General features: G+C 65.8%; 51 protein-coding genes, 1 tRNA gene, 1 other RNA gene, 1 pseudogene and 1 riboswitch. Of the genes and pseudogenes, 9 read left to right on the top strand and 45 right to left on the bottom strand.

Annotation, left to right across the window (positions count from 1 at the left end; genetic code table 11):
- The 41 genes and pseudogenes from JI664_RS22425 to JI664_RS22225 all read right to left on the bottom strand — a co-directional run.
- Positions 1 to 1,660, bottom strand: a pseudogene (locus tag JI664_RS22425) (hypothetical protein); the annotation flags it as partial.
- 7 nt (positions 1,661 to 1,667) lie between these two features.
- The gene (gene gpJ / locus JI664_RS22420) at positions 1,668 to 5,006 is read right to left on the bottom strand and encodes a TipJ family phage tail tip protein (protein WP_207016015.1); all 3,339 of its coding nucleotides are present in this window, start codon (positions 5,004 to 5,006) and stop codon (positions 1,668 to 1,670) included.
- A complete protein-coding gene (locus tag JI664_RS22415; protein WP_207016014.1) occupies positions 5,003 to 5,449 on the bottom strand; it encodes a phage tail protein in 447 nt (148 codons plus the stop codon). The genes gpJ and JI664_RS22415 overlap by 4 nt, the downstream gene beginning before the upstream one ends.
- Complete coding sequence (locus tag JI664_RS22410; protein ID WP_207016013.1) at positions 5,446 to 5,970, bottom strand: hypothetical protein; 525 nt, start codon at positions 5,968 to 5,970, stop codon at positions 5,446 to 5,448. Before JI664_RS22410 ends, JI664_RS22415 begins: the two co-directional genes overlap by 4 nt.
- Positions 5,967 to 6,386 carry a hypothetical protein gene (locus JI664_RS22405; RefSeq protein ID WP_207016012.1) on the bottom strand — a complete coding sequence of 140 codons (420 nt, stop codon included), beginning with the start codon at positions 6,384 to 6,386 and terminating at the stop codon, positions 5,967 to 5,969. The genes JI664_RS22410 and JI664_RS22405 overlap by 4 nt, the downstream gene beginning before the upstream one ends.
- Complete coding sequence (locus JI664_RS22400) at positions 6,383 to 9,958, bottom strand: phage tail length tape measure family protein (RefSeq protein WP_207016011.1); 3,576 nt, start codon at positions 9,956 to 9,958, stop codon at positions 6,383 to 6,385. Before JI664_RS22400 ends, JI664_RS22405 begins: the two co-directional genes overlap by 4 nt.
- Positions 9,958 to 10,209: a DUF1799 domain-containing protein gene (locus JI664_RS24285; RefSeq protein ID WP_414707756.1), complete on the bottom strand. Its 252-nt coding sequence runs from the start codon at positions 10,207 to 10,209 to the stop codon at positions 9,958 to 9,960. Before JI664_RS24285 ends, JI664_RS22400 begins: the two co-directional genes overlap by 1 nt.
- A 101-nt stretch (positions 10,210 to 10,310) precedes the next feature.
- Positions 10,311 to 10,643, bottom strand: a complete 333-nt coding sequence (locus JI664_RS22390) for a hypothetical protein (protein WP_207016010.1) — start codon at positions 10,641 to 10,643, stop codon at positions 10,311 to 10,313.
- A gap of 40 nt (positions 10,644 to 10,683) precedes the next feature.
- Positions 10,684 to 11,622, bottom strand: a complete 939-nt coding sequence (locus JI664_RS22385) for a phage tail tube protein (protein WP_207016009.1) — start codon at positions 11,620 to 11,622, stop codon at positions 10,684 to 10,686.
- A gap of 1 nt (position 11,623) precedes the next feature.
- Positions 11,624 to 11,800, bottom strand: a complete 177-nt coding sequence (locus JI664_RS22380) for a hypothetical protein (protein ID WP_207016008.1) — start codon at positions 11,798 to 11,800, stop codon at positions 11,624 to 11,626.
- Positions 11,797 to 12,237 (bottom strand): phage tail terminator protein, encoded by a 441-nt coding sequence (locus tag JI664_RS22375; RefSeq protein ID WP_207016007.1) that lies wholly within the window; start codon positions 12,235 to 12,237, stop codon positions 11,797 to 11,799. The genes JI664_RS22380 and JI664_RS22375 overlap by 4 nt, the downstream gene beginning before the upstream one ends.
- Positions 12,234 to 12,740 (bottom strand): phage virion morphogenesis protein, encoded by a 507-nt coding sequence (locus tag JI664_RS22370; protein WP_207016006.1) that lies wholly within the window; start codon positions 12,738 to 12,740, stop codon positions 12,234 to 12,236. Before JI664_RS22370 ends, JI664_RS22375 begins: the two co-directional genes overlap by 4 nt.
- Before the next feature lies 1 nt (position 12,741).
- Positions 12,742 to 13,176, bottom strand: coding sequence for a gp436 family protein (locus tag JI664_RS22365; RefSeq protein WP_207016005.1), 435 nt, complete (start codon positions 13,174 to 13,176; stop codon positions 12,742 to 12,744).
- Between the two features lie 115 nt (positions 13,177 to 13,291).
- Positions 13,292 to 13,765, bottom strand: coding sequence for a hypothetical protein (locus JI664_RS22360; RefSeq protein ID WP_207016004.1), 474 nt, complete (start codon positions 13,763 to 13,765; stop codon positions 13,292 to 13,294).
- 74 nt (positions 13,766 to 13,839) lie between these two features.
- On the bottom strand, positions 13,840 to 14,736 hold the full coding sequence (locus JI664_RS22355; protein WP_207016003.1) for a Mu-like prophage major head subunit gpT family protein: 897 nt from the start codon (positions 14,734 to 14,736) through the stop codon (positions 13,840 to 13,842).
- A gap of 10 nt (positions 14,737 to 14,746) precedes the next feature.
- Positions 14,747 to 15,148, bottom strand: coding sequence for a hypothetical protein (locus JI664_RS22350; protein WP_207016002.1), 402 nt, complete (start codon positions 15,146 to 15,148; stop codon positions 14,747 to 14,749).
- A 1-nt stretch (position 15,149) separates the two neighbouring features.
- A complete protein-coding gene (locus JI664_RS22345) occupies positions 15,150 to 16,166 on the bottom strand; it encodes a phage protease (RefSeq protein ID WP_207016001.1) in 1,017 nt (338 codons plus the stop codon).
- 223 nt (positions 16,167 to 16,389) lie between these two features.
- Positions 16,390 to 17,691, bottom strand: a complete 1,302-nt coding sequence (locus JI664_RS22340) for a phage minor head protein (protein ID WP_207016000.1) — start codon at positions 17,689 to 17,691, stop codon at positions 16,390 to 16,392.
- Positions 17,688 to 19,280, bottom strand: coding sequence for a DUF935 domain-containing protein (locus tag JI664_RS22335; protein WP_207015999.1), 1,593 nt, complete (start codon positions 19,278 to 19,280; stop codon positions 17,688 to 17,690). Before JI664_RS22335 ends, JI664_RS22340 begins: the two co-directional genes overlap by 4 nt.
- On the bottom strand, positions 19,280 to 20,698 hold the full coding sequence (locus JI664_RS22330) for a terminase large subunit domain-containing protein (protein ID WP_207015998.1): 1,419 nt from the start codon (positions 20,696 to 20,698) through the stop codon (positions 19,280 to 19,282). Before JI664_RS22330 ends, JI664_RS22335 begins: the two co-directional genes overlap by 1 nt.
- Positions 20,698 to 20,886 carry a hypothetical protein gene (locus tag JI664_RS22325; protein WP_207015997.1) on the bottom strand — a complete coding sequence of 63 codons (189 nt, stop codon included), beginning with the start codon at positions 20,884 to 20,886 and terminating at the stop codon, positions 20,698 to 20,700. Before JI664_RS22325 ends, JI664_RS22330 begins: the two co-directional genes overlap by 1 nt.
- Positions 20,883 to 21,422 (bottom strand): phage protein Gp27 family protein, encoded by a 540-nt coding sequence (locus JI664_RS22320; RefSeq protein ID WP_207015996.1) that lies wholly within the window; start codon positions 21,420 to 21,422, stop codon positions 20,883 to 20,885. The genes JI664_RS22325 and JI664_RS22320 overlap by 4 nt, the downstream gene beginning before the upstream one ends.
- Position 21,423: 1 nt before the next feature.
- On the bottom strand, positions 21,424 to 21,732 hold the full coding sequence (locus JI664_RS22315; RefSeq protein WP_207015995.1) for a hypothetical protein: 309 nt from the start codon (positions 21,730 to 21,732) through the stop codon (positions 21,424 to 21,426).
- Complete coding sequence (locus JI664_RS22310; protein WP_207015994.1) at positions 21,729 to 22,058, bottom strand: DUF2730 family protein; 330 nt, start codon at positions 22,056 to 22,058, stop codon at positions 21,729 to 21,731. Before JI664_RS22310 ends, JI664_RS22315 begins: the two co-directional genes overlap by 4 nt.
- A complete protein-coding gene (locus JI664_RS22305) occupies positions 22,055 to 22,570 on the bottom strand; it encodes a hypothetical protein (RefSeq protein WP_207015993.1) in 516 nt (171 codons plus the stop codon). Before JI664_RS22305 ends, JI664_RS22310 begins: the two co-directional genes overlap by 4 nt.
- A complete protein-coding gene (locus JI664_RS22300) occupies positions 22,567 to 23,469 on the bottom strand; it encodes a glycoside hydrolase family protein (protein WP_207015992.1) in 903 nt (300 codons plus the stop codon). The genes JI664_RS22305 and JI664_RS22300 overlap by 4 nt, the downstream gene beginning before the upstream one ends.
- 84 nt (positions 23,470 to 23,553) lie before the next feature.
- Complete coding sequence (locus tag JI664_RS22295) at positions 23,554 to 23,952, bottom strand: hypothetical protein (protein WP_207015991.1); 399 nt, start codon at positions 23,950 to 23,952, stop codon at positions 23,554 to 23,556.
- 73 nt (positions 23,953 to 24,025) lie between these two features.
- A complete protein-coding gene (locus JI664_RS22290) occupies positions 24,026 to 24,466 on the bottom strand; it encodes a phage protein GemA/Gp16 family protein (protein WP_207015990.1) in 441 nt (146 codons plus the stop codon).
- A gap of 213 nt (positions 24,467 to 24,679) precedes the next feature.
- Complete coding sequence (locus JI664_RS22285) at positions 24,680 to 25,393, bottom strand: DUF7168 domain-containing protein (protein WP_207015989.1); 714 nt, start codon at positions 25,391 to 25,393, stop codon at positions 24,680 to 24,682.
- 6 nt (positions 25,394 to 25,399) lie between these two features.
- Positions 25,400 to 25,477, bottom strand: an RNA gene (locus JI664_RS22280) — hammerhead ribozyme type II.
- Positions 25,477 to 25,749, bottom strand: a complete 273-nt coding sequence (locus JI664_RS22275; protein WP_207015988.1) for an HU family DNA-binding protein — start codon at positions 25,747 to 25,749, stop codon at positions 25,477 to 25,479. The genes JI664_RS22280 and JI664_RS22275 overlap by 1 nt, the downstream gene beginning before the upstream one ends.
- A 56-nt stretch (positions 25,750 to 25,805) precedes the next feature.
- Positions 25,806 to 26,225 carry a hypothetical protein gene (locus JI664_RS22270; protein WP_207015987.1) on the bottom strand — a complete coding sequence of 140 codons (420 nt, stop codon included), beginning with the start codon at positions 26,223 to 26,225 and terminating at the stop codon, positions 25,806 to 25,808.
- Entirely contained in the window at positions 26,200 to 26,397 is a 198-nt protein-coding gene (locus JI664_RS22265) for a hypothetical protein (protein ID WP_207015986.1), read from the bottom strand. The genes JI664_RS22270 and JI664_RS22265 overlap by 26 nt, the downstream gene beginning before the upstream one ends.
- A gap of 4 nt (positions 26,398 to 26,401) precedes the next feature.
- Positions 26,402 to 27,052 carry a DUF3164 family protein gene (locus JI664_RS22260; protein WP_207015985.1) on the bottom strand — a complete coding sequence of 217 codons (651 nt, stop codon included), beginning with the start codon at positions 27,050 to 27,052 and terminating at the stop codon, positions 26,402 to 26,404.
- Positions 27,045 to 27,251 carry a hypothetical protein gene (locus JI664_RS22255; protein WP_207015984.1) on the bottom strand — a complete coding sequence of 69 codons (207 nt, stop codon included), beginning with the start codon at positions 27,249 to 27,251 and terminating at the stop codon, positions 27,045 to 27,047. Before JI664_RS22255 ends, JI664_RS22260 begins: the two co-directional genes overlap by 8 nt.
- A complete protein-coding gene (locus tag JI664_RS22250; RefSeq protein WP_207015983.1) occupies positions 27,248 to 27,616 on the bottom strand; it encodes a hypothetical protein in 369 nt (122 codons plus the stop codon). The genes JI664_RS22255 and JI664_RS22250 overlap by 4 nt, the downstream gene beginning before the upstream one ends.
- Positions 27,613 to 28,185: a hypothetical protein gene (locus tag JI664_RS22245; protein ID WP_207015982.1), complete on the bottom strand. Its 573-nt coding sequence runs from the start codon at positions 28,183 to 28,185 to the stop codon at positions 27,613 to 27,615. The genes JI664_RS22250 and JI664_RS22245 overlap by 4 nt, the downstream gene beginning before the upstream one ends.
- Positions 28,185 to 28,931 (bottom strand): AAA family ATPase, encoded by a 747-nt coding sequence (locus JI664_RS22240; protein WP_207015981.1) that lies wholly within the window; start codon positions 28,929 to 28,931, stop codon positions 28,185 to 28,187. The genes JI664_RS22245 and JI664_RS22240 overlap by 1 nt, the downstream gene beginning before the upstream one ends.
- Positions 28,932 to 28,985: 54 nt before the next feature.
- Positions 28,986 to 31,103, bottom strand: a complete 2,118-nt coding sequence (locus JI664_RS22235) for a transposase domain-containing protein (RefSeq protein WP_207015980.1) — start codon at positions 31,101 to 31,103, stop codon at positions 28,986 to 28,988.
- Positions 31,100 to 31,924, bottom strand: coding sequence for a ParB N-terminal domain-containing protein (locus tag JI664_RS22230; protein WP_207015979.1), 825 nt, complete (start codon positions 31,922 to 31,924; stop codon positions 31,100 to 31,102). The genes JI664_RS22235 and JI664_RS22230 overlap by 4 nt, the downstream gene beginning before the upstream one ends.
- Positions 31,925 to 32,682: 758 nt before the next feature.
- Entirely contained in the window at positions 32,683 to 32,931 is a 249-nt protein-coding gene (locus JI664_RS22225) for a hypothetical protein (protein WP_207015978.1), read from the bottom strand.
- Between the two features lie 118 nt (positions 32,932 to 33,049).
- Here JI664_RS22225 and JI664_RS22220 point away from each other — a divergent pair, with 118 nt between their 5' ends.
- Positions 33,050 to 33,736, top strand: coding sequence for a LexA family transcriptional regulator (locus tag JI664_RS22220; protein WP_207015977.1), 687 nt, complete (start codon positions 33,050 to 33,052; stop codon positions 33,734 to 33,736).
- A gap of 37 nt (positions 33,737 to 33,773) precedes the next feature.
- On the top strand, positions 33,774 to 34,304 hold the full coding sequence (locus JI664_RS22215) for a YbjQ family protein (protein WP_286174239.1): 531 nt from the start codon (positions 33,774 to 33,776) through the stop codon (positions 34,302 to 34,304).
- An 869-nt stretch (positions 34,305 to 35,173) separates the two neighbouring features.
- On the opposite strand, the gene JI664_RS22210 is transcribed toward JI664_RS22215, so the two are convergent.
- A tRNA-Ser gene (locus tag JI664_RS22210) sits at positions 35,174 to 35,263 on the bottom strand.
- Positions 35,264 to 35,610: 347 nt separating this feature from the next.
- On the opposite strand from JI664_RS22210, the gene JI664_RS22205 reads away from it, so the two are divergent.
- Positions 35,611 to 37,104 carry a Do family serine endopeptidase gene (locus JI664_RS22205; RefSeq protein ID WP_207015976.1) on the top strand — a complete coding sequence of 498 codons (1,494 nt, stop codon included), beginning with the start codon at positions 35,611 to 35,613 and terminating at the stop codon, positions 37,102 to 37,104.
- A 74-nt stretch (positions 37,105 to 37,178) separates the two neighbouring features.
- Here the strand turns inward: JI664_RS22205 and JI664_RS22200 are convergent, their stop codons facing one another.
- Together JI664_RS22200 and JI664_RS22195 are read right to left on the bottom strand one after the other, a co-directional pair.
- Positions 37,179 to 37,976 carry an endonuclease/exonuclease/phosphatase family protein gene (locus JI664_RS22200; RefSeq protein WP_207015975.1) on the bottom strand — a complete coding sequence of 266 codons (798 nt, stop codon included), beginning with the start codon at positions 37,974 to 37,976 and terminating at the stop codon, positions 37,179 to 37,181.
- The gene (locus JI664_RS22195) at positions 37,976 to 38,536 is read right to left on the bottom strand and encodes a gamma-glutamylcyclotransferase family protein (protein WP_207015974.1); all 561 of its coding nucleotides are present in this window, start codon (positions 38,534 to 38,536) and stop codon (positions 37,976 to 37,978) included. Before JI664_RS22195 ends, JI664_RS22200 begins: the two co-directional genes overlap by 1 nt.
- Positions 38,537 to 38,678: 142 nt before the next feature.
- Positions 38,679 to 38,770, top strand: a riboswitch (glycine riboswitch).
- 142 nt (positions 38,771 to 38,912) lie between these two features.
- Between JI664_RS22195 and gcvT the strand changes: the two genes are divergently transcribed.
- The 5 genes from gcvT (at position 38,913) to JI664_RS22170 (ending at position 44,574) form a co-directional block, all read left to right on the top strand.
- Entirely contained in the window at positions 38,913 to 40,001 is a 1,089-nt protein-coding gene (gcvT, locus tag JI664_RS22190; RefSeq protein ID WP_207015973.1) for a glycine cleavage system aminomethyltransferase GcvT, read from the top strand.
- 10 nt (positions 40,002 to 40,011) lie between these two features.
- A complete protein-coding gene (gcvH, locus tag JI664_RS22185; protein ID WP_109532749.1) occupies positions 40,012 to 40,371 on the top strand; it encodes a glycine cleavage system protein GcvH in 360 nt (119 codons plus the stop codon).
- A gap of 18 nt (positions 40,372 to 40,389) precedes the next feature.
- Positions 40,390 to 40,740 (top strand): VOC family protein, encoded by a 351-nt coding sequence (locus JI664_RS22180; RefSeq protein WP_207015972.1) that lies wholly within the window; start codon positions 40,390 to 40,392, stop codon positions 40,738 to 40,740.
- Positions 40,741 to 40,849: 109 nt separating this feature from the next.
- Positions 40,850 to 43,690, top strand: a complete 2,841-nt coding sequence (gcvP, locus tag JI664_RS22175) for an aminomethyl-transferring glycine dehydrogenase (protein ID WP_207015971.1) — start codon at positions 40,850 to 40,852, stop codon at positions 43,688 to 43,690.
- Complete coding sequence (locus JI664_RS22170; RefSeq protein ID WP_207015970.1) at positions 43,687 to 44,574, top strand: ketopantoate reductase family protein; 888 nt, start codon at positions 43,687 to 43,689, stop codon at positions 44,572 to 44,574. The genes gcvP and JI664_RS22170 overlap by 4 nt, the downstream gene beginning before the upstream one ends.
- Here JI664_RS22170 and JI664_RS22165 read toward each other — a convergent pair.
- A complete protein-coding gene (locus JI664_RS22165; RefSeq protein ID WP_207015969.1) occupies positions 44,571 to 45,311 on the bottom strand; it encodes an SDR family oxidoreductase in 741 nt (246 codons plus the stop codon). The genes JI664_RS22170 and JI664_RS22165 overlap by 4 nt on opposite strands.
- Positions 45,312 to 45,465: 154 nt before the next feature.
- Here JI664_RS22165 and JI664_RS22160 point away from each other — a divergent pair, with 154 nt between their 5' ends.
- Complete coding sequence (locus JI664_RS22160) at positions 45,466 to 46,494, top strand: LLM class flavin-dependent oxidoreductase (protein ID WP_207015968.1); 1,029 nt, start codon at positions 45,466 to 45,468, stop codon at positions 46,492 to 46,494.
- The last annotated feature ends 207 nt before the right edge of the window (positions 46,495 to 46,701 follow it).

Here is a 46,701-nt window from a genome sequence, read left to right as displayed (position 1 = left end):
TCGACACATCCTGAATATCGAAGCCGATCGCGCTGAGCTGCAGGTCATTCGACGGCACCTCGCAGAACGTCACCTGCGTGAAGGCGCCGGAGCCGCCGCCGCTGCCCCACATGCTGCCCCGCGCCCGACCCGTGGCGGGGATGCTGTGAGCGGCGGGCTGGGCGGCGCGCGATTCCACCCGGCAGAACACCTTGGCATTCGTGCCGATGGTCTGGATCAGGTCGAGCCGGTTTTCCGGGGCAAAGCCGCCTTTCACATAGGCGGTTTCCTGCGACGGGTAATGCACGGAATACCCGCAGCCCAGCGGGACGAGATCGCCGCCCACATCGCGCAGCCCGAAGGCCACGGCATAGCGCTCGCCCGCCTTTGCCAGAATGCTCCGCTCAAGCGCGAAGGTAATTTCCTCGAACCCGCCGCCGGTGAACGGAACCTGCACCGTCTCGACAAGCTCATAGCCCGTGAGCAAGCTGGCGATCTGCGCCGACGACGCCGTGACCTGCCGGTAGAGCTGCATCTCCGCCGTGGTGTTGGCGCCGCCCTCGGAACTGAGGTAGCCGGTGATCCGCTCGATCCGGTCATCAGCGCCCATTTCCCAGGCGGCAACCCACTGGTAGCGCGACCCACCGCCCGAGGCGTAGGTGTCCCTGCGCGTGGCCGGGAACTTGATCATCGCTGGCGCGAGCTTTCCCGCGCCGCTCTGCCGCGCACCGACCAGCGCCTCGGCCTCGAACGTGGCGGCCTGGGCGGTGCTGACCGGCTTGTCCTCGTCGCGCGTGTTGTCGACTTCCCCGAGCCCGAGCTCCGCCGCATTGACGACGCCGAGCAGCTTCAGCCGCGCGGGCGACGAGCTGTGCTGCACCATCCAGTACCAGCGGGCGGAACCGAGATCACCGGCAGCCAGCGCGCCGCCGTTCTGGTTCAGGATCGTGTATTCGGTGGCGCCGACCGTCAGCGTGGGGGCGGTGACCGTATTCGCGGCGGGCCAGCGGACCAGGAAAGGCGTGCCGTTGGCGATGCCGATCTCGGCCTGTTCCGTCGCGACCGTGGCCACCGCCGCATCGCCTGTCCCGCTGATCGCCGGGCGGATCAGGGCGTCAAACCCGCGCGCCGCTTCCAGATCACCGATCTGGCCCGCGATCGTGGCCGCGAAATTCGGGTCATCGCCAAGGGCCGCCGCCAACTCGTTGAGGGTATTCAGGGCGCCCGGCGCCGCCGCGATCAACGCCGAAATCGCCGCTTGAACAAAAGCTGTGCTGGCGGCCTGCCGGTTGTTTGTTCCTGGTGCTGCGGTGTCGACGAGCGGAATGCCGGAGAAGTCCGGAGAGTTGATCGGTGCCTTTGTCGCGAGCTCGGCCGCGCTGGGGCCACCAGAAGGAAGATCTCCGATCCGGGTCCACGAGCCGGCGCCGGCGGCGCCATCCTTCCGATACCGGCCGTTGAAGGCGCTGGTGCCGTCGTCGGTCACATAGCCCTGCGCGCCGTCAGGCCAAGTGAGGTCCGCGTAGAGCTCCGCCCGGGTTTGATAGCTCGGCCCAGACAAAGCGGTCATGGCAGCGAGAAGCCAGAGAAGAGACACCCGGACGGTGTTGCCGTTGTAGTTGCCGATCAGGTCGTCGACGACGGAGCTTTCGTTGAGGTTCGTTGTCCGAATTCCAACCATGGGGTCCTCACGTAATGGTCACGGGGAACGGGCCGGCGACGGGGCCGGGCACGCCGTCCTCGTTCTGCGGTTCGACCCAGATGTAATGGGTGCCCTGGCTCAGGCAGGCGGCGGTCTCGAGGAAGAGGACCGCGTCGTCGATCGACCCGTCGAAGTCCGACGAGGCGAGAAACTCGAAGGTGTCGTTCCCGGTCACGGCCTGAAGCCGAGCGCGGTGCGCATCATTGGCAGCGAGTGCCGCGCCGGGCACGGTGGAACCGCCCGTCAGGCGGGGCGTTACGGTGCCGGCCGTGCTGTCGGAGATGGTGACGCCGAGCCGGTACCATTTGCCGGTCGTCGTCGCGCGGGCTTGCGAGATCGCATCTGCCGCCCCTGCATTGTGGCTCGCGACGCCGGCCGCAATCGTCCAGTTCGCCCCAAGCGTCCACCCGGTTTCGCTCGCGAGCCCCCCGTTCGTGAGCAAAGTCGAGCGCGTGGTATCGCCTAGGGCAAAGGAATAGCTCTGGGTCGGGTCGACGAGGTGCGGCGTGCCCACGGCGTCGGTGTCGCGGTCGAGCGTGTCTGACGTCGAGCGGTAGAGCTGCAGCCGGGTCGTCACCGGATCGGCACCGGTTGCGACCTGGACCAGCGCACCGCCCAGAAGCGGCGTCACCGTGACGGCTTCGTCTTCGAGCGCGGCCGGGATTGCGGCGTCGCCCGTGCCGATCACCAGACTGACCGGCGCCGTGGCAGGCGACACGGTATCGGAGAAGGACAGTGCGTTCGCCCGGATCTCGACCGCGTCGCCGGCGCTGAATGCGCCAACCTCGCCGCCTCCGTTCGCGGCCGGGATATCGACCTCTGTCCAAGCGCCACTGCTGCCGAGGCGGTAGCCGATCCGGTAGCCGGTGGTCACGATCGTCCCGCTCCCCGGCGCGATCAGGAAGGCAATACGCCAAGAGCCTGAGGCCCGCTCGCTCGTCACGGCCGTGAAAGTCGGGCTCGGTGGGGCGAGCAGGTTGGGGTCGATCTCGGCCCCGACGCGGCTCGACCATGGCGGGATCTCGGCGGCGTCGGTCAGCGTGTCGATTTCGGGCGCGGCGGCGACCGCGCGCAGGATCGTGCATTGATCCTCGGTGGCCTCGATGCGGCTGACCACAACGGGAAAGCTCTCCGTTCCGGCCACGCCAAAGATCACCAAATCACCGGTGCGCGGCATGGCGCCGACGCCTTCGACGAGAAGCATATCCGACGCGCCGGGCGTGGTGCGCACAGGGCGCACGACGGACGTCCCGACCGTGTCCTCGGGGTCGTTCTCGTCGAACATCCGGAAGCGGATCACGTAAGACGTGCCCGCCGCCATCGTGACCGCTTCATCGAGATGCACGGCCTGACCGATCACGGCCCGTGCCCGGCCCACTTTCTGGGTGTCCGACACCACGTCGTGGCTCAGGACGATCGTGTCGCCGCGCGTCGCGGCGCGTAGCGCTCCGTCCTGTGTCGCCTCGAAGGTGTCGGGGCGGTGTTCGGCCTCAAAAAACCGCCGCAGCCCCTCGCGATAGACGATCGCCGCATTGGTCAGGCCGGGCAGCGAAAGCGGCTCGGTAAGGGTGATGTCGCCCTCGTAGCCGGGGCGGCGAATGGTCCGGGTGGCGGGCTTGTAGTCGTTGTCCTCGTCGCGGAACGATGCAAGCCAGGCATGCGGTTTCTCCGCGTAGCTGCGCCTCAGCGAGAACCCCCAACTGTTGCGGGGCGTGAGGTGATCGACGATCAGCTCGCTTGGCCGGTCGATCACCACGCCCCATTTGATGCCGTCATGGCGCGGCGTGGCACGGCCGGCGACCGCGACCTCGGTCAGCGCATCGCGCAGGGTCATGCCTGCCTCTTCGAGGACGCGGTTGTAGTGCAGACCTTTGAGACGGCAGAAATCGTGCCACTCGGTGAGGAGATCGAGGTCGATCGCGGCGTCGGCTTCGGGCTTGGGATTGGCCGGGCATTGCAGGATGAAGCGAAACAGAGAAGCGGGGTTCGACGTTGCGCGTTCGATCCAGGTCTCGGTCTCATGGTCCCAGTCAAGGCAGACGCGGCGGGCAAGCGCGCTGAAGTTATCGAGCGCCCCGGAAAGCTGATGCGTGGCCTTGGCGCGCACGCCCACGATCGCGAGCGGGCGATGGTAGTTGAGCGGATATTCCGGGCGGATCGTCTGCAGCCCGGCCCAGACCACGCGCTGCAGGAAATTCGATTGATCGATCTCGTCGGTCATAAGTGTGAGCCGGATCTGCCAGCGCCCGCGTTCGGGGAAGCTCCAGTTGTGCTGGCGATAGAAGCCTTCGGATTTTTTGGCGCTGAGTTCGAGGGTGAGGACATCTGTCCACTCCTCGGCCGTGACGAGCCTCTGCTCGATCTTCACGGACACGCTGTGCACCCGCTGCTTGCCTTCGTCATTGTACCGCACAAGGCCGGTCGGGAAGGCGAGGATGATCGAGACGCCGGACGCATCGGTCCCCGTCGTGCGCACGACCGGGGTCTCGATCGCAGGCTCGCCTTTGATAACGTCGCCCAGATCGTCACGCGGAAGCGGGCGTGTCAGCTCGACGCCGATCTGCTCTTCGAGGATCTGGCGTGGATACAGGCTGATCGGATCATCGTCGTCCAGGCCCTGACGCACCTCGAGCTCGATCTCGTCGAAATCCGCGATCGAAGTTTCGCCGAGACGGAAATCCGTCAGCTCGAGCGGCCCTTCACCGAAGCAGAACAGCGCGTGCAGATATTGCGTATCGCCGGCGATCTCAGTCCAGGTCAGCGCACCGAAGGGCGGCGCATAGCGGATCTGGCCCAAGAGAACTGGGATGGCGCCGTCCGGATCGAGCCGGTTTCGCCAGCCCGACAGGCTGTAGCTCGGCCGTTCTTTTTCCGGTTTGGCGGGCGGTATCAGCGCGTTGATCAGAAGAGCACCCAGCAGGTTTGCGCCAGCCGTAACCAGCGCCGTACCGATGGCCGCGCCGGTCTTGCCTGCCAGACCAAGCAGACCGCCAACGGCAGGGCCGAACATGGTCCCCAGCGCGACGGCGGTCACCGCGACCACGATCGACAAGATCGTGCGCAGGGCATCTTCGCCCGGGATGAGACGGATGACGACGCGGATCCCGGGCTTCGGCCGCACCCGGTGCCACTGCGTGCGCTCGACAACCTGCGCGCCCCGGGGGCCGACAAGCGTGATACGCGCGTGCGCAAGATCGGCTTCGCAGGCCGACGGCAGCGTTGTCTCGACGATTTCGGCGATGTTCAGCCCTTCGGGAAGGGTGACATCGATGCGCGCGGCGCCGGGATCGAGCGCAGGCGCGGCCAGAACCGGGACGGTATTCATCGCGCCGCCCCCGTGATCAGTTGAACCGGGCGTTCAACGGCCCTTGAAGCGTGCCGGAAATGCCCCGCGAAGCGGTTGCGCCAAGGGGCGTCGGCGTACCGCGCGAGCTTGGCCTGATCTTCACCGGCCATGTGGATCATGATCCCGTGGCGAACCACGATACCGAGATGGGTCTCGTAGCGGGCGCGCCGGAACACCGCGATGTCAAACGCGATGGCCGGGCCGTCGACCGGCAGCCAGAGGGGTGAGGACTTGGCGCCGGAGATCAGCGACGCGATCTCGGCATGTTCCTCGGCCGAGGCATAGTCACCCACGTAATCCGGGAGGCTGATATGCAGCTCTTCCTGATAGATGACGCAGGCAAGCCCCCAGCAATCGCAGCCCGTCCGGGTGCGGCCGAGATCCTCGAAAGGAATACCGATGAAGCGATTGGACCAGCTCATGGGTGTAGCCCCGGGTTGTTGAGCCGGGTCATCCGCCCCGGCGGGAACGGTTCAAGCTCGATCTCGTCGCGGCTCAGCGACAGGACGATCTCGCCCGCGTCCATGTCGGCCGAGACCAGACGGAGCCCGGACCATTCCTCCTCGACCAGATCGGGCGTGTCGGCCATCACGACGGCGAGGCGGATGTCGGCCGGATCTGTGAACGAGCGCAGGAGGGCCACCATGCTCGACGACAGGTTCGCAATCGCGATGCGCGCATTCGCCGGCGCGTCGTCCTCGTCGCCGGGGAGCACGGCCGAGGCGACGATCCACAGGAAAGGTTCGGTAATCGGGTTCGACCCGGCCCAGGTCGACCGCGTACCGTAGGTGACGGGGTCTTCGCTGAGCCGCTCGGTGTTGTCGGTCGAAAGGCGGATCGGTGCGGCGAGATCCGGGTGTTCGATGAGAAAGAGCGCGACCTCGATCTGGTCCGAGACCGGGGCGTCCAGTGCGAGCCGGGCATTGAGCGAGAGGCGTCTCATGGCATTACCACCACGCTGAAGGATTTCCGGAACTCGATGCCGAGCAGGGTTTCGGCAGGTGGCGTGTCGCCCCACAGGCAAAGCCAGCGCGCCGAAAGGCGAACGGGATTGTCCCAGCGCGTCAGCAGGGTTTCGCCGTCCGAGCTGAGGAGTTCCCAGCCGTCGGTGGTGGGATCAGGCAGATAGAATTGCGCCGCGCCCTCCGCGCAGACCGAGTGATAGAAGTGGTCGAACACCGCCTTCTCGTCGCGGGTCAGCAGCACCGAAAGCGACACCATCCGCGCCACGGAGGAAAAGCGCCGGCGGTAGGCGGGCGGGCCGTTGTCGGGCTGGCGCTTGCGACGGGCCTCCTGGGGCTGGGCTTGCCAGGTATCACGTTCAGGGCGCGGCAAGGTTGCAGGCCATACCTCGGTCATAGCTGGCGCCTCCGGCTGTTGCGCCGAACGCCGAAGCCCTGTTCGAGCGTTCGCGCGCCCCGACCACCGGGCGTAGCGAGGCCCTCGCCGACCATGTCGGACAGGACGTATTTCATCTGGCGCTGCCCGCGCGCATCCGTGCTTTCCTCGGTCTCCAGCTGCATCGGGCGCCCGGTATTGTTGACGAGCACCGGCTGCAGCTGCACGACCGAGGGGGCGGCATCGCTCGATCCGAAGTCGGAAATGCGCGGCGGAGGACCGGGCACGTAGCCGCCGGCCTCGAAACCCGGCATGGCGCCGGTCCGGATAGCTTCGAGAGCGTCGACGCCGATCCGTTGGGTCGCTGCGGCGTCAAAGACGTACTCGCCGGCATGCACAACGCCGGCCACATCCGATGCCGCCCCCGGGCCTGTCCACCCGCCGGAGCGGAAACCGGGGATGCCGAGGGCGCCCGCAATTCCGAAGGCGAGCGACTGGAGGAGGCCCGTGATCCCGCCTTGCGTACCGCCGCTTGCAAGACCCTGTAGCCCCGATGCGAGCGCGTTCCCGAACACGTCGAACCCTTGGCCGAGGGTACCGAGGTCAGTGCCGGCGTCTGTCGTGGCGGCGGTGAACCGCGTCAATGCGGCGGTGGCCTGTTGCTGGCCGTTGATTATCGCGCCGGCATTCGCGGGCTCGATGTGCCACGGCTCGTGATCCATCCGGTAGTCGAGGCCGAAGCGCCCGGCGTTCTGGTGCATCCAGCTTTGCACTTCGGGCGATCCATAGCGAAGATCCGCCGCGAGCCCGTAATTGTGCCGCGAGTTGCCGGGAGGCGCGACCCAGCGGCGCGCGGCCTCGGGGCTGCCATAGCGCTGCAGGGCGTCTTCCCATAGCCGCGCCTGGACCTCGTTAGAGCGGTATCCGGAATAGATGGAGACGGCGTCCTGGCCGAAAAGCGTTTGCGCTTCCGCGATCATCGCAGCGAGCGGATCCGCCAATGCCGCCGACAGGCCCGTGATACCGTCCGGCCGGGCCGCTCCCATCTGCGCCACGCCCTGTAGCAATGCCGTGGCTTCGGGCGACTGGCCGGTGTTGGCTGACAGCGCGCCGGCGGGGGTCGCTGAAAGGAGTCCCAGCGGGGCGCCGTTGATCGAGACACTGGATGCCGTCACGCTCATGGTCGAGGTGGCGACGGGCTGCAGACCGGGTTGGGCGCCCGCGATGTTGCGCCCGGTCAGGCGCTCGAAGATGCCGCGCAGGCCGCCGGCGTCCTGCAGCGTGGCGTGGTTTGTTCCCAGAAGGGCGTTCTGCAGCGGGTTGACGATCGCCAGCTCGTTGAACGTGCCAAGGATCTGATCCGCGAGGGCTTCGAGCGCGCCCTCGATGTCGCCGGAGGTGAGCTTGTCCACGATGCTTTCGATCGCGGTTTCGGCCGAGGACTGGACGCTTTGCCACGCCGCCGTCTGGCGCTCGACCTCGATTGCAAGGTTGGCTTCCAGGACAGCTGCGCTGCGCAACTCGGCCGCGCGAGCGCTCGACGCGTTGATGTGGTCGCGCTGCAGGTCGCGCTCGACCTCCCAGAGGGCGATGATGCGGCGGCGTGTGGCCTCGGACTGGCCGAGCAGACTTTGTTCCAGGCGTAGCCGCTCGATGCGTTCGGCTTGGCTTCGGCCGAGCTCGCGCGCCGCGCTCGTCTCCCGAACCAGAAGCGCGCGCGCCTGCTCGGCCCGGTTAAGCTCAAGCGCCTGGGCGATCAAAGCGGGCGCCATGCCCATTTCGGTCAGGCGGGCTTGCAGCACTTCATTGGCGTGGCGTGCGCGCACGGCCTCGGCCTGTGCGGAGTCCTCGCCGTACGCCAGAATAGCTTGAGAAAGCTCGGCCTGACGGCGGAGGTCATCGAAGACCGCATTCTGATCGCGCTGGCGCTGGCGGGCCGAGCGCTCGGCTTCGGCCGCAAGCATGGCTTCAAGATCAGCCTGGGCGCGCAGGGCCTCGGCGCTGCCTTCTGCGGCTCCGATTTCCTGAAGGCGCAGGCGGAGGGCTTCGCGTTGATGCCGCGCGCGGACGGCCTCCAGTTCGGCGGAGTTCTGGCCGTAGGTCGCGGCAGCGCGCGCGAGCTCGGTCTGCTCGGTATATCCCCGGGTGATATCGTCGACGGCGCGCGCTCGCGCTTCGTCCGAGGCGGACCCGTTCCAAAGGGCCTCAACGCGCGCAATGCTGATCCCGGCTTGCTGCAGCTGGGACAGGATCGTGCGCAGTTCGGTCGACATCTCGGAGAAGGCGCCGCCGCCTGACATCGCTTGTTGCAGTTGAACGAGCTGCTCGACGACGCCCTCGATGTCGCCCGCCCGCGCGGTCTGGTTCAAGGCTTCGACGCGAGCCGAGAAGTCGTCGTAGCTGTTCGCGGCGCCTAGCTCGGCATAGTTATCCGCCAAGTTGGCGTTTCGCAGAGTGCTCTCTTGCGCCGCGACAAGGGGAGACCGGCTCTGAGCCATAAGGCGGCCAATCCATTGGCCCCAGCCCTCTGCCACTTGGTCATCGCCGAAGGTGTCGACCGCGCTCTGCAGCTGCTCCAGCTGGCTCGCACGATCGAGTTCCAGCATCCCCTGGGCAAGTGCCCGGACATCGGCGGAGAGGCCGCCGAAGGTCTCGCCGAGACGCAGGTTGCGCACAAGGTCGAGATTGGTGCGCATGCGCCCGAGTGTGTCGTTGAGCTCTCCAAGGCTGTCGTCGAAGGACTTGGTTTCGCCCCGCAGGCCCGTCAGCGCCTGAACGCCGGCGGCGCCGATCCCAATGAGCGCAATCGTCGCGAGGCCCGCCGGGTTCAGAAGGCCGAGAAGCGAACTGCGCAAGGCCGTTCCCAAGGACAGCCCCGCCGTTCGCATCTGCCCCATGACCTGCACGACCTGCGGGCCTTGCTGCATCATGAGCATCCACGGGCTCTGACCGACGGCCGTCATCATGACGATGTCGTTGAGCTGGAAGGACAGGTTCGCGGTATGCGCCGCCGCAAGGCGCGATGTGTCGCCCACCGACCGGATGCCTTGGGCGACAGGCTGGAGGGCCATCGCCGCGCGGTCCCGTGCATTCGCGGCCTCAGTGGCGGTGATGGCGCCGAGACGCTCGGCCTCCGCGATCTCGCGCAACTCTTGCTCGTACTGGCGCGTCACCCCGAAGATCGGGTTGAAGCGGGCGCGGATCTGGTCGAGTTCGGATCGCCACTGGCCAAGCGCCGCCTGCTCGGCCTGCATCGCCTGGACCTGGTCGTTGATGTCGCGGGTCAGGCCGGTGACCGCGTTCTGCGCCCCGGCGATCGCTGTGGCGTTGCGGCCCATCTGTGCGGTGAGATTGATCGAATGGCCGAGAGTTGCCGCGTAGGCGGTCCCCAGCGCCTCGGTCGGGGCCAAGGCGGACTGGGTCGCGGCGGCCGCCACCGTCAGGGCTGAAGCGGCGCCGGTCGCTTTTGCGCCGGCGGCCTGCGCCGCATCGCCGAGCCCCTTCAGATCATTGCCGGCACCGACCATTTCCCGCCGGGCCTGTTCGGCCAGGAAGCGCAGGATGATAGAGGCGGTGAGATCGCCGGCGGCCATTACGGTTTCCTGTTCAGTTCGTCTCGGGCGCCCGCCTCGATCAGACGGAGATCGGCCCAGTTGCGTGTGGATAGGTCGATGCCCGCGAGCTCGAAGCCCGACTGCACCGCGGAATAGTCGAGACCAAGGAAGCGGCGCCCGTCTGAGCGCCATTGCGATGAGACCGCGAGGAAGGCTTCAAAGGCGCTGACATGCTCGGCCCAGATCCCGTCCTCGATGTCGCCGGCTGCGCGTTCCCAGTCCGGCTGCAGCGTGATCCCCCATCGGCGGGCGTCCTCGTCGGCGTCATCCGGGGCCGGGCCTGCGTCTGGTCCGGCGAGATCGCCGCGAGCCCAGGCGCGCCCGACCGCCCTCAGTTTCCCTGCTTCGCCCCCATCATCGCGAGGTTGTAGGCTTGGAGCAGCGCGACACGGATGGGCCCGATATCGATCAGCATGTCGCGGTTGGCGTCGTTGAAGCTCATCGGTTCGCCGGCCTCATCGCGCAGATCTTCGCCCCAGCCGACGAGAATGGCGCGCAGATAGCTGTTGGTGCCTTCCACCGTCACCGTGTCGAAAGCGGCGGTCTCAGACACCGTCAGACCTTTGAAACGGGCCGTGAACTGAGTGTCCTGCGCACCGCCCTCGACGGGCATGCGGACTTTCACTTTCGCGGTGAATTCGGGGTTCTTGATGATCTTCAACATGGTGTGCCTTTGGCTGGAGAGATGCGGGGAAAGGAAGGTGTCAGGTCAGCGTGAGGACCCACTGGTCGTTGCCGGTCTCGGGCAGAGGGACCATCCGGAGCGGCCATTCGACGATGTTCTGCTGGTTTTCGAGGCCCTGCGGCCGTTGCATCTGCGCCGCCGGGATCGCGAGCGTGGCGATCGAGCCGGCCGTGACGCCGTGGACCAGCGAGATCGGCACCCGGGTTTGCGCAACCGCAAGCGCGAAGGGGTTCAGCGTCGCCATGGGCACCGCCTCGACCGTGGTCTCGATCGCTTCCGACTTGTCAGGAATGATGATCGCCTCGGAGCCGATCAGGAAGCGGCGCTCGACCTGGTTGCCCAGGTTCAGGCTGAAGCTGCGCATCACGAGCGAGACGGCGTTGATCGTGAAGGTCGGCGTGTTCGCCGTGGTCGCGATCGTCGGCGTCAGGGCGATCTGGGCGGCCAGATCCGGAACAGCCTGAGCGGTGTCGGTGACGTCGTGCCACAGGCCGGTGAATTCGAATTCGAAATACACGATGCCCTGCGCCGTCACGCGAAGGGTTGCGGTGCCGCGTGCGCCCGACAGCCTGTAGAGCGTGCCGTCCACCCACTGGTAAAGCGTGATCGACTCGTGGCCGGCGCTCACCGGGTTGTAGGCCACCGACGTATCGGCCGTGATCGTTTCGGCGACGGCGCAAGCACGAAGGAGCACGCCCCAGGCCGGCGGCGTTCCCGCCTCGCCCGAGGGCGTGGCTTCGACGCGGAAAGAGAGCTTCCGGTGGAGTTCGGTCGGGATCGTGCCCTGGGCGCCGAGCCAGGGCAGCTCGAGGTCGCGGCTCTGGTCCTGGCCTTCCATGGGCATGAGGCGCACTTGGGTGGCGAGGATCGCGTTCAGTGCCCCGGTGGGGGTCGGGTCGGTGCCATAGGCGGTTTCGAGCTTGGCGAGCAGGACCTTGGATTTCCAGCGCTGGGGCATGTCAGTCTTCCTTCACGGGCTTCTTGGCGCGGCGGCTGGAGTTCTCCGCCTGTGTTTCGGGTTTTGCAGGCCGTGACGGCGCCTCGTCGGTGCGGTCTTTGGCCGAATGCAGCGTGCCGTCCGGTTCTCGGATGAAGCTGCCGCCCACCTGTGGCAGGGGCGTCTTGGACGTCTTCATGGGATGATCCTCAGCTGGTCCTGGAGGGCGAAAGTGAGCTCGTAAATCGCGACGCCGCGCGCGAAGCTGGCGAGGCGTGCCTGACGGAATTCGAACACTCCGGCGGTATCGGGGTCGGGCGTCCAGCCGACGAGCGCCTTTGCAATCTCGACGATCTGCGGCAGCACTTCGTCGAGGACGAGACGTTCGCCCAGGGCGTCGTGGGCGCGCAGCGACAGGACGACGGCAAAGCCGTAATCGTAGGATTGGACGAAGGCGCCCGTTGCCGCGTCCGCAGGCTTGCGCCCGGTCAGCCCGGTCGGAAGTACATGGGCACAGGGTGTCACCTTCGGGACCTGATTGTCCTTCATGAGCGCCGCGAGCGCGGCGGCCCCGTAGACACGGCCGCTGAGGGATGACGACTTGATCTTTAGGCGGCTGATGATTTCCGGGGTCATTGGAAGGCCTCGATGATGTCGCCGTAGCGGGCTTCCACCAGATCGAGGATGGTCAGTTCCTCTTCGTCCGAGATCCCGAGATACGGGCGCGCCGGGATATCGCCCCAAGGCGACAGAACGGTTTTCTCGCGGCCGTGCTTGTCATTGCCGACCCAGACGCCCAGCGAGCCTGTCGCTGCGCCGAACTGGTGGACCGCGCCGTAGACCTTGTTCGTTCCGACCGCGACCTGGTCGGGACTGGCCCAAGAGTTGATACTCCGCATCAGCTCGCCGCTGTCATGCAGGGTTTTCCCGCCCTTTTCGGTCGCGCGATGGCTGGGTTGCCACGCAGCGCCGTCGGGAGAGACGTTCGTCGATCCGATCCGCTCGACGGCGCCGCTCACGAGGGCGCGACCGATGTCATCCATCAGCTCGGTCATATCGGTGCTGGCCTCAGCAAGCGCACTGAGCGCCCGGGTGGCAGCAAGATCGTCGAGCGTGACGGTGAGTTGAACGCCGGCCATCTCAGAACCCCTTCAGACCGTCGCGGGTCATCTGGCGTTCTGGGCCTTCGATCATCGGCGCGCCCGGCGAGACAATCTCGGCCGGCACCGCGCCCCCGTCTCCGAGTGACGCTTCGCCCCGGCTCACCGACTTCAGATAGCCGATGGCCTCGTCGCGCAGGCTCTTGCGAGCCTGCATGTCGTGGCCGATGTTCACATAGAGCCGATGAAGCGCGAGATCGCGGCAGACAACTTTCAGGATGCGGGGGACCGCTGCGAGCGGGAGTGCCACCACCTTGGCGATGTAGCTGTCGATCTCGGCCGAGGCGTCGTCGAGCGCTTCCTGGATGCGATCATCCTGCACGGTCCCTTCCGCCGTGAGGTCGAGATCGGTCAGCGCCACCAGATCCCGTTCAGGGATCCCGGACTTGAATTCGGCAAGGCTCGCATAGGACATCGGGCACACTCAGGCTGCGCGGTGGATCAGGTGGCCGGGGGCGATCTTCACCGCCCACCGGCAGGCCCTGGACCAGGGCATGGTGCGCCGAAGCTGCCACCTCGGCGCACGGAACTCAGGCGTCCGGCTCGGGCGGAAGCACCACGGTTAGTGCCGGGTCACGTTTGAGAGCGGCGATTTCCTCGGCCGAAACGCTGTCGGCCGGGATGAGAACCGGCTCGGGGCCGAACTTGCGCCCGATGCGGCGGCGGCCCCGGGACGGCCCGGTGACCACGATCATCGGAGCCGTCTCGGCCGGGGGCATCTGGTCGCCCCCGGCCGCCTCTTGCCCATGCTCGGCAGTGGGCGTGCTCGGCACCTCGGCCGCATTGCTGCGCGCCTTATTGGTGCCCTCGGTATTCCGTGCCTGGTCTTCCTCTCCGGACGCCGCTTCGGGCGCGGGCTTCGCCCCCGAAGCGGCGTCTTTTTCGGCGCCGTTGGTGGCCTTGGCGTGCGGCTCGTTGGCGTCGGGCTGCTCGACGGTCTTCGCCGCTTCCGCAGGGGCGGATTTCGTCTGGTCAGGCTTGGGCTGTGCGGCTTTGCGGGCCATGTGATCCTCCTGTCGGCTTATCGTCGGGGCGGGATTGTCCCGCCCCTCGGGAAACCGACCGGCCGTGCGGCCGATCAGATGGTCAGGCGACTTTCGACGTGAAGCTCGGCGCTGTTGCGCCAGACATTGGTGGCGCCGCCGGCGTCACGCTCAGCCATCAGCAGTTCGCGCGCGGCCCCTTCGTTCGCGGCGGACACCACGAGCAGCTTGGGCTTCAGGTTCAGCTTGCGCCCACGGTGACCGCGCATGGCGATCATCGCGGCGCGCGCAGCGGCATAGTTCGCGGCGTTCAGCGTCTGGCGCGAGGCATAGGCGAGTTGCCAGGCCCCGAAGCCGGCAGCGCAGCGCCGTTTCGCACCCCAGACGTATTCGTCGTGGTTGAAGACGTTCTCGTCGGTCAGGCTGGTCTTCGGGGTGATCTTGGCGGCTTCGCGGTCCTGGAAGATGATCGGCCTGATGGGCCGGCTGTCGTCGATCAGGTACCAAGCCGCGCCCGAGCCGCCCTGAAAGTTCGACACCGAGATCTCCGCGCCGGCATCGTCGAGCACCGGATGGTCGGTGTCGAAGAAATTCTGGCCGTCGTAGTGCTCGGTGGAAAAACCTTTCTCCAGCTGTTCCCAGACCAGATCGTCGGGCAATTCGGCGGCTGTCTGACCCATATCGGAGATGACCGGCGTGTAGATGCCGATCTGATCGTCCGAGATATCGTCGACCGGGACGGCGACCGTCTTCTCGAACTTGCGGTTCGTGATGACGAACCCGTCGGTCTCCAGACGCTCGACGAAGCGCTCGCCCACCCATTCGCGCATCGGGCCGAGCTCGGAGAGCTTCGGATAGGCTTGGGTACGCGTGGTCGAGCGGACGGTCATCGCAACGCGCCCGTAGGTCGTTTCCGCGCCGGTCAGGCGGGTATTGAAGGTGGTGGAAAAGGCCGTGTTCAACGCGGCGAGGGCGGCGCGGGTCAGGTCCATGATATGCTCCTCAGAGGATCTCGACCACGACGCCCTCGGGGAGGACATCGAGGCACTTGCCGGCGACGATCGTGTCGGTCGCGGACGAGGTGACGGTGTTGTCGTCCACGACGTAGACGTTGGTGCCGATATGGGCGCGGGTGACCGGATTGGTCCCGGCGTTGGCGAACAGGAACGGGCCGCGCTCGATATCGACGCTCGTGTCACCCGCCGCGCCGTCGGTGTTGTCGGCCTCGGTCAGGGCGACTCCCCGAACCCGGGTGGCGGTGGTGACGGCGGGCAGCGCGAAGCCCGTGGCATTGAGCGCCACCATCGCGCCCTTGAAGATCCGGACCGAGGCGGCAACCGGATCCTGGAAGCGCCGGCCTTCGCCAACGCGGGTCCGGGGCGTATTCTTGGCCAGTGCGGTCATGTCAGTGCTCCTTCACGGCGGCGTTGCGGGTGGCGAGGAAATCGGCCTCGGCAATCCCCATCAGCGAGGCGACCTGGCGCTCGGTCTCGTCCAGCGCGTCGGTTTTCACCGGAGCCGGACGGCCCGCGAGCTGGCGCTGCCCCGAGACGTTCACACGCACCGGCGCCACGGCGGCCCAGGCCTCGAATTCGGAGAGGTCCTTCGCGGCGAGCTGCGTGGCCCACGGTTCGAGATCGGGGGTGAGCTTGCCGGCTTCCCGCGCACGATCGAGCGCGGCTTCCACCGCGCCGTTCTTGACGGTCGTCTGAAGCGCGGCGAATTGCGTCTGCAGCTCGTCGAACGAGGCTTTCGGCACGAACTCGCCAGGATCGGCAACCGGCTTGGTGAGCCGGGCGCAGATCTGGGTCACGGCCTCGGGTCCGTCCACTTTGGCGGCCTTGGTGATCGACGCGAGCTGCGTCTCGGCTGCGACGAGCGAGGTCACGCGCGTCACGATGTCAGCGGGCTTGTCGGCGGCAAGGCCGAGCAGGCCCGCGATCTCTTCGATCGGGTCCATCGAATTTTCCTTGGAAGCAAGTTGACGAAGCTGGGGGAGAGCGGGCGTGTTGACGAGGCCGGCGCCTTCGATCAGCACCACCTGACCGTCGGGCAGGTTCTTGAACACGGGTGATATGAAGCGGTAGACCCGCCCCGAGACAGCCTTTTGGCCGTCTTCCGTCCATTCGACCGAGGCCATGACGCGGTCGCCTTCGACCTCCAGCCCGGTGATCCAGCCCGCCGCGCGGCTGTCGGCCGTGCCGCTCGACGCGAAAGAGCGGTGGTCGAAATCGATCGGAAGAACCCCGCCCGGGGCCTGCTCAAGGCTCGCGGCGATCACGGCCGCTGCATCATCGATCCGGAACTGCGGGCGGCGGTCGGCCGTCTTGAAGGCTCCAACCGGGATCAGCTCAATCCGGGCGGGGGGCTCGGCGGGCAGAGCCGTTGCCACGGCACAGATATTGCGAACGGTCTTTTCCATGCCCCGGATATGCCAGAGCCGCCCGAGGCAGGGCCGTGGGATGTTGTTTCGGGGGGCTTCAGGGTCGCGGGACGGAAGGCGAGTGCGGCGGGCGTGTCAGATACCGTTTAAAACCGCCTGAGGGCCTTCAAAACCGGCCGAGAGGTTCGTTCGCGGCCAACGGCGCGCGGAAGGCATCGTGCGGCCTCTCAGGGCGTTTCTGCCGGTGCTTGACCTGTGCGGGCTATTCTGCGGCCTCGACCAATCTCCGCACCAGATCCGCGTTACGCGCCAGAGCTTGCCGAACACGCTCCGACAAGGCGTAACGATAGGTCAAGGCGCCCTGTTTCTCAAGCCAAAGCGCCCGGGCGTGAGTGTAGACGAGACGGCCCTCTGCCAGCGCGGCGAGCTCTGCACGATACCGGGCGGCTTGGCGCTCAAAGGCTTGGTAAAGGGCGGCGGTGTTGCCCGCTTCACGGTTCTCCGCACTCCAGAGCGCGCCGCTGGGCGTGATCGCGGTGACGGACCGCAGGCCGACGTCGAATGCGGTGCTGAGGTCTTCGCCAAAGGCGAGTTCGTCAGCATAGCTCCGAAAAGAGGCGGCGCCTGGCGCCAACCGCGACCATTCGACGGAGAGGGCCGTGGGTGCCTCCCGGGTTCCGAATGCGGCCATGGTGGGACGGCCGGCGGCGTCCACGATCGCCAAGCCTTCAGCACCCCTCGCGAGGGTCTGGGCGCGCAGCCCGCTCAGAATACCTTGCGCGGTGGCGCGTTGCTCAATGCCTGCTTCCGGCATGACGCGATCGACGGCTTCGCGGATATCAAGCCAGGCCGCCCCCGGGTTCGAATCGAAGCCGGGATCAACCCCGCGCGGTACGGCGGTGATCTCGCCCGTCCGCTCATTCGACCACGGACGTTCATCAAGCTCGGCCGGCGCATCAACCGTGCGGTTGTTGCGGCGCATCCACCCTTCGGTGCGTTGGATCACGTGGCAGCCACAGAAATAGCCATTCGGCGGATAGATCCGCTTCCAGATCGGATCATCAACACGCCAGATCTTGTCGTGAAACCGCCGGTGATCGTGCCGCTTTGTGGGGCGATCTATCTGGATGTACTGCAGATAGGGGAAACCACGTTTGGTCCGCTCGATCGCCGCCCAGTGCCCCGCCGCGTGAGCGGTGCGCAAATTCGTGTCGAAGATCACCCGCAGCCGGCGCATCGAGCCGAGCTGAACGTCCCGCATCTCGCCCGTCACTGGATCAAGCATCGTGCTTCGGCCCCACCAACCCAGCCGCTGCAATTTGGGAGCGAGGTCATTCATCGCGGCCCGGACGGTTCCGCCCTCTTCGAGGACGCGGGTGACGGCATCGCGGATCTCGCGCGTGACGTCGTCACGCATCGCTTTCGCCACGACCCAGCTCCGGGCGTGCTCTTCGAGCCAGACATCCCGATAGTCAAAGCGTTGCTCAGGGGGCGCGAAGCCTTTCGAGCGCAGATAGGCGATGGCTTCCCGATGCGGGAGCGGGAGCAGTTCGATTGCCGTCATGATCCGTCCTGGATCGAGGCCCCGGCTTCCCCGGCCATTCGTGCGGCAAAGGTCGATCTGGCGATGAGCTCGCGCACAGCCCCGAGGTCTTCGGCGTCGAATGCCACGAGGATGTCCTGGACGTCTTCCACAGTTTCAGCTTTGCGCAACGCTTCGAGCAGCGCACCGAACTCCGCGTCCATGACGCGCTGCATCCCGCCGCCTGCGATCAGATCGTCCACCAACGCATCGATGCTGTCCCTCGGCCGATCCGTTTCCTGGCGTGCGGCGGTCTGGCGGCTGGGGTTTCCGGCGGCCATCTGATCGGACGTCGGCGCGGGGACCTCAGGGCGGATTGCCGGCGGCATGGGCGGTTCGAGAATGGCTTCCCCCTCTTCGGGTTCTCGCAACGCAAAAACCTCCCGGATCTGGCTGACCGGGATCTTGAGGCCGGCCTTCGGGCCTTTCTCCATCAACTCCATCATCAGCTTCGGATCGGCCCGTTCCGGCGAAACGAAGCTGATGATCGGCAGCGGCACCCGGTGCCGGTCCGCGAAATTCAGACGGACCAGGGCGCCGGCCACGTCGCGCTGCAAACTCGCGGCCAGCTGCTCGGCATCCGCGTCGCGAATATCGCTGCGGACCTCTTCGTGGATCTTACCCACGGCATGCCCGCCCGCAATGGCGTCAGTGGTGGCAACCTGGCCAAGCACCCCTTTGGACAGCTGCTGATCCCAGTATCGCGCGTTGCCCTCATAGAGCTTTTCGCTGCCGGAGCTCGCGGCCGAAATCACTTCGAGGTCCATCTCCTTCGGGATGATCGCCGCCATATCGACGCCGATCTGGCGCGCGGCGCGGAGCAGGATCTGCTTTTCCTCCGGCTTTGCATGCTGCCCATACCGGCCGAGGCGCAGAGGGTGCCCGTAGGCTTCAAGGAAAATGGCCCAGTCCTTCAGGCTGTAATTCTTGAACAGCCACGCCCAGGCCGCGAGGCGCGCCAGGCCGCCCCGGATGGCAAGGCCCGATTTCGCCTTGGCGACATGGATCAGATAGCTGTCCGGTCGGAGGATCTGAGGACCGGCATTGTCACGCAGATAGATGTGCTGGCCGTTTTCCTGATCGAACTCGAACCAACGCGGGTCGACCAGTTCGATCCCGCAGAGCTTCAGCCGGTTGCCGTCCCTTTCCCAAAGGATCTCGGAGACAGAGAACCCTTTGCCCAAGGCATCCATGACGTCGATCAGGGAGGTCCGGACTGCGGCCGTGTCGAGCGACTTGCGAACGATCTCCGCGGCTTCCTTCGCAGCATTGCTATCGTCCCCGGCGTCCACCTGGAGCTCTAGCGATCGGATGGCGCGCTTTCGTACCCCAAGCACGGCCGCGTAGTGCAGGTCCTTCTCCTCCATCTGTTCGGCGAGTTCGAGATAGGCGGTAGCATCCCCCGTCTCGGCCTCCCTCAGGACGGCGGCAAGACGCGGCGGTGTCAGCCCATCCGCCGGGTGACCGGACTGGATTTGGCGAACCGAACCGAGGCCCGGAACCGATTGGCGCTCGAGCATCTCGGATGTGGATGCCCTTTTGATGGGGCGGCCAAACTGATCGACCAGCATTACCACGCTCCTTGGTGTTGTCCCCAGCGTTCGGCCGAGACATCGTCTTCGTCGTCCTGGTCACGATCGGCAAACCGGGACCGCAACCCGGGTACGCTGCTGTAGTCGTAGGCCTCGACATCCATCTCGGCGGCCGACACTGCGAGGGCCAGCGCCCAGAACCTGTCAGCGTGCCCGTCGCTGTCACCGTCCGCTACCAGGCGGCGCGTGCCGGAGATCCCCACCTGCGATTTGATCGAGTGCAGGTCCGCGCGCAGAACCGGGTCGCCGGCCGGCAGCCGCGTTTTGCGATCCTGCATCGACTCTTTCAGCGAGGTTGCCATGTCGAGCTTCGCGGCAGCGCTGAAGAGAATGCCCTCGACGCGCTCCGAGCCGTGACGTCTCTTGGCGTCTTCGACCGGCTTTTCGCCCATGCCGGTCTGGTCCATACGAACGCGCACGACGCGGTACCGCATCATGACCTCGTCCAGAAGCATGTCTTGCTCCGCGAAGGATATCCGCCGCTTCGCTATGATCTCGCGGGTGACGAGGACGTCGCCCACGAGCTCGACCACCACGATGACGAAGAGGTCGGTGCGCGCCGCGATATCGACGCCCACGAAGCAGAGCCCGCCCATGTAGAGTTCGGGGTTGCCGGCCGAGTTCGATTCACAAGCCGAGATCAGGTCGTAGTCGAGCCAGGCGCTCGCCTCGTCGAGCCATTGGAGCTCGTATTCCTGCGCCCACGCATCCTCGTCGGCCATGCCCTGACGCAGCATGTCAACGTCACGATCGAGGCCCTGGCGCACGGCCTCGTAGATGTCGACGACGTGCCGCGACCAGACCGATCCCTCGGCCGTCATCAACTCGTAGAACTTGTTGCCCTTGCCGTTTGGCGTCGAAATCACGCGCAGCTTCTGCTTGCCCTTCGAGATGACCGGGAACAGCGCAGCCCAGATTGCCCGCGACTTCGCGTGGAAGGCGAACTCGTCAAGAATGACGTTGGCGGAAAAACCCCTGGCCGTGTCAGGATTGGCCGGCAGCGCGGTGATCCGGCTTCCGTTGGGAAAACCGCATTCGAGCGACTTGTAGACGGCATCCGGTCCGTTCGGTTGCGGGGCGCGGAACTCATCTTGCCAGAAGTTCGGTTCGGCGCCCTTCAACAGGGTATTGTAGACCTCATAAAAGGCCTTCGTGAACGGCTGAATAACCTCGGTCATCATTTCGGCGGCCTGACGCTCGCCGCGCGACAAGATCACCCAGCGTACCCGCCGATCTTCTATCCACGCTTTGAAACAGTCATCGGCGCATTCCCCTCCGGTAGAGAAGGTCTTGCCGGTCTGCCGCGCGAACATGCCGATCTTGAAGCGGCTTTCGTCAGCAATCCACGCTCGCTGATAGGGAAGGAAATTGATGACCGGGCGCGCCGGCGTTGGCATCACGTCACCTCTCGGAACGTGAGCAGATAGGGCGTGCCCCGCCAGAAGGCGACACGGGCTTCCCGGCCGAGATGGTGGACGATCCGATGCCGGCCGAAGACCCACGCGGCCGCGAGTGTCCACCAGCGCGCGAGCTTGAAGTGCTCGTTGGAGACAAGGATCAGCATCGCTGCAGCTTCGTTTTTCATGCGAACCCCATGATCTTGCGCGCCTTGGCGGCGGCTTCGGCATCGATGTCGCCCGAGGCCACGGCCGCATCGAGTTTCGCGCCTTGTTCCTTGCGGTCCTTCTCACGCATCGCTTGGACGATGCCCGACGACGACATGACGTCCTTCATCATCCGCGCGAGGAAATGCAGGCTTTGCGGGCTGATCTCGTCGCCTTCTTTCTCGACTTCTGCCCGCATTACCTTGAAGGCCAGCGTGGTCAGCATTTGGAAAAGGACGCTCTGGCGACGCGCCTGATCGTCCATGCCCATTTCGCCGAGCCACTCCTGCGCCCAATCACTCGCCTGCTCCTGCAGACGGACAAACTCCTGGTATTCGGAGCCCCATGAATGCAGCGCTGATTTCCGAATGCGCAGGTCCAGCCCGGCTTCCTCAAGCCGGAAGTTCAGAGCTTCGGCGAGGTCTTCGTATTGACCGAAACCTCGTGCGCGCAGCTCTTCCTGGAGCCACCCGCGCAGTTCTGCCGGCAGAAGATCGATCTTGCGAGGCGGCGGCATGTCACGCTCCGTTGCGGCGCGGACGCGGGCGCTGGATCTCGGGATGCGTGGCTTGACCGGCTGCAATCTCGACGCCGCGATCGGTCGCCATGGTAATGACGAAATCCCCGCGATCATCGTTGTGGACGAAGCCTTGCTCTGCCAGCCAGGTGAGCTCTGTGACCACCTGCGACCGGGTCGACGTCACGCCGACGCCGCGCAGGACATCCGCCAGGATGGACGCGTTGGAGGTGTACTCGGCGCATGCCGCGAGATGGCGCAGGATAGCCAGACGGCGGTGCCGGCGCAGGGTTTCGGAATAGTCGGTCATCGTTTGCTTCCGTCCAACAGATGTTCCTCGTGCCGCGACACGATGCTTTCCATGCGCCCCATGATCGCCCGCATTTCCTTGAGGTCCCCGTGCATGCGCTCCAGCGCCAGCTGGACCTGATGCAGATCGCCCTGCGCCGGAAGGTTGCGGATATCCTGCTCGACGGAGCTCAGCCGGGCCTCGTGACGGTTGAGGCGCTGATCCTGGTCTTCGATCCGCTTCGCGTTGGCCCGCGAACCGGACGCCACAAAGTTCCAGATCGTCGTCGCCAACGAGATCAGTGTGGCGAGACCGGCCGCCCAGACTATTACATCGTCAAACGTCACGCAGTTCCGCCCCGGCTGATGCGCACCCAGTCCTTGACGGTGTGCCCGCCCATATAGAGGGCGGCATAGATCCCGGTGACAGAGAGCAGCACGCCCGGATCGATCGGCGGCAGAGCGATGCGCCAGACCGCGTTCGCAATATGCAACAGCACCACGTTCCACAGCCACAGGAAGGCGAGCAGCCACATGAAGGCCGGCCGCCACGCCCAGCCCCACCACGGGCCGCGCTGCTCGGCCATCAGGAGCGCGGTCTGCGCTTCAAGCGCCGAGGCATGGAGCGCGATCAGCTCGGGCATGTCGGCTTCGGTCTCGCGCAGCGCGTCGATGACGCGGCCCTCATCGGTCTGGGCCAGCACCTCGGCCTCGGCGGGCGAGACGCCCAGCCTGCGGGCGACGGCGTCGATCACTTCGGTGATCAGCCGGGCATTGCCCGAGCCGAGGCGTTGCGAGAGAACCCGGCCGACGAGCGGGACGCCGATCTGCAGGGCAAGGGCCGTCAGGCTGCTGCTCATTTGATACTCCTGAGGAAGGCCGCGACGCGCGGCAGGCGGGCCTGAAGCTTGGCCGCGAGGATGTCGCGGTAGGTCCAGGCGAGATAGGCAACGAGAAGCCCCCCGAGCACGAGCGCCACGGGGCCGGTCCAGGCGAGCGGCAGATCAGGGGGCAGCACGTTGGTGGCGGTTTCTGCGCCACCGCCGGCGACGAGCCCGCCGCCCACCAGCGACTTGCCCCGCGCGTCGATCGAGCGCTGCAGCGTGGACAGCGTCGCGCGCCCGAGGATGCCGTCCACGGTCAGGTCGTGATCGGTCTGGAACGCGCGGACCGCATCAACGGCGATGCCGCGCGTGTCCTCGCCGACCGCGTAGTCCCGCGCCTTCAGGGCATCGCGGGCGGCCCTCACCTCGTCGCGCGACAGATCGAGCGTCACGCGGGCCAGCCCGCGCGGGGCCTTAGCCCGCAAGGGCACACCATAGTCGCGGTACTGGATGAGATCGGCCTCGGCCTTGCGGCGCCGCACGAGGCCCGGCAGCACCTTGCCCCCGCCCTTGTTCCACCGCGCCAGCCGTTCCCGCATCGCGGCCATGTTGCCGCTCGCCCAGGCCGGCACCCAGCTCGCGCGCTCAATGGCCCCAGTGTTCCAGTGAAACGAGATCGCGCCGTCGAACTCGTGCTGCTTGGCGCCGGGCATGGCCCGGTTGACCGCAGGCTCGTAGCGCGTGCGGAGCGCCTCGGCCATGAGCCGCGAGGCCTCCTCGGCGGTGATCACCATGCCCGGCCCGGGATCCACCACGCCCGAGGCAGCCGTCAGCCCGGCGCCGATCGTCCAGATCCCCACCGGGTCCCGGTACGCGCGCAGCACCACGCCCTCGAACCGCTCGTTGAACGCAATTCCCCGCTCGCTCGTGCGCATGTCTGGCTCCGATCTGACAAGTCGTCAAAGCGGGATTGCCACACGTCAAGCGGGCGCGGCCGTGGGAAGTAGTTTCGGGGGGTATTAGTCGAAGAGCGGCAGCTCTGGCTGAAGGCCCGACATATCCGAGCGCATCTCGGCGCGCAGCTTGCGGACCCACATGGACGTGACCCCGAACTCGCGAGCGATATCATTGGCGGAGCGGCTCGGTTGCGTCAATCCCGCGTCGAGGATCGCGGCGCGAAGCAGGCTCGCGCGGCGCTGAGTTTCGTTCCCGCGATGCGACGGGAAATCGATCTTGGTGCCGGCGAAGCGTTGCGCGAGCCAGCGCACCGCGTCAGCGCCGATTTCGGCTGCAAGAACCGAGAGCTCGGCATGTTCGGGGCGCGGGATGTCCCGCCGCTGACCGCCCGCGTTCGCGATCACCCGAAGCCGCGCGGCTTGCCCCAGATCTCGTTCGAGTTCGTCGATCCAGGCCGTCATGCGTCGGCCCCGGCTTCAGCCCGGCACCGCCCAGGCCCCGTTGCGGGGCGCCGGCTGGAGGCAGTCCTCGTGCTCACCGTTCCACCTGCACGCCGTGGCGACGACACATCCCCTGCAGAGCGCGGGTCAGGTCGTTGATTTGGCCCGCATCGCGCAATGCATCCACGTCGATCGGAACGGAGGCCCAATGCGCTTCGAACCGCGCCCGAATGAAGGCGTTGAGGCCGTCACGGCCCGGCCGGTCAAGAACACCCGCCTTTCCGAGAAGCCGCCAGAGCACGTGGACGTATCGCAGGTCCGCGCGCGGCGCCGGCGTGTGCCGGAGCGATGTGCTCGGTTTGAAACCCCGCTTCTTCAACTCTTCAAGCAGCCGTTCAAGCTCCGGCTTGCTCATGTCGGACATGCTGGCCTTGCCCACGGCGCGCAGCTGCAGGTCGCGGCGGGTTTCGGTGTCGAGGCCCAACTGGCGGCAGGCAACATGGATCTGCTTCATCAAGGAACCGGCGCCGCTCATAGAAGGGCCTCCAGCTCGCGCGCGAGGTCGTGAAGGCTGTGGCCCGTGCGGGTCTCGGCGTAGGGGCGTGCGATCACCCAAACGAAAAGGGTGCCCGGTTCGCCCCCCGGTTCTACGGACATCTCAGGCCCTCGATCGAGAACGCGCTCCAAAGCCTCCTCGATGAGTAGAACGCGCTGCATCGCGGTCATTTCCGACGAAAGCGGCATTGGCTCACTCCCCGATATTGGTGGCGGGGTGGCGACCGGGCAGCGCCTTTGGATTGTCGTGACCGCCGTTGACGCCATGGGCAAGATTGACCCGCCCGCCTGCCGTCCAGCCGTAGAGGGAAGCTTGATGAAAGCGAGCGGCCTTAACGCTGTACTCTTTGACGGTTTTCGCCTCAGGAAAGCGATCATCGAGCGCCGCGACTGCGACAGCCCGCGCTTCGGCATCGAGGGAAGGCCGAAACAACTCGACAAGCCGCCGCGCGAGCCGGCCAACCATGCCGTCCGTAAAATCGCGCACCGCCGCGCGGCGCGTTGTCACGTTCCGGCGGCGCCGATAGAAGGCCTCTTCCTTGAACGCAGCAATTTCGGTGTCCATCGCGCGGTTGAGCACGGTGGTCAGATAGGCCGCGATCTCAGGACCGGGTTCTCGTCCAACGAAGACCAGATCGGAGCCGGCGCAGCCTTTCCGGTGGGTGACGATCAGCGCGGTGTTGGTGCAATAGGCGACGATGCGCCACAGGGCGTCCCGTGCCCCACGACCTTTCGAGGTGTGCCGCGTGGTGGCCTCACCAATGACAATGTCGCTTTCGGAAAGCCCGTGCTCGCGCATCAGTTCCGCCGCCTTCGCTGCAGCTGCAAGGGCCTCCCCTTCGCTGCATCCGGCGGACACCGTCATATTCAAAAGGGCTGCGATCTTTCTCCTGATCGACTCGCTCATAACATCCTCCGGCTGCTCATCAGGACCGCGCCACCACGCCCGGCCGACCGCGCGAGCCCGGTTGAGGGCTCGCGGGTTTCGCATCAGGATGTTGCCTTGGACGGCTTGAAGCCGAGGACCGCCTTTGCGGGGATATCGACGGGCGCTCCGGTGCGAGGATTGCGTCCGGCCCGCGCGGCCCGCATCTTCTGCGTGAAGCGGCCCACGCCGGGCAGAACGACCGTGCGGCCTGCCTCGGTTTCGGTGTGGACGGCATTCGCGAGCTCCTGGAGCACCGCCTCGACGCTGGCGCGCGAGAGTTCCGTCCGGGCCGCGATGTCTGCGACGAGGTCGGTCTTTCCGTAGATCTTGGACATAGGTCTTCCTTTCAGGGTTGGGGGGATGTCCGCCGAGTAGTGCCAGTTTCCGCGTGTCAGCCTTTGGGCTTCGGTTTTTGCGTCAGAGGTCTAAGCTCGGTGGTTCGTTGAACGCACCCTCGGCCGGAGGATGCGAACATCGTGACGAAGCCATCTGCCTCGACGGCGCCGGCGACAGGGACTTCGGTGAGCGGAGTGATTGGCGGGGCGCCGTGATCGGCGAGAATGCGCGAGCGCATTTCGCTTTTGAGTTTCCCCTCGATCGCCACAGCCGCGTGGGCGGCCAGTTCCACGATCGACAACATGAAGTCTCGCCCGTCCACCGAGAGGACCATTGCCTCACCGCCGGCAGAGGTCCGAACTCGGCAGGGGCGCCCGATGATCTGAAACTGCGTGAAGTCGTGCAGAATTCGAGGGCCGGGCTTGCCCGTCATCTCGACGAGGGGGGCTTCAAGCATGGCGATCGGGCGGGACATTGCTTTGCTCCTTGGTCTGGTCGGTCAAATGCCTCAGGGCGTTCGTGATGGCGCGCCAGGCGCTGTCCAAATCGAGTGTCTGAGTGTTGCGTTCTTGGCGGAGGATCTCGGCGGCAAGCACGGCAGTGCCTTCATCGACAGAAATCGTTAAGCGTTCCGTCTGGCGCGCCATGGGATCAGGCCTTCGCCAGGTCGATGGTGACGGCCTGCCACGGGGCCTCGGGCGTCTCGCGGCGGTAGAGGCGGACATAGGTCTTCGAGCCGACCACCCGCATCGCGTCCCGGATCGCGCGCATCGCCTCTTTCCAGCGCGCGTCCTCGATCTCGAGCCGCAGCAGCATGAAGATCTCCGAGCGGTTGATCTGGCCCGCCTTGTCGGTGTTGAAGGCCCGCGTGACGATGGCGCGGATCTCGGCCCGGGCCTCGGCCGCCCATTCGTTCAGGCACTCGTCGACCAGTTCCTTGGCGATCTGCAGCTGCGGACCGAAGTCGATATGATCGGCGACCTGCACCGTCACCTTCCAGAGCCCGTCGAAAGAGAGGAAGGTCTTGTTGCCCTTCGCGCCGCCCTTGGTCGCGCCGTATTCCTGAGCCAGCACGGCCTCGAAGTCGCCGAGATCAGCGAAGGTGTTGCCCTTGAAGCGCGCGACCTGCTCGGACAGCGCCACGCCATAGCCCGCGATCTTGCGCACCGTCTCGTCTTCGAGAAGGGCGGCGGCCTCGATCAGCTCGACCGGGACCAGCTTGCCCTTGGCGTCGGGCATGTAATCCTTGCCCGCGACCGAGACGCGGCCATCGGGAATGGGAAGGGGACGATGCTCAGACATCGGTGTTTCCTTTCAGGGTTTCAGAGATGTGGTTGATGTTCGCGAGCGGCACGTGCAGCGCGACCAGGGCCGTTAGGGCGCAAACCTCGTCGCAGGTAACGAGCGTGGCGCCGCGTTCGCCCAGAAGGTCGACCTTGTGGACCGCGCTGGACGCGAGCTGCAGCATCTCGGCTTGGGTCCACCGACAGGGCGTTTTCATGCCTTGTTCCCCATGCCGCGCGGGCAGCGGCGGCACGCCCGGTACATCCGGACACGCTCGCTGTTCTCATTCGTGTAGGCACGCGCGGACTGGATCCAGCGGCGGCATTCGGCGACGGAAATCTCGCCCAGGGCCGGGCACAGCGTCGTAGCGCGCATATACGTGCCGCGAACCAGATCCTCGACCGCGCCCATGTCGCCCGGATACTTCTTGCGCAAGACATTCGAGACGAGCGCGGCCGAGCGGCCGAGCTTGGTGGCGACCTTGCTCTGACTGCTCAAGGCGCACTCTTCCGCCAGACGGAGCACCCAATCCGGGGCTTCGGCCCCCCAACTGGCGCGGGCGGTTGCAACGGGGTCGCTCATTTACGCCCCCCCGGCACGAAGATCTCGCGGGTGTTGGGGTCAAAGACCTGTTTTACGCGCTGGATTTGCGGCGGCTTCGGACCGTTGTTGCGAAGGAGCCGGTACCGGGCGATGCGGCCCTTAACCGGATCCGCTTTCTGCAGCACCCTCAGGTACCCCGTCGAAAGCAGCATCTTGCAATAGGCCCTCGCGGTGTCCTCCGAGATCTGGATCGACGCCGTCTCGATAAGGTCCCTGAAGGTAAAATCCTTCAGCATGTACATGCCGCGCCAGAGCTGCTCCGTCGTGGAGCCCTGCCTGACAGCCGTGCCGTCGGGACGGACGCGGGGCGCCTCGTGACCAACGTCGCGGGTGAGCGTCCAGCGGACGGGAACGCCCTCTTCGTCAGGAAGCCGCGAAAGATATCCTGCGGCCTCCAAACCCTTGCAGTAATCGCGCACGGTCTTGTCATTGGCCTTAGCCGCAAGAGCGATCTCGCTGACGGCGAAGGCACGGCCTGCCTGCGCGCGGATCGTGGACCAGATCACCTCGCGGCCGGGAGCGGCGCGGTCAACACGTTGGCGCGCCATCACAGCATCCTCCGGGGGGTCGGGGCCTCACCGCTGAAAAACGTGATCTTCTTGGCTTCGGCCAAGGTGATCCGTTTTGCGCCAGTGGACAGCGAATATTCCGCAATTTGGCGCAGGTTCACGACGATGCGGCGCGCGCGCGCCTGCGACTTCTGCAACACCAGCTGCTGAACATCCGGTTCGATCTCGATGCCCGGGCATTTCATGCGAGCGAGCAGACCGACCTCGCGGATGTCGGCGGGCTGGGCCGCGACCCAATCCAGCATCCGGTTGTGCACCCGCTCCCACTTGCGCAGTGTTTGCGGCAGGTTCTCTTCGCCGATCAGGATCACTGTGCCCTGAGAACTCTCGTAGATATCCCGGATGACGCCGATCATGCCGTCTTTTGCGACAAGGTCCGCCTCGTCGATCAGCAGCGGCCGCTCGGAGCGGCTGAGCTGGTCGCCGATCTGCTCGACCATGTCGCCGATGGTCCGCGCCGGCGCGATGCCCATCGAGCGCAGGATCATCTCCGCGAACTTCTTGCGCGACCAGGTCGATTTCACCTCGACCCAATAGGCGCGCGTTTCCTGCGCGTTCCAAACCGCCGCCTTGGTTTTCCCATAGCCTGACGGCCCGAAAAAACAGGCGAGCCCGGGAAGATCGTAATCGCGGTTCTGCACCCTGTTGATCAGGGCGTTCAGAAGCATGACGTTGCGCAGGGGCGCGACGTTGCCGACCGCATGGGTGTTTGCTGCTCCGTCCATTCCTCACTCCTTAATTCGTCATGCCGTCGGGCGCCGCAGCGCCCGCGCGGCTTGTCACAGGATCGCCTCGGCGCCGTGCCGCTCGAACATGAGCCGGCGGGCGCGGTACTCGGGCAGGCGCTGCATGCGCGCCCAGAAAGCGGCGTCCTCTTCGGAAACCGGCTCGCCGGCTTCCGAGCGGCGCTCGATATCGAGCGCGCGCCAAAACTGCGCGACCGGGTCGTGCTCCGGTTTCGCGGGTTCGGGCTGCGACCTGTTAAAGGGCGCGTTAAAGACGTTGAGCCGCTCCTCGTCGGAGGTGTCAGGCACCGGCAGAGGGCGCTCCAGAAGCGGTTTCCGGCGATGGCGGGCGTCGAGTTCGACAACCTTCGCCTCGACGAGCGGTGCTTCGGCGCGTTGCGCCTCCTTGAGTTCCTCCGCCCATTGATCGACGGAAACAGGCCGGTGCATGTCGAGCACCTTCTTGACCGCCGCGCGTTGCTGACGCTTGAGGCGGGCGGCATTCTTGGCACCGACCAAATCGAAGAAACCGACCTTCTCGCGGCACTCCGCGAAGCCCATGAACTCACCGGAACGGGCGTAGATGAAGAGGCCCGCGTGCAGGTTCTCGGGGTCAAAGCGGGCGACGACTTCCTCGCCTACATGCTCGTTCATCCAGTCGGCCCAATAGCTGTTTTCGAACAGCTGGAAGGCCCCGTGATGCTTGTGCAGCTTGCGCTCTTCCTGACCCATCAGCCAAAGACGATGCTGCTCGGCGGTTGCCTTGCGAACCTGTCCACGCGCATAGCTTTCCGCGAACGTGTCGTCGAAGCTGCGGCCTTTGGCCGTGGGGGTGAGGCGCCCTTGACGGGCGTTGTGCTCTTTGACGCAGAGATCGACCACGTCGAGCAGGTCCGCGAGGGGAATGGCGCGGCTGCCGTAGTCCTCGGGTTTTGCATCCGGTCGATTGCCGACATAGGCGCCAGAGAAAGCAGGGTGGCGGGCTATGTCGTCGGCGAAATCGCGGAAGCTACGCTCGATCGGTTTTGCCTGCCCGTGCCCGGGGGTCGCCCAATGGACCTTTATTCCCATCTGAGGAAGGATGCCGAGGACATCGTCGTCGCGCACCTTGAAGCGGAACCGCGTGGGAACGCCCCCCGTCAACCACTTGTTGGCGAATTCGCGTCCGTTGTCGAAGAGGCAGTGCTTCGGGATGCCCCAGGTCTCGACCAGCTCGCCGAGGGCTGACGCCACCGCCACCTTGTTGGGATCAAGGTCGATCTTCCACGACAGAACCTTGTTCGAATAGAGATCAGTGAAGGCCACAATCTGAACCCTGACCGGCTTCTCGATCTCGGGCCATTGCACGAACACGTCGAGCTTGTGACAGTCGGCAACGACCCCCTCCATCGCGGCGAGCGTAGACCGATCGCGGATCTGGGGCGGGAAGCACCGGGCAAGTCCGCGTTCGCCTTCTCGGGCGTGGACCAGAACGACGCGTGGCACGTTCTCGTCAAACCAACGAAGGGTGGTTCGGTATTCGAGATAGGCGAGATCGTGTTGCTGGCACCAATTGACGACGCGGCGGTGGACCGAACGCAGGCTCGGGCCGGCAAGACGCAAGTAATCGGCGCGCATGCGGTCCAGGAACTCCTGGCTGCACACGGCGCGCTCGCGCTTGGGAGAAGCGGCGCGATGCCGAGGCGCGAGATAAGCAAGGCGGTCAGATACGTCTTGGCCTTCGATCATCCCGAGCCAGTTCCAGATGGACCGCGCGGAGACACCGCATTGCGCCGCGACCGTCTCGACCGCGAGGTTCTTGCCCATTGGCGCTTCCAGCGCTTCCACCTTCTGGATCACTTCGAGACGCTCGCGCGCCTTGGCCTTCACCCGATCCGGAAGCCCGTCGAACCATTGCCACGCGTCGCCGCGCTCCATGGTCACCGCCGTGTCGGCCTCAGGCCGAGAGCCCTTGAGCAACGCGGTCTGCGCGCGCACTGGAAGCAGCCGCCAATTGTATTCCCAGCCGCCGCCGCGCGCGGCGCGGCGACGCGCTAGCGAAGGGTCCGCGCGCCAGTCGAGCCGTCCTGCCAAGGCTTCTACGCCTTGTCGTGTTGCGGGGACGTCCGGCAGGCCGGATCCCGCCAGCTCGCGCGCGGTCCACCATGTCCGGAAGTGATCGGAGTTGCTCATTCGGCCGCGACCTCCGGGCCGAGGCTTTCACCACGGATTTCGTCGAGAAAACGGCGGCGCGCGGCGGCGCCCGAGCGCTTCCAGGCTTTCATTAGCGCCAGATACTGTTGATCGACGGCGTCCTTGACGACCGGCGCCGCATCACCCCTCTCAGCGCGGTACTGGCGTCTAGCGGTGGCAGCGTTCTTCGCCTCACCATTGGCGAGCTTTTGAACAACCTGTGCGCGCTCATCAGGAGCGCTGATCTTTCCAATCTCGCGGAGGTCGCTCACCGCGACCCTTGGAGCCTCGCGGAGGATATCAATCTCTGAAGGCTGGAGGCTCTCGACAGCCGCGATAGTCTTGTAGATGGCAGCCTTAGTGACGCCGCGTCGCTGCGCAGCGATTTCTGCAAATGGAATTTTTTCCACTTGCACGCCATGCTTTGCCAAAGCGCCCGCGACGCCTCCGGCCGTTTCGGGATGCAGGCGAAGATACGCCCGCCGCCACGCCACCATGAACACCGCATCGTCCAGCGCGTTCATACCACCCGGCAGGTTCTGCCCGGCCTCCATTAGCGCCGCTTCATCGTCGGTGCAGCTGCAGGCAACGACCGGGATCGAGTTGTGGCCCAGCCGACGCATCGCCTCAATACGGTGGGCACCGTCGATGAGCGTGAAAGCTGTCCGGGTCTTCCGAACCACGATCGGTGTCGTGAACCCGTATGCGTCGATCAGCTCGATCAGCGCCGCTACCCGGTCCTCGGCCACCGGGCGCAAGCGCTCCGTAAGAGCGATCTCTTCGATCAGCATTTCTTTGGTGGCGGGGTGAAAGGTGATCACTGGAGAGGCCCCTTAGTCATCGTGTAGAAAAACCGTCTGTGCCCTCCGATGATCTCGGAGCGGCACTCGATGAGCGCGCCGTGGTGGCGCGGCTCGGAGACGCATGCATTGACCGCCATGACCCCGGCCTTCCGCACGATCTCGCGCGTGGTGTGCGGCCGCCCGTCGGCAAGCACCGCGAGCACGCGCGTCAGGCGTGGGGACGTGAGCGAGGCCGCGTGCATCATCAGGCTCCCGACGACCTGCGCGGCTTTCGGCCGCTGGACGAACCGGCGTAGCCGTAGGAGGAAGGCGCATCGCTCCGGCCCCGGCACGAAGAGCACAGCCGGTTGTGGATCCCTTCGCTCTCGAACAACCGTCCGCAGCACATGCAGGGTCGTTCGCCGATCTTGTGTGTCTCGTTCCAGGCATCTTGCAGCGTCGCGCGAGCGATCTCTGCGTTCTCGGCTGTATCGGGTTGGGTAACTGCCAAGCCCTCAGGATCGTAAACAATGTGGCCTTTGCCCGGCAGGACCTCTACGCGGAAACGCGCAAAGCGAGGGGCGGGGAGGTTCCAATCCTTCATTGCAACACCGCCCCGGCGACGAGGGCCAACCAAAGTCCGGCGAAGATACAAAAAGCGCCGATCAGATCCCCGAGCCAGTGATCGTCGAGCGCGCGGAGCGCTCTAAGTACACGGCCCATGAGCGACCTCGACCTGCCGTCGGAACGGCCTATAGGACGAAGCGAAGAAACAGTTCTGGTTCCACCCGATCTGCTCATGCCGCCTTCTCCTTCGTGCTTTTGGCGGGGCGGGCGATCTCGCGCGGCCACTCCAGGTCTTCGGGCCAGATGTCCGAGAAAGCCTTCAACGCCTTGTTGAATGTGTCGACACGACATCCCTCGCCCGCGCGGAGACGGTTGAAGAGGCGCGCGTGAACGCCGCACCACTTCGCAACCGTCATGTCAGACCGGCCGACGTGGCTCCCAAGAAGGGTGGCGAGGGTGAGGAGGTGTGTGTACTGCATGCTCCCTATAATGCAGATTTGCATTGCTTTGGCAATACTTATTTGCACCAAACAGGAAACAGACTGTGTGAATTCACATTGACTTGTGGATTCCACTTTTTGGGTGCAAATTTGCACCATGCAAAGCCCGATCCAGATCTTTCAGGCCCTAGAAGCTCGTCGACTAGAACTAGGCCTGTCCCAGGCTGAGGTTGGGGCACGGGCGTTTGGGAAACCAGATAACGCCGCCTTCCAGGCGCTGCGGAGGGGGTCGTCTCCGTCCGTCGAGAAGCTCGCGGCTCTTTGCGGCGCGGTCGGCTGGGAGTTCTACTTCGGGCCTCCACGCGAAAGTCTGGACGCAGAGTTAGCCGCAGCACGCGCCGATGAGTTCGCGCAGATCCCGGTCCACGATGCGTCTTTGGCGGCGGGCGGAGGCTTCATGAACGGTAGCGAGGACCCGGCGGGGCACCTCGCGTTCAAGCGAACTTGGCTGCGCCGAATCGGAGTATCTGCATCTGTCGCGGTGCTGGCACGGGCGGACGGGGAGAGTATGGCGCCAACCATTCATGACGGTGACATGCTTTTGATCGATCGATCGCGTTCAGAGCTGCCGACGAGGCAGCGCGACCCAAAGGACGCCAGGCGTGCACAGATATTTGCGTTCCTCGATGATGGAGCGGCGCGCGTGAAGCGCATCGAATTGGCCCCGGGCGACAGCCTTGTGCTGCTTTCCGACAACCCAGCCTTCGCGCCTGAGTTCCGACCCATTGCATCGATCTCGGTGATAGGTCGGGTGATGTGGTGGGGGCACACAAATAGCGAATAGGCTTGCACAGGTGCCTGTTCTGAGAAGAGGTGAGAAGATGAACTTTACGGCCACGTGTTCCGTTTGTGGGCAACGCCGTCTAGGCGTATCCGTCGCGGCTGATGGGACCTGTATGCAATGCCACGCTGACCGTGCGGCGGAAGCGTCACGCGCGGTGCGCGACGAGAGGCAAAGGGCTTCAGATGAAAACGCCGCGCGGGCGCAGGCGGCATTGGACGCGATTGTTCTCACAACTGAGACGGCGCATAACCTCCCCGTTGCGGAGCGGCTGGACATCGTCTCGGCGGAAGTCGTGATCGGCATGCACCTCTTCAAGGACATCGCCAGCGCGTTCAGGGACACCTTCGGCGGCCGGAGCAAGGGCATGCAAGACGGCCTCAGGGACGCTCGAAAAACGGCCCTCAACGAACTACGCTCGGAAGCGCTCGCGCTGGGAGCTGACGCGGTGGTCGGCATTGACCTGGACTACTCCGAGATTAGTGGAAGCGGAAAAAGCATGCTGTTCCTGGTGGCCTCGGGTACTGCCGTGACGCTTGTCCCTCAGAATGCGGGCGGCGGTACCGGCTGAACGCCCCGAAATCAGTTGCATGTTCCTCTGCTCTCTTAGGTTCGCGCGGCAGAGCCGAAATTACCACTTTTCAGTGGCTTACAGCCAACATGCAATTGCCTCGACAACTTGCGGCTCCATTTGCACGTTCGGATTGGCGCGCATTCGATCCGGGCGAAGCTTTCGAGAGGCTATGCCTTTGTACTCCTTAGGTGTTTGCCTGTGTTGATGCCTAGGCCGTCGCCGCCGCTCTTTGGATCAACACCGCGTTGAAGGCCCGTTTCAACGCTTTCTGCAAGACATTCCGCCCGGAGCCTTCGCCCGCGCTCTTGCCCATCTAAACCCCTGATCCTGCGAGGTTATCCGGCATCTTCCGGCATCCCCCGGGCTCTTCCGTTTTCCTGCAAGTATTCCTGTCACCTAACACTGAGGGTCTTGAGCCTGCAAACGAAGTTGTCGGTGAGGAGGCAGGAGGCGACAGTCCAGTGGACTGTCAGCGCCGACGCAAGAGGAAGTCAGCGAGGTGCGTCCGAAGCGGGCGCAGGACGGCGCGTGCCGTGAGCCGAACAGCCCCACCAGCGCCTTGCTCACGAAGCCCGTCTGGAGCGTCAGCCCGAGGTCGTCGCCCGCAGCATTCTGCGCGTTCGATCTCCGTTCCGCTCGATGGCGATGGAAACAGGGCACGCAATTTTGGCGGGGCTGCGAGTCAGGCCATTGGAAAGGCGAGGAAATTTTCGACCGAACCGGAACCGGCTCGGTTCGCCCGACCAGAGCCGGAAATCGCCGTGCTCTTGCATCTCAGCGGTTCGCACCCATTCGGCAAACCGCTTTGGAAACAGAGGAAATTCCGCCGCGGGCGGACGGCCTGAACGGGTTCGAAAGGGTGATAGTGGCGGAGACGAAGGGATTCGAACCCTCGAGACGGTTTCCCGTCTGCACCCTTAGCAGGGGTGTGCCTTCGACCACTCGGCCACGTCTCCGCCTGCGGCAATAACCGGGAATGCGGGGCGGGTACAAGAGGAAATCCGCCCGAAAAGGTCCGAAGCGGGATGCACCGCGCGGAGTATGGAATGGCGGGCATGTCGCGGCGGTCTGACCGCCTGCGCGCGCCGGTGTGGCTGCCCGGACAGGGCCGTCCTTCGGCCCGAAAGACGAGAGCCGGGCGGGGGCGGTCTTTTACACGGGTCTGCGCACGAGAAATTAACGCGATATTCACCTTCGCTTGAAAATGCTCGGACTATGTTTGCACGGCGCGCCAATGGTCATAAGTTCGGGCATGCTCCGGGGTGAGAGGCTCCGGGAGCCACATCATCAAGGGGAAACCAACATGACGCATCTCCAGGAGAGCACCGCGCGCGCGGCGGCCCTTGCGCGCACCGCACCCGGCTGGGTCGCGCTGCAATGGCTGAACTTCCTGGGTCTGGTGGCGCTTGTGCTTGCGATGGCCCTGCCGTTGCAGGCCCAGGACCGTCCGGTCAGCTTTGCGGACCTCGCCGACCAGGTCAGCCCGGCCGTGGTGAACATCACCACGTCGACGACCGTGAGCACCAATCTCGACCAGACCATGCCGCAGCTCCCCGAAGGCGCACCCTTCGAGGATTTCTTCAACGACTTCTTCAACCGAGACGGCGGCCGCAGCCAGCCGCGCCCGCGTCAGAGCCAGGCTCTGGGGTCGGGTTTCGTGATCTCGGCCGACGGCTTCATCGTCACCAATAACCATGTGATCGAAGGCGCCGACGAGATCGAGGTCGAGTTCTTCGACGGAACGCGGCTCGATGCCGAACTGGTGGGCACCGATTCCGCCACCGACATCGCGCTTCTGAAAGTCGAAGGCGACCATGACCTGCCCTTCGTGCCGTTCGGTGATTCCGAAGCCGCCCGTGTGGGCGACTGGGTGCTGGCCGTGGGCAACCCGCTGGGTCAGGGCTTCTCGGTTTCGGCCGGGATCATCTCGGCCCGGGGCCGCGCGCTGCAGGGCAATTACGACGACTTCATCCAGACCGATGCCGCTATCAACCGCGGCAACTCGGGCGGGCCGCTGTTCAATATGGGCGGCGAGGTGATCGGCGTGAACACCGCGATCCTGTCGCCCAATGGCGGTTCGATCGGTATCGGTTTCGCGATGTCCTCGCATGTCGTGGAGCGCGTGGTCTACCAGCTTCGTGAATACGGCGAGACGCGCCGTGGCTGGCTGGGCGTGCGCATTCAGGACGTCACCGCCGACGTCGCCGAGGCGCTGGGTCTTCCGGCCGTCGAAGGCGCGCTTGTGACCGAGGTCATGGACGGACCGTCGCGGGCGGCGGGCGTCGAATCGGGTGACGTGATCGTCAGCTTCGATGGCGGCGAAGTCTCGGATACCCGCGATCTGGTACGCCGCGTAGCGGATGCGGGCGTCGGCCGGGAAGTCGACGTGATCGTCTTCCGTGACGGCGAGCAGGAGACGCTGCAGGTCACGCTGGGCCTGCGCGATGAAGAGCGTCTGGTTCCGGCTTCGGGCAGCAACCAGAGCGAACAGCCCGATGCGGGCAGCCAGATCCTGGGTCTCGACGTGGTGGCGCTGACCCCCGAGATGCGCAACGACATGGGCCTCGACGCGGGCGTCAACGGTCTGGTCGTCCGCGCGGTCGAACCGGGTTCGGATGCCGAAGCCAAGGGCCTGCGCGCAGGCGACGTCATCACCGAAGCCGGGCAGGCGCCCGTCTCATCGGCCGATGATCTGCGCACGGCGCTGGAAGGGGCACGCGATGCCGGACGCCGGTCACTGCTGTTGATGGTCCGTTCGGGCGGCGACCCGCGCTTCGTGGCGCTGTCGATCGAATAACAGCCCGTCAGAGGCGATCCCTCGTAACCTTGAACCGGGCGTTCGCGCCCGGTTTTTTCTTTGCTACGACCGCGTCAGAATTCCAGGATCAGCGGGCAATGGTCGCTGATTTCGGGCTGGTAGAGGACGTCGAAACGGCGGACCCGGATCTCGTCGCTGACCAGCAGGTAATCCGCGAAGCGACCGGGCTTCGTGTAGCGCGCGGTTCGCGTGCCGGGATAGCCGCCCTCGGTGACCAACTCGCGCAGGCCCAGCGCTTTGAGCCGTGTCAGGGTTTCGCTCTCCGGCTCGACGTTGAAATCGCCACAGACGACAAGCCCGTCGCCGGGGTCGCGCAGCGCCTCGATCAGGCCGAGCAGCCGCGCGACCTGCGCCGCGCGCTCTGGTGTGTCGGCCTTGCCCGCCGAGGGATCGCGCAGCCCGTGTATCTGCGCGACGACGACGGGTCTTCTGTCGGCCCAGACCCGGAACACATGCGCCGGGCGTGAGCGGGGATGATCGCCAAAGCCCTGTGCCGAATAGCCCTTGTGCACGAAGCCCTGCACCTGTCCGACCACCGGCACCGTGTCGCGGGTGAAGCTGGCCAGCCCCCAATGCGACGGCACCGTCTGATCGCCGTCCCACAGCACCCCGGTTGCCGCCGGGCAGAAGGTGGCACCATGCCCGGGCAGGGCCGCGCGAAGCTCATCGAGCATCCGCGCGCGCTGTGGCAGGACATGCGCGCCGTCGCGGTATTCCAGCCAGTCCTGCGCGGCCCCGGGCGTGTGAATGACCTCTTGCAGGCAGAAGATATCCGCCGTCTCGGCCCGCAGCCACGGGATCAGGGCGTCGTGCAGCGTGCCGCCCCAGGCGTTGAGGCAGACGAGCCGCATCAGATCACCCGCACACCGTATTCCGACATCCGCGCATCGACGAAGGCGGTTTCCGCCCCGGTCAGCACCTGCGCGCGCGGGTATCGGGGCGCGGCGCGGTCATCCAGAACCGGCGTGTCCCAGCCGTCGGTCGTGGCAAAGAATTCATGCGCGCCGGCCTCGCCGAATTCGCGCAGATAGCCCTGCACCACGACGTCGAGATAGCTGAGCAGGATGGGTGCGGGATCGTCCTGCACCACCATCGTCACAACCGGCACCGCATAGACCTGCGCCGCCACGGGCGCGTCGCCCTCGACCACCAGCCCCGAGGGGATCGCGTGGCGATCATAGCCCTCTTCGCGCAGATCAAGCGCCGCCCAGTCGCCGCCGGGCACATGCGCGACCAGCCCGTCGATGGTCGATCCTTCGTCGCGAACGCCGGTCAGGAAGGGCGTCACCCGCCCCTGCGTGTGCTTCCACGCGCGGCGCCAGCCGCTCAGCCGGGCGCGATAGGCCGGGGTGTAGATATGCGTCTGCCGGTTCACCAGCGAGCCATAGCCAAAGAAGAAAGGTTCGGACAAAGGGCGGCCTTTTGTTACAGGGGACGGAGTGTCGCGCGACGGATCCCCCAAGGGATGCCCGCTCGGGCCCCGGGGCGCAAGGCCCGCGACCGGCATCGCGCGATGGGACTTGCCAGCGGCGCATCCGGCTTGCTATCGACAGGGGGTGATGACGGGAGAATCCGGCCCCCGGGCCGGTGCCGAAGGAGCAACCGCCCCGGTAAACTCTCAGGCGCCAAGGACCGTGATCGCACTGGAACTCTGGAGAGTGGCGCAAACGCGCCCGCCGAAGGGATAACGATCTCAGGCGCCCGGACGGGCACGGACAGAGGGGGCACCATGGGCGCGGTCAGCGCCCGATCTGGTGCCGGTCATCCGACCGGAGGGGAAGGACGGAATGACCGATCTGCAACGCACATGTCTTCATGACCTGCATGTCGAACTGGGCGCCCGCATGGTGCCCTTCGCGGGCTACGAGATGCCGGTGCAATACCCGATGGGCGTGATGGGCGAGCATCAGCATACCCGCGCGCAGGCCGGGCTGTTCGATGTCTCGCATATGGGGCAGGTGATCCTGCGCGCCCCGGCGGAGGCGCTCGAGGCTCTGGTGCCCATGGATATCGCCGGTCTGGCCGAGGGGCGCCAGCGCTATGCGTTTTTCACCGATGATAGCGGCGGCATCCTTGATGATCTGATGGTCGCGAACCGGGGCGACCACCTGTTTCTGGTGGTCAATGCCGCGTGCAAGGACGCCGACATCGCCCATCTGCGCGCCCATCTGGACGGGGTCGAGCCGATCACCGACCGCGCGCTTCTGGCCCTGCAGGGGCCGATGGCGGAAAAAGCCCTTGCGCGGCTGGTGCCGGGCGTGACCGAGATGCGCTTCATGGATGTGCGCAGCCTCGACTGGGACGGAACCGGGCTTTGGATCTCGCGCTCGGGCTATACCGGCGAGGACGGGTTCGAAATCTCGCTGCCGGAACCCCGGGCCGAGGCTTTCGCCCGCGCCCTGCTGGCCATGGACGAGGTCGCGCCGATCGGCCTTGGCGCGCGCGATTCGCTCAGGCTGGAAGCGGGGCTGTGCCTTTACGGCCATGACATCGACACCACCACCTCGCCCGTCGAGGCGGGCCTGACTTGGGCCATCCAGAAACGCCGCCGCGCCGAAGGGGGCTTTCCCGGCGCCGACCGTATCCAGCGCGAATTGTCCGACGGCCCCGACCGCCTGCGCGTGGGTCTCAGACCCGAAGGCCGCGCACCGATGCGCGAGGGGACCAAGCTTTTCGCCGCCGAGGACAGCGCAGAGCCGGTTGGCGCCATCACTTCGGGCGGCTTCGGCCCCTCGCTGCAGGCGCCCATCGCCATGGGATACCTGCCGGTGGATCTGACCAAACCCGAAACCGTCGTCTGGGCCGAGCTGCGCGGCAAACGCCTGCCTGCGCGCGTCGTGTCCCTTCCCTTCCGCCCTTCCACCTATCGCAAATGAGGCTGACGCGATGAAATACACCGAAGAACACGAATGGCTCCGCGTCGAAGGCGATCTGGTCGTCGTCGGCATCACCGAACACGCGGCCGAGCAACTGGGCGATGTCGTCTTCGTCGAACTGCCCGAACTGGAAACGCAGGTCGCCAAGGGCGACGAGATCTGCGTGATCGAGTCGGTCAAGGCCGCCTCGGACATCCTTGCGCCGCTCGATGGCGAGATCGTCGAGACGAACGAGGCGCTGATCGACAACCCCGCGCTGGTCAACGAAGACCCGACCGGCGACGCGTGGTTCTTCAAGATGAAGATCGCGGATATGGCCGAACTCGACAGCTACATGGACGAGGACGCCTACAAGGACTTCATCGGCTAAGCCCGGATCGGAAACGCCATGGCCGTCACCAGCCTTGCCCCCAACCTAGCCGCTCGCGATCCGCTGGCGCTGGCGCGCTTCTACGAGGCGGTCTTCGACCTGAAGGTCGATTTCGACATGGGCTGGATCGCCTTTCTCGGCATCCCCGGCGTGACCGGCACGCGGCTGCAACTTGCGGCCGAAGGCGGCTCGGGGACCGATCTGCCGGCCATCTCCATCGGCGTCGACGATCTCGACGCGACGTTGGAGCGGCTGAAGACCATGGGCCGGCAGCCGGTTTACGGCCCGATCACCGAACCCTGGGGCGTGCGGCGCTTCTACCTGCGCGACCCCGAGGGCAATCTGGTCAACGTGGTGACCCATGAGTGACGCCGTTCCGCCCGGCCCCGTCCGGCGTCCTCCCAGACAACCCTGAGCGCGCGCTGGCCTCGTCGCCTGCCGACCTCGCCCGCCTTGCGCAAGCACAGTGAGACCCGCCATGAGCTTCACCGAATCCGCCTACGATCCGTATGATTTCGCCAATCGCCGCCATATCGGCCCTTCGCCCGCCGAGATGGACGCGATGCTCAAAGCCGTCGGCGCGCCGAGCCTCGACGCGCTGATCGACGAGACGATCCCGCCCTCGATCCGGCAGGACAAGCCGCTGGACTGGGCGCCGTTGTCCGAAGGTGGGCTGCTGGCGCGGATGCGCGCGGTGGGGGCGAAGAACACGGTTCTGACCTCGCTCATCGGGCAGGGCTATTACGGCACCATCACGCCCCCGGCGATCCAGCGGAATATCCTTGAGAACCCCGCATGGTACACCGCCTATACCCCCTACCAGCCGGAAATCGCGCAGGGCCGTCTGGAGGCGCTGCTGAATTTCCAGACCATGGTCGCCGACCTGACCGGCCTGCCCGTCGCCAATGCCTCGCTTCTAGACGAAGCAACGGCGGCAGCCGAAGCGATGGTCATGGCCCAGCGGGTCGCCAAGTCGAAGGCCAAGGGCTTTTTCGTCGATGCCAATTGCCACCCGCAGACCGTCGCCGTCATCAAGACCCGCGCGGCGCCGCTGGGCATCTCGGTCATCGTGGGCGAGCCTGAAACGCTCGAACCTGCCGTCGTCTTCGGTGCGCTGTTCCAGTATCCCGGCACCTATGGCCATGTGCGCGATTTCACCGATGACATCGCCGCGCTGCACGCCCACAAGGCCATCGCCATCGTCGCCACCGACCTGCTGGCCTTGTGCATGATCAAGGAGCCCGGCGCGATGGGGGCCGATATCGCCGTCGGTTCTGCCCAACGCTTTGGCGTGCCGCTGGGCTATGGCGGGCCCCATGCCGCGTTCCTGTCCTGCGCGGACGCCCATAAGCGGCAGATGCCCGGGCGTCTGGTCGGCGTGTCGGTCGATGCGCGGGGCAACAAGGCCTACCGTCTGGCCCTGCAAACCCGCGAACAGCATATCCGGCGCGAGAAGGCCACCTCGAACGTCTGCACCGCGCAGGCGCTGCTGGCGGTCATGGCGTCGATGTACGCGGTCTTCCACGGCCCCACTGGCCTGCGCGCCATCGCCGAGCGGGTGCATTTCATGACCGAACGGCTGGCCCGCGCGCTGAAAGCCGCCGGCGCCGAGGTCGAGCCCGAGGCCTTCTTCGACACGATCACCGTCGAGGTCGGCGTAGGTCAGGCCGGGATCCTTGCGGCCGCGCGTCAAGAGGGGCTCAACTTCCGCAAGATCGGCACCCGCCATGTCGGTATCGCGCTGGATGAGACCACGGATGAAAACGTCCTTTACCGCGTGCTGAAGGCCTTCGGCATCGACGGCGTGCCGCCGCACCGCGCCAAGCTGGGCTTTCCTGCCGCGATGGCGCGCGAGAGCGATTATCTTACCCACCCGATCTTCCATATGAACCGCGCTGAAAGCGAGATGATGCGCTACATGCGCCGTCTGTCGGACCGCGATCTTGCGCTGGACCGGGCGATGATCCCGCTGGGGTCGTGCACGATGAAGCTGAACGCCGCAGCCGAGATGATGCCGATCAGCTGGCCCGATTTCGCAGCCCTGCACCCGTTCTGCCCGCCCGATCAGGCGGCGGGCTATGCCGAGGTGATCGAGGATCTCAGCGCCAAGTTGTGTGAGATCACCGGCTATGATGCGATGTCCATGCAGCCCAATTCCGGCGCGCAGGGGGAATATGCGGGTCTGCTGACGATACAGGCCTATCACCGCGCCAATGGCCAGCCCGAGCGCGACATCTGCCTGATCCCGATGTCGGCGCATGGCACGAACCCGGCTTCGGCCCAGATGGCGGGAATGCAGGTGGTGGTGGTCAAATCCGCCCCCAACGGCGATATCGACACCGAGGATTTCCGAGACAAGGCGGCGGCCGCCGGGGACCGGCTGGCCGCCTGCATGATCACCTATCCCTCGACCCACGGCGTGTTCGAGGAAACCGTGCGCGAGGTCTGCAAGATCACCCATGACCATGGCGGGCAGGTCTATATCGACGGCGCCAACATGAACGCCATGGTGGGCCTTGTGAAACCGGGTGAGATCGGCGGCGATGTCAGCCACCTGAACCTGCACAAGACCTTCGCCATTCCCCATGGCGGCGGCGGTCCCGGCATGGGCCCGATCGGCGTGAAGGCGCATCTGGCCCCGCATCTGCCCGGCCACCCCGAAACCGGAGGTGCCGAGGGCCCGGTTTCCGCAGCCCCTTATGGCAGCGCGTCCATTCTGCTGATCTCATGGGCCTATTGCCTGATGATGGGCGGGCCGGGCCTGACGCAGGCGACGCGCGTGGCGATCCTGAACGCCAATTACATCGCCGCCCGGCTGCACGGCGCCTATAACGTGCTGTTCATGGGCAACAAGGGCCGCGTGGCGCATGAATGCATCCTCGACACCCGCCCCTTCGCCGAAGCAGGCGTCACGGTCGAGGACATCGCCAAGCGCCTGATCGACAACGGTTTCCACGCGCCCACGATGAGCTGGCCGGTGGCGGGCACGCTGATGGTCGAACCGACGGAATCCGAAACCAAGGCCGAGATCGACCGCTTCGTGAACGCCCTGCTTGCGATCCGTGACGAGATCAAGGCCGTCGAGGCCGGCGAGATCACGGCCGAGGACAGCCCTCTCAGGCACGCGCCCCACACGGTCGAAGACCTCGTCGCCGACTGGGACCGCGCCTATTCGCGCGAACAGGGGTGCTTCCCGCCGGGCAGCTTCCGCGTCGACAAATACTGGCCGCCGGTGGGCCGCGTCGATAACGTCTACGGCGACCGCAACCTGTTCTGCGTCTGCCCGCCGCTCTCCGATTATCAGGAGGCCGCCGAATGACCATTGCCGTTTTCGGCGCGGGCGCCGTGGGCTGCTATTTCGGTGCGCTGCTGGCGCAGGCGGGCGAGGATGTCGTCCTGATCGGGCGCCAGACGCTTGTGGACGCGATGAGCTTTCGCGGCCTGCAGCTGGAAAAGGATGGCCGGATCGAGCAGGTCGCGGTCCGTGCGAGCACTGATCCCGCCGCCATCGCGGGGGCCGATCTGGTGCTGGTCTGCGTGAAATCCCCTGACACGCAGGCGGCGGCGCAGGCGATGAAACCGCATCTTTCCGCCGATGCCACCGTGCTCAGCCTGCAGAACGGCATCGGCAATGCGGACCTGCTGAGCGCCGAGCTGGACCGCAAGGTAATCCCCGCCGTGGTCTATGTTGCTGTCGGCATGGCCGGTCCGGGCCATGTCCAGCACAAGGGTCGTGGCGAGCTGGTGCTGGGCGAAGGCCCCGGCACGGATGCCGCCGCGACACGGCTCAGCGCCGCGAAGATCCCGACCGAGGTCTCGGATCAGGCCGAAACTGCGCTCTGGACCAAGCTGACGCTCAATTGCGCGGTCAACGCGATCTCGGCCCTGACGCGCCAGCCCTACGGCGTGATCGCCCGGCGCCCCGAGGCCGAAGCGACCTTCGCCACCCTTGTTGCGGAATGCCGCGCGGTGGCGCAGGCCAGCGGTATCGCCCTGCCCGACGACATGCTCAACCAGGTCATGGGCATCACCCGCTCGATGGCCGGGCAGCTCTCGTCAACCGCGCAGGACGTGATCGCGGGCAAGCCCACGGAAATCGCCATGCTCAACGGCGAAATCGCGCGCCGGGGCGCGGCTCTGGGGATCGACACGCCGCTCAACCGGGCGCTGGCGATGATGGTGGGGCTGATCGAGCCGCGCTAGATACAGCGCCCGCCATCGACCTCAAGCCCCACGCCGGTGATCAGCGCGGCCTCGTCCGAACACAGGAACAGCGCGGCATTGGCCAGATCGGTGGGGGTGGAAAACCGCCCCATCGGGATCGTCGACAGGAATTTCGCGCGCTGTTCGGGCGTGTCCTCACCCAGAAAGGACGGCAGCAGCGGCGTTTCGCCCGCGACGGGGTTCAGGGCGTTCACCCGCACCCCGAACGGCGCCAGTTCGACGGCCATCGCCTTGGTCGCGGTGATCATCCAGCCCTTCGACGCATTGTACCAGTTCAGCCGGGGCCGCGGGCTGACCCCGGCGGTCGAGGCGATGTTCAGAATGGCCCCCGAGCCCTGCTCTTTCATCAGCGGCACGATGTGGCGCGCGGTCAGATAGACCGATTTCGCGTTCACCCCCAGCACGCGGTCGAACTCGGCCTCGGTCACATCCTCCAGCGCGGCGGGCTTGTGCGTGACGCCCGCGTTGTTGACCAGAATGTCGATCCGCCCGAAAGCCACCCGTGCCGCCGAGACCATCTCTGCGACGCTCTCATCCTGCGCGACATCGACCTGATGCGCCAAGCCCCCGATCTCGGCGGCAATGGCCCCGGCCCCTGCGCCGTTGATATCCGCCACCATCACCCGCGCACCTTCCTCGGCAAAACGCCGCGCGATCCCGGCCCCGAACCCCGACGCCGCTCCGGTCACGATTGCCGTCTTTCCTGCCAGTCGCATGATCCGTCCTCCCTGCCTGAAAACTGGCGGCGAGAACCGCACAGGGCAAGCGAAATTCACGTCCGCCGGTGCATCCCTGCACATCCCCCTTGCGCGCACGCGCCTTTGACCGCGCGACCGGAACCCTTATCTCTCGCTTAAACAGGAGACGATCATGAGCGAGATTTCCCTCGGCCTCGACACTTTCGGCGATATCAGCATGGGCGCCGACGGCCAGCTCAAACCCATGGACCAGGTTCTGCGCGACGTGGTCGAAGAAGCGACCTATGCCGATGAACTCGGCATCGATTTCATCGGTCTGGGCGAACACCACCGCGACGATTTTGCCATCTCGGCCCCCGAAATCGTGCTCGGCACCATTGCCGGGCGTACCAAGCGCATCAAGCTGGGCACAGCGGTGACGATCCTGTCGACCGACGATCCGGTGCGTGTGTTCCAGCGCTTCTCGACCCTCAACGCGGTCTCGAATGGCCGGGCCGAGCCGATCCTCGGGCGCGGGTCCTTTACCGAAGGCTACCCGCTCTTCGGCTTTGACATGAACCTTTATAACGAGCTGTTCGAAGAAAAGCTCGACATCTTCGCCCGCCTCCTGCGCGAGGACGAGGTCACCTGGCAGGGCCAGACCCGCGCGCCGCTGCACAAGGCCAAGGTCTACCCGCCGCTGGGCCAGCCGATGACCACGTGGGTGGGCGTGGGCGGAAGCCCGGATTCGGTCGTCCGCGTCGTGCGCCACGACCTGCAGCTGATGCTCGCGATCATCGGCGGCGACCCGCTGCGCTTCAAACCCTATGTCGATCTCTACCACCGCGCGGTCGACCAGCTGGGCATGACCGCCCGCCCGATCGGCATCCATTCGCCGGGCCTCGTGGCGAAAACCGACGAGGAAGCGCGCGAACGCCTCTGGCCGCATTACGCCGCCAATTTCGGCCGCATCGGCCGCGAACGCGGCTGGGGCCCGATGAGCAAGGACAAGTACCTCGCCGAAGTCGCGCATGGGGCGCTGGTCGTGGGTTCGCCCGAAACCGTCGCCCGCAAGATCGCCCGCGCGGTCAAGGGGCTGGGCGTGCAGCGCTTCGATCTGAAATACACCACCGGCCCCGTGCCGCACGAGCAGAACATGGAAGGCCTGAAGCTTTACGGCGAAGAGGTCATTCCGATGGTAAAGGACATGCTGGCAAGCTGAGCCCGCGCCGCGCCCGCATCGACCGCAGGGAGGGGGCTGTCTGCCCCCTCTTTGCCTGTCGGAAAATTCACCCCCGAGGATATTTATAGATTAAAGATAGGGCGTTAGCGCTTCGTTAACCACGCATCTTTAATCCCCAAATGTCCTGGGTATTCAGTCCCGGCAACTGGTGGATCGGATCGACATTGAAACTGTCTGGCTCTGAAG

This window comes from Rhodobacter sp. NTK016B, from assembly GCF_017303295.1.
In the GTDB taxonomy this organism is placed as follows: domain Bacteria; phylum Pseudomonadota; class Alphaproteobacteria; order Rhodobacterales; family Rhodobacteraceae; genus Pararhodobacter.
Note: the sequence above shows the minus strand (reverse complement) of the source record. Positions and strands in the feature narration are given on the sequence as shown.

Coding starts and splice junctions, on each gene's coding strand:
- gpJ (WP_207016015.1), bottom strand. CDS start 5,006: ATGAATACCGTCCCGGTTCTGGCCGCGCCTGCGCTCGATCCCGGCGCC.
- JI664_RS22415 (WP_207016014.1), bottom strand. CDS start 5,449: ATGAGCTGGTCCAATCGCTTCATCGGTATTCCTTTCGAGGATCTCGGC.
- JI664_RS22410 (WP_207016013.1), bottom strand. CDS start 5,970: ATGAGACGCCTCTCGCTCAATGCCCGGCTCGCACTGGACGCCCCGGTC.
- JI664_RS22405 (WP_207016012.1), bottom strand. CDS start 6,386: ATGACCGAGGTATGGCCTGCAACCTTGCCGCGCCCTGAACGTGATACC.
- JI664_RS22400 (WP_207016011.1), bottom strand. CDS start 9,958: ATGGCCGCCGGCGATCTCACCGCCTCTATCATCCTGCGCTTCCTGGCC.
- JI664_RS22390 (WP_207016010.1), bottom strand. CDS start 10,643: ATGTTGAAGATCATCAAGAACCCCGAATTCACCGCGAAAGTGAAAGTC.
- JI664_RS22385 (WP_207016009.1), bottom strand. CDS start 11,622: ATGCCCCAGCGCTGGAAATCCAAGGTCCTGCTCGCCAAGCTCGAAACC.
- JI664_RS22380 (WP_207016008.1), bottom strand. CDS start 11,800: ATGAAGACGTCCAAGACGCCCCTGCCACAGGTGGGCGGCAGCTTCATC.
- JI664_RS22375 (WP_207016007.1), bottom strand. CDS start 12,237: ATGACCCCGGAAATCATCAGCCGCCTAAAGATCAAGTCGTCATCCCTC.
- JI664_RS22370 (WP_207016006.1), bottom strand. CDS start 12,740: ATGGCCGGCGTTCAACTCACCGTCACGCTCGACGATCTTGCTGCCACC.
- JI664_RS22365 (WP_207016005.1), bottom strand. CDS start 13,176: ATGTCCTATGCGAGCCTTGCCGAATTCAAGTCCGGGATCCCTGAACGG.
- JI664_RS22360 (WP_207016004.1), bottom strand. CDS start 13,765: ATGGCCCGCAAAGCCGCACAGCCCAAGCCTGACCAGACGAAATCCGCC.
- JI664_RS22355 (WP_207016003.1), bottom strand. CDS start 14,736: ATGGACCTGACCCGCGCCGCCCTCGCCGCGTTGAACACGGCCTTTTCC.
- JI664_RS22350 (WP_207016002.1), bottom strand. CDS start 15,148: ATGACCGCACTGGCCAAGAATACGCCCCGGACCCGCGTTGGCGAAGGC.
- JI664_RS22345 (WP_207016001.1), bottom strand. CDS start 16,166: ATGGAAAAGACCGTTCGCAATATCTGTGCCGTGGCAACGGCTCTGCCC.
- JI664_RS22340 (WP_207016000.1), bottom strand. CDS start 17,691: ATGACGGCAATCGAACTGCTCCCGCTCCCGCATCGGGAAGCCATCGCC.
- JI664_RS22335 (WP_207015999.1), bottom strand. CDS start 19,280: ATGCTGGTCGATCAGTTTGGCCGCCCCATCAAAAGGGCATCCACATCC.
- JI664_RS22330 (WP_207015998.1), bottom strand. CDS start 20,698: ATGCCAACGCCGGCGCGCCCGGTCATCAATTTCCTTCCCTATCAGCGA.
- JI664_RS22325 (WP_207015997.1), bottom strand. CDS start 20,886: ATGAAAAACGAAGCTGCAGCGATGCTGATCCTTGTCTCCAACGAGCAC.
- JI664_RS22320 (WP_207015996.1), bottom strand. CDS start 21,422: ATGCCGCCGCCTCGCAAGATCGATCTTCTGCCGGCAGAACTGCGCGGG.
- JI664_RS22315 (WP_207015995.1), bottom strand. CDS start 21,732: ATGACCGACTATTCCGAAACCCTGCGCCGGCACCGCCGTCTGGCTATC.
- JI664_RS22305 (WP_207015993.1), bottom strand. CDS start 22,570: ATGAGCAGCAGCCTGACGGCCCTTGCCCTGCAGATCGGCGTCCCGCTC.
- JI664_RS22300 (WP_207015992.1), bottom strand. CDS start 23,469: ATGCGCACGAGCGAGCGGGGAATTGCGTTCAACGAGCGGTTCGAGGGC.
- JI664_RS22295 (WP_207015991.1), bottom strand. CDS start 23,952: ATGACGGCCTGGATCGACGAACTCGAACGAGATCTGGGGCAAGCCGCG.
- JI664_RS22290 (WP_207015990.1), bottom strand. CDS start 24,466: ATGAGCGGCGCCGGTTCCTTGATGAAGCAGATCCATGTTGCCTGCCGC.
- JI664_RS22285 (WP_207015989.1), bottom strand. CDS start 25,393: ATGAGCGAGTCGATCAGGAGAAAGATCGCAGCCCTTTTGAATATGACG.
- JI664_RS22275 (WP_207015988.1), bottom strand. CDS start 25,749: ATGTCCAAGATCTACGGAAAGACCGACCTCGTCGCAGACATCGCGGCC.
- JI664_RS22270 (WP_207015987.1), bottom strand. CDS start 26,225: ATGTCCCGCCCGATCGCCATGCTTGAAGCCCCCCTCGTCGAGATGACG.
- JI664_RS22265 (WP_207015986.1), bottom strand. CDS start 26,397: ATGGCGCGCCAGACGGAACGCTTAACGATTTCTGTCGATGAAGGCACT.
- JI664_RS22260 (WP_207015985.1), bottom strand. CDS start 27,052: ATGTCTGAGCATCGTCCCCTTCCCATTCCCGATGGCCGCGTCTCGGTC.
- JI664_RS22255 (WP_207015984.1), bottom strand. CDS start 27,251: ATGAAAACGCCCTGTCGGTGGACCCAAGCCGAGATGCTGCAGCTCGCG.
- JI664_RS22250 (WP_207015983.1), bottom strand. CDS start 27,616: ATGAGCGACCCCGTTGCAACCGCCCGCGCCAGTTGGGGGGCCGAAGCC.
- JI664_RS22245 (WP_207015982.1), bottom strand. CDS start 28,185: ATGGCGCGCCAACGTGTTGACCGCGCCGCTCCCGGCCGCGAGGTGATC.
- JI664_RS22240 (WP_207015981.1), bottom strand. CDS start 28,931: ATGGACGGAGCAGCAAACACCCATGCGGTCGGCAACGTCGCGCCCCTG.
- JI664_RS22235 (WP_207015980.1), bottom strand. CDS start 31,103: ATGAGCAACTCCGATCACTTCCGGACATGGTGGACCGCGCGCGAGCTG.
- JI664_RS22225 (WP_207015978.1), bottom strand. CDS start 32,931: ATGCAGTACACACACCTCCTCACCCTCGCCACCCTTCTTGGGAGCCAC.
- JI664_RS22220 (WP_207015977.1), top strand. CDS start 33,050: ATGCAAAGCCCGATCCAGATCTTTCAGGCCCTAGAAGCTCGTCGACTA.
- JI664_RS22215 (WP_286174239.1), top strand. CDS start 33,774: ATGAACTTTACGGCCACGTGTTCCGTTTGTGGGCAACGCCGTCTAGGC.
- JI664_RS22205 (WP_207015976.1), top strand. CDS start 35,611: ATGACGCATCTCCAGGAGAGCACCGCGCGCGCGGCGGCCCTTGCGCGC.
- JI664_RS22200 (WP_207015975.1), bottom strand. CDS start 37,976: ATGCGGCTCGTCTGCCTCAACGCCTGGGGCGGCACGCTGCACGACGCC.
- gcvT (WP_207015973.1), top strand. CDS start 38,913: ATGACCGATCTGCAACGCACATGTCTTCATGACCTGCATGTCGAACTG.
- gcvH (WP_109532749.1), top strand. CDS start 40,012: ATGAAATACACCGAAGAACACGAATGGCTCCGCGTCGAAGGCGATCTG.
- JI664_RS22180 (WP_207015972.1), top strand. CDS start 40,390: ATGGCCGTCACCAGCCTTGCCCCCAACCTAGCCGCTCGCGATCCGCTG.
- gcvP (WP_207015971.1), top strand. CDS start 40,850: ATGAGCTTCACCGAATCCGCCTACGATCCGTATGATTTCGCCAATCGC.
- JI664_RS22170 (WP_207015970.1), top strand. CDS start 43,687: ATGACCATTGCCGTTTTCGGCGCGGGCGCCGTGGGCTGCTATTTCGGT.
- JI664_RS22165 (WP_207015969.1), bottom strand. CDS start 45,311: ATGCGACTGGCAGGAAAGACGGCAATCGTGACCGGAGCGGCGTCGGGG.
- JI664_RS22160 (WP_207015968.1), top strand. CDS start 45,466: ATGAGCGAGATTTCCCTCGGCCTCGACACTTTCGGCGATATCAGCATG.